Genomic DNA, 40,873 nt, shown 5'->3' with positions numbered 1-40,873 from the left:
CGGTGATCATGAAGCGTAGAGAACTCCATGATCGGGCGAACCGTGCCTGCCCTGCTACTACCGATTAGCTCGGCACCTACTGGCGGACGCCCTTAGATACGGCTCCATGGATGATCTCCGGCGCGGAGTGCCGACCGAGGAGAGTAAGGCTGCGCAGGACGCCCTGGCCGATCTGCGTGACGACTATCGTGCGGCGTGCCTCGCCGCGTTCTTGGCCTGCAGTGATGCGGAAGTCCGCCAGGACCTCTCCCTCGGGATCAACCTAGACCCGGCCGCCTACCCTGACCATCTCCAGCCCAGCCACCAGCAGGCGAGAGACATCATCATGGCGGACCCCGAGCACTACGGCTGGGTGCTCCAGCGGTAACTGTCACAGGCTGGATACCCGTCCCGGAGTTGTTCAGAGAAGCCTGCGTCCGATGCCCCGTCCTCATCGTTAACCCCACCGAACGCCCCCGCCTTGAAGAAATCCGCGAAAACCTTCGCGATCGAATCGCCGAAGCCGAACGGGAAGGCTGGCTCGGCGAAATAGAGGGACTCAAAACTAGTCTCGATGCCGCCGAAGAGAAAATCCACCAACTGGATGCGAGGCTGCAGCGCAAGGAATCACCCGTCTTTATGGGAATCCCGACCCTCAACCAGATCGTTGTCCGCACCAGCGACGCTCAGAGTCCCTGAGCCGCAAGGCTGACCGGCTCCCGACCCTGTCTGGGAGGCCGGTCGGCCAACCTAGCTATTGCCAGAAGAATCGCCGGCCGCCCGACTTCTTCTTCTCTTCGCGGGCCAGCCGTCGAGCTTCCTTCTTCTCGAAAACCGCCTGGCGCGACTTGGCGACACTCAGCAGAGTCCTGGCCAAGGGGGCCTCTTCCTCTACTGCCTTCTCAAGCCAGACGATAGCCTGCCGAAATTCCACGGCCTTGTCTACGTCGGCACTTTCGTCTCTAACCTCCTCGTCATCAAGAGCCCGCTTTAGATGGTAATCTCCAAGCTCCACTGCAGCCTTCTTGTGACCCAGTTCGTGGGCTTGGCGATAGAACTCGATCTTTTCTTCACCTGAGGACCAGTTGGCAACCAGCCAGCAGGCCTCGGGGTGTCCCGCTCCGGCTGCAAGTCGTGCCATTGCTTCCCCCGCCTGGAAATTGGCGGAAGACCAGTAGAACTCGTGCAAAGCCCACATGGCACCGACATGTCCGGCTTCAACTGCCTTCAAGAGGAAGTGCTGCCCATCGGCAATCTCTCCGGCACCGAGCTTGAGGGCGCCATAGCGATAGAGCTCATCCGCACCCATCTCGGGCGAGCCGCCTGGCCCGTAGTAGTTGTGTGACACCTGGTTGAACTGGGTGCCAGAGTATTGGTTAAAGGCGGCTCCGCCATTCTGGGCTGTGACATTCTGTTCGGCTGAACGTTCCTCATTCATCGCGCTCAGCCTCGGTTGATGGTGTTGTGCTGAGTCCCAGATCCTTGGTTGAAAACCACGGCGTCACCACTCGCGGTGACGTGCTGGTGGATTCCTACCGTGTCCTCGGCGCCCTCGCCGGATGCCTCGTCGATGATCGACTTCAAGTCGTCGAGAAGTTCGGGATCGCGAGTCAGCGCGCGCCTAAACCTGCTCCGCCACTCAGCAATCACCTCGTCACGAGTGCCGTCGCCCTCGATAGCATCGAGAAGCCGCTGACGAGACTCGTCAAGTTCTTCCACTACCTCGGTCGTGTCGCCTTCGCGCGGACTGAGGATGCGCGCAAACCGATCCCGCAGAGCCGTCCATGCGTCTCCCAACATGACGTTGATCAAGGACTGGGCCGCCGGTGCTACCCACTGCGCGACGTCAAGTCCACTCATGTTGCCCTCCGTTGCATCGCGATTCGGCGTCCAGTGCGCGGATCAGATGGTGCGTCAGCTGGGCTGCATCCTAGACGGAGGCCGCTTAAACGTGGCACGGAACGAACGATGCGGGAGGGCAGGGGCTACGCGCGGCCCTTCGTTAGTTCGGAGAAGTTGATCACAAGACCGTCGTAGACCGATGTCCAACTTCCCGACGTGGCACGGCACTTCGCATCGGTCGATACGGACTGCCCATCGCGCTTCAGGATGACCTCGCGGGTATCACAACCCTGGCCTTGCATGTTCCAGTGCGGGAACCGGTCCCGACTGTACCCCGTCATCGGCCGCGGCTGGGCGACCGTCAGTGCAGCGAGCTGCGCCCTGGCTTCGGCCGCCGAAGAGGGCTGAGGGCCGGGCCACACCAGGATGCCCGCCGCGACGGAGGCCGCGGACGGGGCAGGCTTCGCCGCCGTGCCGGGCGCAGTCGGATGCGAGCACCCACCGAGCAACGAGACCGCAAGGACCGCCGTGCTCACGCCGACCGCGGCGCCCCGGAATGCCTGAGGGAGGATACGCACGGCGACAGCCTGCCCACCTCTGCACCTCGTCATCAAACCGGCGCGCCGCGCGTGGTCGGAGCCGGGAACCGACGGTCTGGACCACCAGGCCCGGCAACACCACCGTGCCGTCGGAAGACCGCGTGCTGAACGGTCCGGCCTCCGTCGCGGCGGGCACCCTGGTGTGGCCCGGCCCTCAGCCCTCTTCGGCGGCTGCTGCCGGTCGGGCGGGTCAGCCGGGGTGAGAGCCGAGGGCCAGACCGGCTTCAACTGCCATGGAGGTGAATGCGGTTGTGTCTCGCGCTCGGCGCTCGGGTGCACCGTCGTAGGAGGACCGCGCACCTCGGGTCTCGCGGATGCGCAGGGCTTCGGTGACGATCGGCTTCCAACGCGGTTCGAAGGCGGTCATGGCGTACCGGCCGGCACCGCTCTTGGAGGTGAGTTTGCCCGTGGCGAGCAGGTGGTGCAGGCGGCTGACGCCGAGCACACACCACTCGGTGGCCTCGGCGGTGGACGCTTCGTCCGGGTGCTGGACCAGCGACTGGGCGACTGTGCTCCAGTAGCTGGCCAGGTTGCCGTGGCTGTAGGCCCGCAGGGCCGCGTCGTCGGTCCACACCTCGGCCTCGGTGAGCGCCGGGCCGCGCACGGCAACGCCATGGCGGACGAGTTCGTGCCAGGTGACCGGGTTCACGTCGAACCTGCCTGCTTCCTGGAAGACGCCGCCCTGGGTGCAGGGGAGGTCCGGGCACGACTCCGGCGGCCGGGCCAGGTCCTGGAGCGGGAGGTGGAAGCCGTCGAAGTCCGGTAGGGGGCATTGCTCGCGCACGACCTGGTGGGCGGCGGCGAGCGCGGCGGTCGCGGCGGCGTCGGGGGTCCAGGCCAGCACGGCAACGTAGTCGATGTCGCTGTGACCCGGGTAGAACTCGCCGAATCCGAGGGAGCCGTGCAGGTAGAGCCTCTCCACCAGGCCGGGGGCGGAGTCGTCGATGGCGGTGAGGAACGTGGTCGTGGTCCGGCGAACTTCCGGTGGCAGGGTCATCTGGGTCAGTTCCGGTCCAGGTCTTCGATCATGGAGACGACGACCGCGCCGACCTGGACGAGTTCCGCTCGCATGGCCTCCCGGTCGGCCGGTTCGGCGAGGGCCTCGAACACCTCCTCGATGAGGATGGGCCGCCAGGTCTTGCGTCCGTGGCGGGCGGCCCGGTCGCAGAGGTATTGCAGGAGGCGCCGGACCAGGACGAAGCCGCGGTGGGCGCCGGTGGGGTGGTGCTGGTCGCCCCAGCGGGTGCGGATGGCCTCTTGCTCGGCCGCGATGTCGGCGTAGACGGATCGCATGGGTGGTCCCTGTCTGGTCATTATCGGGCGGAACCGGTCGCGCGGGTGCGCAGGCGCGCACGCGGAGACACGGGGGAACCGGGCGACTACTGTCGAGCGTCGGTACAGCACTGTGGGATCGTGGGACTCCGGAGAGGAACCAAGATCATGAGTGAGCAGCGCACGGTCGTCTGGCTGAACGGGCCGTTCGGCGGCGGGAAGACCACGCTGGCCAAGGAGCTGAGCCGGCGGTGGCCGGACGCGATTCTCTTCGACCCGGAGGTGGTCGGCGCCACCGTTCAGCGCTTGGTGGAGACGCCGACCGGCGACTACCAGGACCTGCCGGTGTGGCGCGAGCTGGTCGCCGCCATGACGATCCGGATGCTGGGCGAGTACGAGCGCCCGCTGATCGTCCCGATGACCCTGGTCGTCCCCGAGTACCTCCGGGAGATCCACGGCGAGATCCGCGCCGCGGGCGCCCGGCTTCACCATGTCTTCCTCAAGACCCCGGCCGAGGTGCTGGGCGCCCGGATCGACGCGCAGTCCTTCACCCCGGACGATCCGGCTGCGGATGAGGAGACCCGGGTGTGGCGCCGGGCGCAGATCGAGCGGTGCGCGGCGGCGGTGGACCTGCTGCCCGGCGACACCGTGCTGCTGGACGGTGTGCTGCCGACGGCGGAGCTGGCCGGCCAGGTGCTGGAGCTCGTCGGAGCGCCCGTCCGGTAGGTCGCCGGGCCGCAGGCCTTGCACGGCTCAGGCCGCCGGGGTGAGTGCCGGGGCGGCGGTGATGGGGATGCCGAGGCGGGTGAGGGCGGCGGCGAACGCCTGCGGCCCGGTGAACAGCTCGGCGCGCAGCCCGGCGTGGAGGGCTCCGGCGATGTAGGGGGGCTCGTCGTCGGTGAAGAACAGCCGCTCCGGCGGCAGGCCCATCGCCTTGGCGGCGGTGCGGAAGGCGAGCGGGGCCGGCTTGTCGACGTGGAGTTCGGCGGTGGGGAAAACGTAGTCGAAAGCGTCAGCGATGCCGTGGTGGGTCAGGTCGGCCCGGAAGGCGTCGGTGGTGTTGGACAGGACGCCGACCGGGACGTGGCGGCGGGCCTGGACGAGGAGGTCGAGCATGACCGGGTTGGTCTCGCCCCGGTCGGCGCGCCACGGCCCGATGGCGTCCAGGGCGCGGGGGCCGAAGGCGGCGGTAAGGCGTTGGGCGACGTCGTCGGCCCACTGCTGGTCGGTGAGCACGCCGAGCTGGGCGAGCCGGTAGCTGGGGTGGCGGTAGGCGTAGGTGTCGAAGGTGCCGGCGGGCAGGTGGGCGAGCTGTTCGCCGCGCCGGGCGCCGGTGTCGCGCCAGTGGCGGAACAGGCCGTCCATGTCGACCAGCAGGCCGTCGACGGCGGGGCGGTTGGCGGTGGTGGGCACGGGTGCCTCCTTGCGGGGCGGTGGTGCGCTGGTGTCGGGGGTGGTGCCTTTCCTCGGGCCCCGGCGGCCGGAGCATGCCGCCGGGGCCTGCTTCGCTGGGTGGGTCAGATGGTGTGGTGGATGAGCGGCGGCGCGGCGGCGGGCCCGTCGGCGACCGTGAACGCGGCCGCGGCGCGCTCCAGCAGCACCACCTGGTCGTGGACGGTGCGCAGGTGGAGTTCGGCGACCGGGTCACCGGCCCGGACCGAGTCGCCGACCCGCGCGCGCAGCTGGATGCCGACGGCCGGGTCGACGGGGCTGTCGGCCCGGGCGCGGCCGGCGCCCAGTTCGGCGGCGATGCGGCCGAGCTCGTCGCCGTCGATTCGGTGGACGGTCCCGCCCACAGGAGCGGTTACGGGCACGCGCACGTCGGCGGCCGGGAGCAGGGCGGGGTCGTCGATCTGCCGGACGTCGCCGCCAAGGTGCTCGACCCAGAGGCGCAGCGCGGCCAGGGCGCTGCCGTCGGCGAGCGCGGTGTGCAGGCGGTGGCGGATCTGGTCGGTGGTGTGGTCGGGCCAGGCCTGGGAGGCGATGAGCTCGGCGAGGGCGAGGGTCAGGTCGGTGAGGCCGCGGACGTGCCGGCCGGACAGGACGTGGACGGCTTCGGCGACTTCGAGGGCGTTGCCGATGGCGTAGCCGAGGGGCTGGCTCATGTCGCTGATGACCGCGCGGGTGGGCAGGTGGGCCTGGTTGCCGATGTCGACCATCAGGCGGGCGAGTTCCAGGGTCTGGGCGGGGTCGGTGAGGACGGCGCCGGGGCCGGTCTTCACGTCCAGGACGCAGGCGCTGGCTCCGGCGGCGAGCTTCTTCGACATGATTGAGGAGGCGATCAGGGGGATGGAGTCGACGGTGCCGGTGACGTCGCGCAGGGCGTAGAGGGCGCCGTCTCCGGGGGCGAGGTGGTCGGACTGGCCGGTTAGGCCGATGCCGGTGGCGGCCAGGGCCTTGGTGAACTCGTCGGCGTCGGCGGGCAGGCGCAGGCCGCTGATCGCCTCCAGCTTGTCGACGGTGCCGCCGTGGTGGCCGAGGGAGCGGCCGGTGAGCTTGCCGACGGGGATGCCGACGGCGGCCAGCAGCGGCACCAGGACCAGGGTGGTGTTGTCGCCGATGCCGCCGGTGGAGTGCTTGTCGGCGACGAACGGTGCCAGGGCGCGCAGGTTGAGCTGCTGGCCGGTGGCGGCGAGGACGCGGGTCAGGGCGGTGGTGTCCTCCAGGGTGAGGCCGTTGCAGGTCACCGCCATAAGCCAGGCGGCCAGCTGGTAGTCGGGCACGCGGCCTTCCAGGTAGCCGGTGACCAGGCTGGTGATGGCGGCCTCGCCCAGCGGCCGGCTGGCGCGGGTGGCGGTGATGCAGTCGAGGGCCGGTGCGCTCACGCGAAGCTCTCCTCTATGTAGGCGGCGACGTCGGGGTCGCGGTGGAGCTGCCAGCGGCCGGTGCGGGCCGCGCGAAGGTCGGCGATGTCCGCGGCGATGGCTGCGGCGGGCCGGTAGTCGTGCACGGCGTCGGCGATCAGCTCAGCGACCTGGTCCATGTCCTGGACGGTGAGCCCGGCGCCGACCGCTTCGGCGGTGCCCAGGCGCAGCGCCGGGGTGCCGGCCAGGCCGGGGAGGTCAGTGAGCACGTTGGTGTGGATGCCGGCGGCGGTGAGGCGGTGGTGGGCCTCGCGGCCGTCGACTCCGGCCGGGGCGGTGTTCAGCCACAGCTGGTGGGTGGCGGTGTAGCCGCGGTCGGCGGCCTCGGGGACCAGGTGGTGCTTGTGGAGTGCCTGGCCGAGGGCTTGGGCGGCGGCGATGACGTCGGTGGCGTATGCGGCGGGGCCGGCGGCGAGGAAGTCGGCGGCGGCCAGGCCGAGCGCGCAGGTCGGGGCGAGGTGGTGGTTGGAGACCATGTCGTACTGGGCTCGGGCGAGGGTGTCGGTGAGGTCGTCCCGATTGGTGGCGACCATGCCTTTCTGCGGGCCGGGGAAGGTCTTGTGGGTGGAGCCGCCGAAGGCGTGCGCGCCGGCGGCGAGCGGGTTGGGCAGGGCGCCGCCGAAAACGAGGCCGAGGGTGTGCGAGACATCCGCGTACAGCACGGTGTGCTCGTCGGCGGTCCGGACGGCTTCGGCGACGGTGGCGACGTCGGCGGGGAACAGGACGTGGGACTGGTCGAGGTAGACCAGGTGCGGGCGGTGGGTGGCGACCAGGTGGTGGAGCAGCTCGGGGTCGAGGGTGTGCGGGTCGGGGCCGGTGGCCTGGTGCGGGGTCAGGCCCAGGCGGCGGGCGAGGGAGGCGGTGGCGTAGTGGCCGCCCTGGTCGGGGTGGACGGTGAGCACCGGCGTGCCCGGCTGCCCGCCCCACGCGGACAGCACGAGGGTCATGGCGTGCAGGCCCGACAGCGGCCGGACGTTGACGTGCCGGGCGCCGGTGAGCAGGCGCAGCAGCGGCACGGTGAGGCCGGTCTCGGCCTCGGAGGCGGCCTGGGCGGCCGGGAATACCCAGCCGTCGACAGCGCCGCTGGTGTTGAAGAAGTAGCGGCCGCCGGCGTCGCCCGCCAGCGCCCAGCGGGCGAGTGGGGAGGCGCTGTTCTCGGAGGGGATCAGGTTGAGGGTCGCGGTGGCGTGCTGCTGCTGGCGGGCCAGGGCGGCGACGGCCGCCCTGGCGCCGGACAGCGCGCCGAGGTCGGCGCTCACGCGGCGGTGTCGCGGGTGAACAGGCCGCGCAGCATCCGACGTGGGGCGGCGGGGTCGTTCAGGTAGACGGTTCGGCCGTGGCACAGGCGGCTGTTGGCGAAGATCAGGCCCTGCCCGGCGGCGAGGGTGAGCTCGGCGGCGTACGGGGAGCCGGGCTGCGCCATGGCGTCCATTGCCTCCAGTGCGCGGTCGAGGGCGGCGTCCTGGCCGGGGGCGGGGGTCCAGGTGTCGTTGCCGTCGCGGCTGTAGCGGGTGAGGAGCTGGCCGTCGACGACGGCGAATGCGGGGCCGGTGGTCTGGTCGGTGGAGCCGTTGACGCTGGCGGTACGGGTGAGGACTCCGGAGCCCATGAGCGTCTCGGCGGCCTGCGGGTCCTCGCCGACGAGGGCCCAGAACGCGGCGGTGGAGTTGAACAGGGTGGAGACGCCGCCCTGGGCGGCGGGACGGGCGCACAGCAGCACGGAGGTGCGCACGGTGCCGATCGGCTGGAGCAGTCCGTCGACGTGCAGGCCCTGGCCGTTGGCGGAGACGGCCGGGTGGGCGACGCCGTCGGCGGTGGCGGTCAGGGTGGAGACGCCGCTGCTGGCGACGGTGACGGCGCCGGGCCGGCGGTAGATCGGGGGGACGAACGGGTCTCCGAGACCGAGCCGGGCGGCGAGGGCTGTCAGGTTCTGCCCCGTCGGCTCCTCGGTCACGTCGACGACGGCGAATCCGGCCCGCTGGACGCGGCGGGCCAGCAGCGCCGCCTCGCTCCGGGTGAGCTGGTAGGAGCCGAAGTGGAGGGGCTCGGGCAGGTCGGCGGGGAAGGCGGGCAGACCGGGCCGGCCGGTGGAGGCGGCGGCGGCGAGGAAGGCGTCCAACTGGCCGGACGCGAAGGCGACAGGGCTCACGGTGTTCTCCGATTCGATCTGGTGGGACGTGGTCAGACGAGCTGGAGCGGGGAGTGCGCGAGGGAGGGCCGGCGGGCGAGGATCTGCGCCACCGCCTCGTCGCGTCGGCGCCGGTCGGCCCAGGTGGCGGGGCGGCCGTCGGTGAGGGCGCGCAGCAGGGGGCCGGTGTTGGCCTCGATCCGGTGCAGGGGGCGTTCGCGTTCGATCGCGTGCAGGCAGGCGGTCAGCTGGTGGTCGTCGCGGGTCAGCGCGGCCATGGCGTCGGCGACCTGCCGCACGTCGCGGGTGTCGACGGCCAGGCCGATGCCCAGGCGGCGCATCCAGTCACCGGACGCGCCGTGGGAGTCCACCACGACCGGGGTGCGGTAGAGCAGGGCGTCGCGCAGCCGCAGCCGGTGGCACAGCTCGTTCTCGACGCCGGGTCGGCCGAGGCAGACCAGGGCGCGGGTGGCGAGCATTAGGGAGTCGCGGTCGCTGTGGCGCAGCGGGCCGGGGTGCAGCAGCACGAGGTCCTGGAGGCCGTACTCCTCGATGGCGCGGTGCAGCCGGGCGGCCTCCAGGATCTGCTGGTCGGGCGGCGGCGCGTAGAGGAAGCGGGTGCGCACGGGCATGCCCTCGTCGCGCAGCAGGGCGGTGGCCCGGCAGACGGCCTGGGTGTCGTAGAAGTCCCAGATCCCGCCGGACCAGCAGAACTCGACCGGCTGCGCGGTGATCGGGGTGGTGGCCAGGACGGCGTCGGCGCGGGCGCCGAACCCGATGAGCAGGAGGGAGACGAGGTGGTCCAGGGTTCGGGAGCGGGCGTGCTCGGCGGGGGTGAGGCGTCCGAGGGCGGCCAGCGTCGCGTACAGGCCGGCGCGCTCCACGTCGGAGCGGGCCAGGAGGTGGTCCGCGGTGACGACCTGCAACAGGTACTGGTCCATCACCTCCTGGTAGGCGTCGGCGGGGTCGGGGGCGTTGCGCAGCCGGTCGTAGTCGAGCTGCTCGACCGGGACGCCGGTCTCGGCGATCAGCAGGCGGCCGGTGGTGTGGGCGTGGAGGATGACGCGGGTGTCGGCCTCGGCGCCGGTCATCACGGCGTCGCTGGTCTCGACGACGGTGCGCCAGGTGTCCTCGTCGAAGACGGTGACCCGCACGCGGTCGCTGCTCCAGGTGGTGTCGGAGCCGGGCGGGCAGACGAGGTGGACGTCGATACCGGCGTCGGCGAGCGCGCAGGCGAGCTCCCAGAAGCGCAGGCCGATCCCGCCGATGTTGTCGCCCACGGTGTACGGGCCGGTGAAGGCGGTCAGTCGCACGGCGCGGTGTCCTTCCAGTGGCGGGTGAAGGCGGTCCAGGTTCCGAGGTCGGTGAACGGCGGGCAGTCGATGACCGGGGCGCCGGCCAGGGGGCCGGTGCGGAAGTCGTCATCGGTCAGGCGGTGCTCGGCCGCGGCGTGCAGCTGCTCCAGCACCTGGCGGGCGGAGGCCGGCTGGAAGCCGAAGCCGAACCAGACCCGGTCGAAGGCGCCGGTGGGGTCGGGGCCGGGCTTGTCGGCCAGGGCGGTCAGCCGCCGCAGGCCGCCGGGGCCCGGTTCGGTGGCCAGTGCCCCGTCGACGGCGATCCGCCGGGGGTCGTCCTCGGGTGCGGCGAGGAAGCACGCCGGGCTGTCGGCCAGCGCCGCGAGGGCGGAGTCCAGCAGGCCCGGCGCCGGGTCGGCGAGCACCTGGTCGGGCAGCAGCACCAGCACCGGTCCCGGGCACCAGGGCAGGGCCGAGCGGATCGCCCCGGCCAGCTCCGGCAGCGCCGGATCCTGCTCGACCACAGCGACCGGTGCGACGCTGCGCTCGCGCACGTACCGGGCGGTGGCCTCGCGGCCGGGCGCGGTGACCAGAAGCAGCCGGACGTCGGCGGCGGTCTCGTTGACGAGGCGCAGCACGGAGTCGATCGCCACCAGGCCGGGTCCGGCGGGGAGCAGCTCCTTGGGGAAGGGCAGGCCGAGGCGGCTGCCCTTCCCGGCGCAGGGCAGGACGACGGCGGGGTGCGCGCTCACCGGTGCTCGTCCAGGGCGAGGGCGGCGCGCTTCAGGGAGTTGGCGATCCGCTCGGCCTGCTCTTCGCTGAGGACCAGGGGCGGGGCGAGGGTGACGGCCGCGCCTTGCAGGCGGGCCAGCACCCCGTCGTCGTGCATCGCGGTGTCGACCTGGGCGGCCTGCTCCGGGGTGTCGAACTCGACGGCGAGCAGCAGCCCGACCCCGCGCACGTCGTGCACCGTGGGCAGCTCACGCAACTTGGTCAGCCGCTCCAGCAGCAGCGCCCCGGTGAGGGCGGCGCGCGCGACCAGGTCCTCGCGCTCGACGGCGTCCAGGACGGCCAGCGCCCCGGCGCAGGCGGTGGCGTGGCCGCCGGTGGTGAAGCCGTGCCGCAGGCCGCCCATCAGCGGGTCCGCGGAGAACGCCTCGTAGATGCTCTGGCGGACGGTGACGGAGGAGACGGTGGCGTAGGCGGCGCCCAGCCCCTTGCACAGGGTCACGATGTCCGGGGTGATGCCGTGGTGCTGGTAGCCGAACCAGGCCCCGGTGCGCCCGATGCCGGTCATCACCTCGTCCAGGACCAGCAGCACGCCGTACTCGTCGCACAGCTCGCGGACCCGTCGCAGGTAGCCGACCGGCAGCGGCCACACCCCGGCCACGCCGAGGACCGGCTCCAGGACGATCGCGGCCACCGTCTCGGGGCCGGCTGCCAGCAGTGCCTGCTCGATCGCCTCCGGCCCGGGCACCACACAGGTGCGGTGCGGGCGGCGCGCCGCACACTCCGGGCAGCGCGGTGCGGGGGCGTGGAGGAACCCTGCGGGCAGCGGCTCGTTTCCGGCCCGCGCCGCCGGGATCTGCGACATCGCCACGGTGGCCAGCGTGGAGCCGTGGTAGCCGTCGGCCAGCGAGAGGATCGTGCGCCGGCCGGTGTCGCCGCGCAGCGCGTGGAACTGCCGGGCGACCTTCACCGCAGTCTCGTTGGCCTCGGACCCGGAGTGGCAGAAGAACGTCCGCGACAGCTCCGGCTCCCCCGTCAGGCCGGCGATCCGCCGGGCAAGCTCGATAGCGGGCACCGTCGCGGCCTGGGTCAGGGTGTAGGTCGCCAGCCGCTGGGCCTGGACGTGCATCGCGTCGGCGACGTCGGTGCGGCCGTAGCCCAGCGCAGCGTTGAACATCCCACTGCGGGCGTCGAGGAAGGTGCGGCCGTCCGCCGTGGTCACCTCGCAGCCCCGGCCGCCGGTCACCACCATGGCCCCGCGTCCCGCCTTCCCGCACGGCGACCACGAGTGCCACAGGTACTGCTCGTCGTCCGCGAGCAGGCGCGGCGGGCGGTTGCTCGGAGGCGGCGGCAGCTGCTGTTGCTGTCGGCGGAGCTGCCCCGGGATCTTCTGTGATGTGGGCATGCCAGTCCCTTCTCGGGAAGGTGAGACTGAGAGAGCTGAGCCGGCCGGGCTCGGATCGGCCGTGGGCCCGGCGTCCTCGCCAGGGTGGAGCGCGCGGGGTCTGACGGGGACTCACCGGCAGTACGGGTTTGCCGGACCGCGGTGGATCCAGGAAACCGACGCCAGCGGCGCTGAAGCGATGTCAGACGGCTGGAAATTTGGATGAAGAACACGGCCTTCATTCGAATTTCCATGGCGGCGGCACTGTTGCGGAGAGTGCCCTTGTCGCTACCGTCTGGGTGTCGGCGCGGTGCTCGTGGACTCCGAGGGGGCGGTCATGGGCCAACCGAACAGCACGTTCCGTAGGCTCCGCGAGGTCGAGTGGGACATGAGCCGCAGCGAGGCCGCCGAGTTCCTCGTGCGCGAGTCGATCAAGCTCGGCGACCCGGTCCTTCTGGTAGCCAGGACGATCGCGACCTGGGAGGACGGCGACACCGCCCGGCCGCAGGCCCGGTACTGCCGTCTGCTGCACCGGGTGACCGGCCGCACGGCGGAGGAGCTCGGCTTTTCACCTCCCGGCCGCCGGGCAAGAACGAAGGCGACGCCGGACACTGACGAACAACGCATCAACGGAGACGACATGCGCCGACGCAGCATCCTCCTGGGCGCCGGGGCGGCCGTGCTCGCCGCCACCGTCCCGGATCCCGATACCTCCCGTCCAGCCCTTGGCCGCGACCACCTCGAAGGCCTCGCGCGGACCGAGCAGGAACTGTACGCCGAGGACCGCGACCACGGCTCCGCCGACCTCGCCGGGCGGGCCGCCGAAGCCCTCCACACCGCCCACACTTGGCTCGCAAACGGCAGGTACAGCGAAGACCTGGGCCGCCAGCTCCACACCGCCACCGGCATGCTCTCGGTGGCCGCTGGCTGGCTCGCCCTCGATGCCGAACGCCCTTCCGACGCCCGCTCCCTCTACACCGAGGCCCTCGCCAGCGCCCGCCAGGCCGACGACCCAGGCCTGGAGGCCCACGCCTGGGCCTGCCTGTCCCTGCTCGCCCACGCCACCGGTCGGCCGCGCGAGGCCGTCACCACAGCCCAGGTGGCGCAGCGCGCGGCCGCGGGGCTCGGCTCGCCCCGCTGGCTGTCTCTGCTGGCCATGCGCGAGGCCCGCGGCTGGGCTCTCCAGGGCGACCGGTCGCTCACCGAGCAGGCGCTGGTACGCGCGTACGGTCTCTACGCCAAGGGTCCCCGGGAGTGCGACCCGGACTGGCTCGCTTTCTTCGTGCCCGCCGAGCTGGCCGGGCTGGAGTCCCTGTGCCGGGCGGACCTCGGGCAGCACGACCGTGCCGCAGCCGGCGCCGAGCAGGCCGTGATGCTGTTCGCCGACGGCCACCCGCGCAACCGCGCCCTGTACACCGCCGACATCGCCGTCCACCACGCCCGCGCACCCAAACCGGACCTCGACGCCGCCGTCGAGGCCGGCCACCAGGCGCTGACCTACCTGCCCGACGTCCGCTCCGGGCGCCTCGTCCGCTCCCTGCGCGACATAGCCAGCACCCTGCACGCGCACCGGACGGTGCGGTGCGTCGCCCACTACCTGGACGCCTACCGTGCCGCCGTCCCTGCAGCCTGAAGGGCCACCATGAACACCCCCGACATACCGCTCGTCGTCCGGCGCTACGGCCCGAGCGACGCCGCCACCCTGCTCGACACCCTGGCCGACGTCTGGGCCGAGGCGCACGCCGGCCACGACGACGTCGCCCGCGCCGGGTTCACCCCCGAGACCCTGCGCCGCCAGATCAGCGGGCACGCGCGGCACGAGGAGTTCACCCTCGTCGCCGCGTTCGCGGCCGGGCAGATCGTCGGCTTCGGCTACGGCTTCCGCTGCTCCCCCGCCTACTGGTACGGCGAGCAGTTGCTGCCGCAGGTCACTCCCGAGGAGGCGCGCACCACGGACTCCCTCGCGGGCATTTGCGAACTCGCCGTCCGCAGCGGCTGGCAGGGGCGCGGTGTCGGGAGCCGCATCCACACCGCGCTGCTGGAGGCGCTGCGCACCGACTGGGTCTCCCTGCTCGCCATGCCCGGCGACCACCCCGCCCAGCACCTCTACCGCCGGCTCGGCTACCGCTACACCGGCCCTTACCAGCCCGGACCCGACGCCCCGGTACTCGACCTGCTGCTGCTGCGCACCAGCACCTGAGCCCGGGGCCCGGCATCAGGACGTGCCCAGGGGCAATCGGTAGCACTGCGGCACCGATGTGGGCGCGCGAGGCCGACGCCGCCCAACCGGTTCCGGCCGGGCCTGGCGTTGGACCGGCCGGGACCGGCGGGGGCGGAGGCCCGCTAGATGTGCCGGAATCCTCGTGCGGGATCGCGGGCGCAGTCGGGGTCGAAGGGGGTGAACCAGTCGCTCAGGCCGAGGTTGACCATGCCGAGCATCTGGTTGACCTGGCTGCCGGGGTCTTCGATGCCGTCCATGGAGGCGTCGAACAGCATCAGGACGTCGTGGTCCAATTTACCGACCGCAGGAGCTCGGATACCGGCTCTGAACTGCGACGATTCATAGACTACATGTCCGTGACGGTGCCTCACCCTGTCCAAGATGCCGCGCCCGACGGAACTACCGAGAATCGCTCCTCATCTGGGCAGTAGCGTGGGGCGCATGGCGGAGAACACATATGACGCGGCGGATATCCGAGTGCTGGAGTTCGACGACGCCGTGCGCGCGAGACCTGGCATGTACTTCGGGGTAGGCCGGGAGGAACCGATGCTGGCCAGTCAGGTGCTCTGCCAAGTGATAGGTCACGTGCTCCATCCGGCCCGCAGTGTTGCTCCGTCCCACTCGCTGCGCGCCGTCGTTGAAATCTCCGCTGACCTCGCATTCTCGGTGACAGATGATCAGGCCGCTCCGCTGGACGAACAGAGGCGACCCCGGCTGGGTTACTACGGCTCTCTGCTTGGCGTCGATCGATGGCTGAGTGCGGCTGCCGCGGCCGTGAGCTCACGCGCGGTCGTGGAGGTGTGGCGAGAGGGGCGTGGATTTCGCCAGGAGCTCGTCCGTCTGCGGCCCACTGCGGAGCCTGAGGAGTTCGGGGCCCCGCCCGGCTCCGGAACCCGGGTGGCCTTCGAGTTGGACCCGGAGTACTTCGGCGCAGGAGCGGCCATCACCGCTGACCTGGGGGCGTTGGACCTGCATGGCCCGTACTGCACCGAGGACGACGGACCGGGATACATCGTCTTCCGAGACCACCGTAACGGCAGCGACCGGACCGAAAGCCATCGACGCTAGGCCGATGACCGGCTCAGGTGCCCAACAACCAGTCCGACCCGGTTCTGCAGTTCAGCGGGGACGCAGTTCGATCTGCGCGCGTGTAGCCGCCCAGACACCCTCGAACTCCTCGACCGACAGCCACTGGGGTTCATGCCCTTCCCATTCCTCGAAGGGCAGCTCTGCGGTCAGCCCGTACTTGGCTTCGTACTCCGCGAGACGGCGGGTCTCCTGGGCGTGTATCCACTCATCGAGGGACGCCGCCGTTAGAGGAGTCAGGCCGGGTCCCTGGAGCTCGATCTGTCGAGTCACTTGGCCACTGGCGTCGAGTTCGAAATAGAAGCAAATGCCTTCTTCATCCCAGTAACAGCGGAGCCACTTCGTCACCCGACCACGATAGGTCTCGCCTGCGACAAGGGCCGACCCGGCTCCGCGCGTGCCTGTTTCCGAGGTTCGTCAAGGCTCTGAGGGCGCGTCGACGGCTCCGGCGGAGCGGAGCGCGCGTCCGAGGTCGCCGACGAGATTGCGCGGGTGACGGCGCCACCACCACATGTCGTCGGGATCGAAACGGCTGATCCGGTGGAATTGCGCCAGGGCCTGGCCGTCGTCGAAGACGGTCGCGGCCCGGAAGCGGTCGTCGAGCTCCTGGATCCGCTGATTCCAGGTCACGAGCACGTGCCCGGGCAGGAGAACCCACGCCTCGTGGAGCCAGTTCCGGCAGTAGAGGTCGTTGGTGTACTCATCGATGAAGTCCTCGTAGCCGTTCTCAACGGTCCCGACGAGCGAGGCCCACTGGTCGACCATCTCGGTGACGGTGAACGCCTTGCGCCAGCCGCGCCCGTGCAGCGCCTCGCCTGCCACTTGGTCGTCCTGGGGCTCCATGCTGGGATGTTCGCATGGCCTCGGCTGGTGCGGCTACTGGCTTTCCCAGGCTCCGAGACCGAGGGTCTGTTCAGGAATCGCGCCCGATTTGACGCGTCCAGACTGGGAACGGCGGCGGCACGGCCTCCGCCCGGTCCTGGCCACCGGACTCGAATGATGTGAGTTCGGTCCACGGCACCGAGCCGGGATCACTGTCGTCGAGGAAGCTGGTAATGATCGGTTCGAGCGTCTCGGTCGGCACGTAGGTGCCACCGAACGGGAGCGATTCCGGGGGCTGGGAGGAGGTCGAACAGCGCAGTTGTCCGGCTTGTTCATCGTGCCAGACGTAGAACGTGGCGGTTCCGTGCAGACCGAGGGCCCGGATGCGGTCACGCAACGCCCTCGCGGTGCTCTCGAAGGCGGCAGCCACCTCTTCCACGGACAGCGTCGCCCGCTCCTCGGCGTCGGCGCCGAGGAGCCAGGTGTTGGTCTGCGACTCGGTCGCCTGGTTGCCCGGGTCTAGGATCAGGGGTTCGTCCGCGACCTCTGCGATGAACGTCAACAGCATCGGCCAAGTGTGCACTACGGCCGGTGGCCGCCCCACCGGGGGTGCGACGGCCACCGGTCAAGTCGGATCAGCCCGCCGGAGTCGCGATCTGGGCTTCGAGGTCGGCGACGCGGCGGTCCTGGAAGCGGAGGTTGGAGCGGGCGGCCTTGAGGCGTTCGTCGAAGGACCGGTTGTCGGCGGTGAGCTGGCGGACGCGCTGCTTGAGGGTGGTGTTCTCGGTGGTGATCCGCTGGATGGCCTCCTGGGTCCACTCGGCTTCCAAGTCGCGGACCTGTCCGAGGAGTTCCCCGATGCGGGTGCGCTGGGTGAGGATCTCGGCGTGGGCGGCCTTGAGGCCGTCCTCAGCGTTCAGGGCCCGCTCGCGCCAGGTCGCTTCGCGTGCCTCGTCCTGGTCGGTGACCATCTGGGTCCGGCGTTCGCCGGCCTCCGCCATCGCGGCGGCGACTGCGGCCCTGGCGTCGGGGTGGTCGTAGAGGAAGGTGCGGGAGACGTTCGCGCGGCGGGCGACGGCGGCGACGCTGACCTGGGTCTTCTCGCGGCGGAGCCGGGTGATGGCGTCACGGACCCGTCCGAGGGCGGCTTCGGTTCTGCAGTGGCGGGCGGCCAGGGCCGCGGCGGTGCGCGGGTCAGGGACAGTGGTGGTCACGCGCATTGCTCCTGATCATCGGTGGTGTCGTCGACCTGGTCCTGTTCGTCGTCGGCGGCCTGGGCGAGGTCGGCGGCGCGGAAGGCGGTGGACCAGACACGGTGGAAGTAGTCCTGGGGTTTGCGCAGGTCCAGGGCCAGGGCGTCGTCGAGCAGGCCGAGGCCAGCGAGGGCGCTCTCCAGGCCGTCGATGGCGCGGGCGGTGGGTTCGAAGTAGCGATGGAGGTAGTCGGCGGTGGCATCATCGGGGGCGCCTTCAGCCAAGAGCCGCCACTGTTCGCGCTTGCGCCGCCAGTAGAGGAGGTCGGCGCCGGACAGCACGAACTTGTCGCAGTTGTGGCAGTCCAGGTTCCAGGGGCAGGCGCCGCCCTCGACGACGGGCTGGAAGGTGCAGAATCCGCCCTCGGCCGGGGTGCTGCGGCGTGACAGGTCGATCGCCAGGGCCTGGGCCTGCGCGCGGGTGAGCGGGGTGGCGTCCCCGGCCAGGAGTTCGCCCGGTTGGGCGGTGCCGGGGCCGGCGACCCAGATATGCTGGAGCACGTCCTCCAGATCAGTGCTGGTCAGATGCACGTAATGCTCGGCCATGCGGTCTGAAACCTGGCCGAGGTAACGGCGGATGTGGGTCAGCGAGGCACCGGCCCGCAGCAAATTGGTGGCCAGCGTGTGGCGAGCCTGATGGGGGACGAGCTGGCCCAGGTCGAGTTCGTTCACCCAGTCCCGGAAGCCGCGGTTGAACCACGTGTAGGACAGCGCGGTGGTGCCGGTGGGGTTGCGGACCTTGGTGGCGAACAGGGCCAGCCGGGCCCGTTCGCTGCCCGTCGGTCGACGGCCGTGCCGGGCGACGAAGCGGTCCAGCGTCTTGCGCTGGCGCTCGGCGAGCAGGTCGTAGAGACGGTCCGGGATGCGGATCGCCACGTCGTAGTTCCCGACTTTGGTCTGGTCGTGCCAGAACATCGCCAGGCCGCCGTAGCGGCCGATGCAGTCCCAGCGCAGTTTCACGACCTCGCCGACGCGCCGACCGGTCACCACGATCGTCTCCCAGACGTCCCTCAATCCCAGGTCGTCAGGGTCGTGGACCTCGGCGAGCCGGGTGAGGTTGTCGCCGTCGGCCAGGGCGCGGGCGACCTCGTCGGGGAACGGCCGACGGGCCCGAAGCGTCTCGTTCCCGGCATAGGGCATCGCGATGATGAACTCCCGGTCCAGCGCGAGCCGTTCGGCGGTCCCGTGCTCCAGCGCGTCGCGCAGCAGCTTGCGCACCCCGTTGAAGACATCGGTCCGGGTGACCTGGGTGACCGTCGAGGGCTCCCCGGCCAGTCCCTTCATCACCAGCGACGGCAGGCCGTTCTGTTCACGGTGCCGCTGGTCGGCGACGAACCGAGTCATGTGCTCCACCCGCAAGGCAGATGGGTCGTGGCCGCCGCTGGTGGCGTCGACCTCCAGGAACGCGCTGAGCTCGGTGCAGGCCCGGCGGATGCCGTCGATCGGCGCGGCGGTGCGCGGGCGGCGGGGTGAGCTGATCAGGTCGGCGGTGTAGTCCCAGAGCAGGTCCCGCAGCCAGCGCTGGGAGATGGCGGTGAGGTCGATGTGGCTGGCCCGGGCCGGGAAGCGGATGCCGAAGTGGTCGGTCTCGATGAACCCGGCCTCCCGTGCCTGCTGCGGGGTGAAGTAGACCAACCGCAGGTAGTGGAGCATCTTCTTCACGATCGCCGTGTGGAAGCGGGGGAAGCCGTCCAGGTCCAGGTCGGTCAGTGAGCCGGCGTCGCGCTCGCGTGCGAGGTTGACGAGCTTCTGGATCCAGTCCAGCTTCCAGATGCTGTGCCGGTCCTCCTGGGTGTGGGCGAACAGCGCCCACTGGATCTCAGCCCGCAGCAGGGCCGCAGGCCGCGCAGGTTGACCTGCTCCGGCCGCGGTGCCGGGTCAACGGCCGCGCACCAGGCACGGAACCTGGAGGTCCGCCACCGTGCTCACGCCCGAGTCGAGGACCACATCCGCTGCGGCAAGACCACCGGCTTCGGCCGCTTCCCCTCCCGCCACTTCGCCCTCAACCAGGCCTGGCTGGAGCTGTCCCTGACCGCCATCGACCTGCTCGCCTGGGCCCGGACCCTGCTGCTGGACGGCGAGTTGGCCACCGCCGAGCCCAAGAAGCTCCGCTACCGCCTCCTACACGCTGCCGCCCGGATCACGCGCGGAGCCCGCCGCCTATACCTGCGGATCGCCGGCACCTGGCCCTGGCGCCACGAACTGACCGCATCGTTCAGCCGCCTGGTGGCACTACCCCGACCGGCCACCTGACAGACGAAGCAGCCCCTGACCACCCACAACCCGAGGACCCAGGAGCACCCGGCCATCGCGCCGGGCCCTCGGCATGCCCAACGTCCCACGGCAGCCCCACGACCCCCGACACAGGGATCACCCCAGATCAGCCGACGCGAACCGAAACACGGAGGTTAGAGGTTGAGGGTGAATGGACCACGTCACCGCTGAACTGCGCGTGGCGAAAAGAGAGCATGCCGCCGCTGAACTCCGCGCTGTCGAAAGAGATCTCGTCGCTGCTGAACTGAGCGTTGTTGAAGAAGACCATGCCACCGCTGAATTCCGCGCGCGAGAAGTCGACAACGTTGAACTTCGCTCTGTTGAAGGAAACCGCGCCGCCGCTGAACTTCGCCCCGCCGAAGAGGGCACTGTTGCTGAACTGCGCGCCCCCGAAGACAACCGTGCTGCCACTGCTGAACTTCGCACCCGAGAAACTTACCATATCGCTTCTGAACTGAGTGTTGTCGAAATAGACTCGGCCGTGGTCGAACTGAGCGTCGCTGAAGGTGCCCCAGGACATCTGCGGCAAAGTCGAGCGATTGAACTGGGTGCTGCCAAAGGAGATCTCACCACCGTTGAACTGTGCGCCGTTAAAGGAAACGCGACCGTTGAATTGCGCTTGATTAAAGGAAGCCGTGCCACTGATGAACTGCGCGTCGCCAAAGGAAACCGTGCCCCGGAAATAAGTATTGGCGAAGTCGGCGCCGTCGAAAATGGCGCCGATGAAGTTAAAATCGCAATCCGACCAGGACGTGCTCTCTTCGGGGTATGTAAGATGGGCGGCAATGACTCCGATAATAGTGTGGCGGACTTCGCGTTCTCCTTCCTTGTGCTTATCCGAGACTGGATCGGGTTCGTAGGGCATGCGGAGGTAGGCACACAGGACATCGATGCAGACCTGCCGTTGTTCCTCCCAGTCGTCGGCAAGCCGGGCCATGGCGTAACCACCGGCCAGACGCACGGCGGGTTTGTCGTGACCGAGTTGTTCGGCAGCAGTGGTGTAGCGAACGGCGAGCTGGTCGGCGTCGGCACAATGGGCGTCGCCCTCGGCGATTCGTTGCTTCCGATACGCGTACACGCCGGCGAGGACGGCGCCAACCAGGGTCAGTATGGCGATGCTGGTTTTGATGACGTCCGAGACGTCCACGGAACTTAGGAGGCGTTGCGTGGCTGGCTACGGACGCGATCAGACCGTAGACCCGCCGGTAGATCGTGTAGCCGATGAACCCGGCCGCGAGGATAGCGAGGGGTGCCGCGATCCAGACTGACCACAATTTTGGCGCGTATCGGCCACTTGGAGTCCGCCGTCGCTGGTTCCGCAAGGGTGTGCCCGTCACGTCTTGAGCATGTCCAGGACTGTCCCTCATCAAGATCGAAGACGGCCATCTGGCCGAATGTCGAGAACGGTGACGGCGGAGCGGGTGAAGGTGAAGCTCGGGGTCTGGATCTCCAACACGAAGACCCGCCGGGCCGAGCTCACTGGCGGGCACCTCGACCGGCTCGCCACGCTCGGGCTCGACTGGCGTTGACCTGGCCCGGGCCTGCCCGCAAGAAGGGCCAGGCCGCCTCTGCCCGCTGCGTGGGAGGAACGGCGGCGGCCTGGAGGCCTTCTGGGGCCGCCTGCGCGCCCGGCCCCTGCCCCCACTGCGAGCGGGCAGCACCAGCCGGACAAGAGAGGAAGAAGCCCGCCGCAGGCGCAACGAACCCTCACCGCCACCGTCCCACCCAACCAGCCAACCGCCACCCAAGCCAAGGACCGGAAGGGGAAGGAGAGGGTTGTCGGGGTGGTGAGTTTCACCTTGCAGACCACTCACCACGGCCGCTTACCTGGGCTTTCGTCCGGAATCCGGGCGTGGCGGGCGGGAGGGGTCGGCCACTGGTTGGTGCACCGGTTCACACCACCGGTTGTCGCACCTGCAGTCTGTTCCGGTTGGGTTAGTCGGATGCCGGGAAGTAGAAGTCGATGAATTCCGCGCCGCCGAAGTGGATGCAGAGCCCGCTACCTGAGGCACAGAAGTATTCTTCCTGAAGCGCCCACGCGATTAGTTCCTCCAACTGGGTGTCGGTGGCGCCTTGAGAGTGTTCCTTGACGATCTGGCAGGACCATTTCGGTGAGAGGACCTGGGTAAACAGGCGCAGCCTGGGTGCGTCTTCGCTGTCGGGTGGTGCTTGATAGCCGATCCGGGCCCGGGTGTAGAGCCCGAGGCCGCCTTCCTCTACTTGTTGCAGGACGGTGGTTGTGGGGATTCGGTTTGTCAGTTCGCGTTCTGCGTCTGAGAGGGCTTGGCTGACGCTTGCGGGGGGCTGTGCCATCGTCTTCTCCTTGTCGTTGGTGCGAGGCGTATTCAGATGCGGTCCAGGCCGGTGATCCTCCGCGCCATGCGGCTGATGTCGCGGGGGTCGACCTGTTGGACTCGAACGGACACGGATGCGTGCTGAGCGGGGCGGTTCAGCGCTTGGCGCTGGGTGGGGGTCAGGTTGGCCAGCGGGGTGTCCACGAGCAGGGGCCCGTACCGGGCTGGGGCCTGGTGGGCGTCGGGGGCGAGGACCCGGTGTAGCGCGATCAGGTCGGCGTCGCAGCGCGAGCACAGGCGGAAGCCGGCAACGGGCGCGAAGTCGGTCGTCAGCGCGTAGGAGTCGCTGGCCTCGCCGCAGCCGCAGGCTGGGGTCTCGGAGCGGTGGAAGAGCTGCCAGCCGTAAGCGAGGGCCGTGAGCGTCGCGGCGCGTGCCAGGTCTGCGGTGATGGTCCATACGATCGGGTCTGGACAGCTGCTGGACGTGTCGTGGTATGGCGCGGCGAGCTCCAGTGCCACCACGGTGCCGTGCAGGACTGCGGCCAGGACGTGTGCGAGCTGTGGCTCACGCCTGGGTCGCCACCATCCGATCCCGCACAGGAACTCGGCCGCGCAGGGGATGGCGCCGGTGTCGTCCCCGTACCCGGACGGGTCCTCCCGGTGGTTGTACTGGGCGTGGGTCTGCAGGACGCTCCACGACGTTTCCCAGGGCAGGGGGACGTCGGGCCCTTCCTGCTGCCAGCGCTGTCCGCGGCCGCTGGTGGGATCCCGGTCGTGGTAGCCCTCGCAGGCCACCGCGCGAAGGCCGGCCAGGGGCGGGTGGGCGAGCCGGCGGTGGCCGTCGACCACCGCCCAGCCGGCTTTGTCCTGGCGGACCTGCAATGAGGGGACGGCGAGCAGCCAGGGGACGCGTGTGGTGGTGACCCAGCAGCTGTCGACGCCGGCGGCGGCGTAGCGGCGGGTGCGCATTTCGATGTCGGCGGTGGTGATGGGTGAGAGCTGGGCTTCGAGGGCGAGGCGGCGGCCGTCGGGGGCGGTGGCGAGGACGTCGGCGCGCCAGCCGTCACCGGGGGCTTCGACTGCGGCGTGCCAGCCGGCGGTGCGGGCGGCGTGGGCGAGGGCGTGTTTGAGGTGGTGGTGTTCGAGGCTCTCGCCGGTGCTGGGGCAGTGGGGCTGGGCGGTGTTGTGGGCGAAGAACCGCAGCCCACGGTGGGAGGTCTTGGCGTGGACGGGGCCAGCGCAGGCGGGGCACCGCAGGCTGGGGCGGGGCTTGGCTCGGTGGACGGTGTTCCAGTGGAGGCCCGCGCCGAGGTCGTCGATGGTGGCGTCCAGGGTTCCGTGGCTGGGATGCAGGGCGGTCAGGGGCACGGGGTTCTCCGACGGGGCGTTCCGGGGCCGTTACCGGGGGGCGGGGCCGAGCCTGGCCCACGGGTCGTCGTGCCCGGGTCGCGCGGTGTTCGGGGTATCGGTGTTCTGGCCGGCGGGGTGGTCGTCGATCCAGGCCAGGCTGCCGCGCTCGAGGTGGTGGCGGGCGCGGGTGATGGCGACGTAGGCCAGGCGGGCCTCGGAGCGGGAGACGGGGCCGGGCTGTCCCGTGTCGGTGGGTTCGGGCTCGGGGAAGTCGTCGGCGATGCGCACCGAGGGCCATTCCCGGCCCTTGGCCTTGTGCGCGGTGGAGATCGTGACGTCCGCGCTGTGCTCGTCGCCCAGACGGTCCAGGAAGCCGAGGATCTCCTCGTGGCCCAGGTCGTCGACCAGCTCGACCCAGGGCAGCAGATCGCGCCCTGCCGGGTCGTTTTCGGCGTATTCCTGCAGTTCGCCCCAGGACTTGAACAGCAGCAGGTCGTGGTGGTTCGTCCTCTTGCCGGACTTGAGGTCGCGTGCGGCCAGCGCCAGTTTGCGCAGGTCGTCCCCGCCGCCGGCCATTGCGACCCGGCGTCCGGTTCCCAGGTGGCGGCGGACCTCGATCATCGCTCCGGCGTTGGTGCGGCACAGCACCGCGTCGGCTTGCTCTACGGGCCCGATGCTGGTCCTCGTCTCGTGGTGGCCTGTCAGGCGCAGGGGGGCGTTCACGATGCTCAGCCAGCGGTTGGCCTCGTGGGCGAGCTGGGTGCCGAAGCGGAAGGACTGGGAGAGGTTGAGGTGGCGCCCCGGCGAGCCGGTCATGATGTCGCGGGCGCCGAGACCACCACCGGCACCCTCGACCGCCGACTCCGCTTCCTCGCCGAACTCGCCCAGCACGACCTCACCGACCACGCCCGCCGCATGATCCACACCGCCTGGCACCTCGGCACCCAGCCCCGGCACACTCACCTCCGCTTGCGCCAGTGGGCCCACATGCTCGGCTTCCGAGGCCACTTCTCCACCCGCACCCGCCACTACTCCACCACCCTCACCCACCTCCGAGCCGAACGCACCACCTGGCGCGGCCGCCAAGATGACGCCACCTCTGCCTCGACGCCGCTCGACCCGGCAGCTGTTGGCCGACACGCCGGTCAGGAACCGACCGGTGAGGGCCAGCCGGTCACTGACCGGCACAGTGACCGCGATGACCGCGCTGACCTGGCCGCCGGTCACACCGACCCCGGCCCCGGTCACCGCGCAGGTCACCGCGCGAAGGACGGGCGATCCGGCGGCGCGGACACGACTCTGGTGATCTCGCACTGGCAGTACGCGGGGACCGGCCTTCTGCCCGAACTCGCCCACCTCGCTGAACTCCTGTCCACCACACCGCGCCCCCGGCCCGAGCAACCGAGCCGCCCCCGGCATGCGCGGCGCTCCGGTGACCCAGCCGGTCACACCACCAACCCGCTGACCACCGCCGTCCAGACGGGGGCGATCGCGTGACCGCCGAGGCCGAACTCCTCACCGTTCCCGAGGTCATGGCACGCCTGAAGATCAGCCGCTCCACCGTCTACGACCTCATCCGCACCCGGCGACTGGCCTCGATCACCATCGGCCGCGCCCGCCGCATCCCCGCCCACGCCCTGACCGCCCTCGTCCACCACCAACTCGCAGAGGCAGCCTGATGACCAGCTCCGAAACCAACCCCGCCCCCAGCACCAGCACCAGTTCTCGCAGGGTCCGCGCCAACGGCGACGGCACCGTCTACCAGCGCAAGGACGGACGCTGGGAAGCCGCCGGATACGTCCTCGCCCCCGGCAACACCCGCAAGCGCCTCCGCGTCTACGGCACCACCCGCAAGGACGCCCTCGCCAAGCTCACCGAGAAGATCGCCACCAGCAACCGCGGAGTCCCCGCCCCGACCGCGCTGGGCAGCGTCGCAGCGTTCCTCACCTACTGGCCGGAGGACGTCGCCGTCCACCAACTCCGAGAGAACACCCACACCCGCTACACCGCCTGCGTCAACCGGTACCTCATCCCCGGCCTGGGCAAGAAGAAGCTCGCCAAGCTCGCCGCCAAGGACATCCGCACCTGGCTGAACGAACTCCGCACCGTCTGCCAGTGCTGCGCACGCGGCATCGACGCCGGCCGCAAGTCCGACGCACAGGCCGACCGCCGCCCCCGCTGCTGCGCCATCGGGAAGTGCTGCCGCAAGCACCTCTCCCCGCTGACGCTCGCCTACATCCACTCCGTCCTGAAGTCCGCACTGGAGCACGCCGTGCGCGAGGAAGAGATCCCGCGCAACGTCGCCCGCAACGTCCGCACCGGCACACCCCGACCCCGCCGCTTCGAACCCCTCACCGCCGACGAAGCCCGCACCTTCCTCTCCGCCGCACAGGGCCATCGCCTGCACGCACTGTTCGAACTCGCCCTCCGCACCGGACTCCGCAAGGGCGAACTCCTCGGCCTGCGCTGGGAAGACCTCGACCCGACGGGCGGCACCGCCAGCATCCGCCGCACCCTCCAGCGCACCCGCACCGGCGGCCTGACCACCCTCCCCACCAAGACCCTCAGCTCCGAACGCCGGATCGCGCTGCCCACTCCCTGCCTGCGCTCACTGCGCGACCACCGCGACCAGCAGGCCCAGGAGCGGAAGAAGGCCGGCGGAAGCTGGAAGGAGAACGGTCACGTCTTCACCCGGCCCGACGGCCACCCGATCGAACCCGCCACCCTCACCCGACACTTCAAGGCACTCCTCCGCCAAGCGGGACTCCGGCAGATCCGATTCCACGACCTCCGCCACTCGACCGCGACCCTCCTCCTGGAACAGGGCGTCGAACTCGTCGTCATCAAGGAACTCCTTGGCCACGCCCACATCGGCGTCACCGCCACCGTGTACGCCCACGTCCGGCTTCGCCTTCAGCGCCAAGCCATCGACACCCTCAGCAACGTCCTCCGCGCCCCCGCAGACAGCACCGCCGGCGCCGACGATGGCGGCGCACCACCACTTTGTGCAGCACCCGTCCGCTGACGTTGCCGTCAACTACTGCCGTCAAGACGGCAAGAAGCCTCGCCGGAGCATCCTCCGGCGGGGCTTCTCCTGTCTCGCGAGGTGTGATTCCCCAACGCGCCGAGCAGCTAATTCAAATCGCCAAGGATTTCTCTCGGCCCTCCATCCTCGGCGATCACAATCACGGCACTCTCGCTCGCATTTTCCTGTCAACCTTGAGACCCTAAGGGAAAATGCAAAACGCTCGACTGGAGTTTCCCAGCCGAGCGTCTTGCATTTGATGATCCTTAAGTCCAGTTAATGCCAAGCCATGCTAGTCCGGCAGCGGATCTACACAGTCATCACTTGACATGATGATCTGAATTCCAGATGGCGAAGCAACGGATTCCACTCCGAGTTCAGCATTGAATCTGGCAGAGAAAAAGGTCACATAGCCAGTGTAAATATCTGGCTCTGTGAGTATGGGAGCCGAGGAGATGCGAGCTGTCAATGACGGCTGCGGCGACAAAGCTTGAGCCGCGTGAAGCGCATCCCAAGCAAATGCAACACCCCGGCGCATGAGCGCCTGGATCTGCCCGTACCCCAACTCCTCAATATCATCATCTGGAATCCCCCGCCCGTTGACAGCGGACTCATAGCTACCCACGTTCGGAAATCTCGACCGCTCTCCGAAGTAAGATTCACGGAACTTTACGAGCAGGGTAGCGCCAGCATCCACCGTCCAGCCAGCCTCGATCACGAAGTGCAGCGGTGGGCACCTGTCCGATGAACGGATACTTTGCAGGAAGTCGGCCCCCAGCACCCGGCTGGCCTCAGGACTAATCCTCGACACAAACAACTCCTCGCTCACGGTCAAATTGCTTCACGGACAGCCAGATCCCGTCCAGCTTCGCGGTCGCCGGGATCGCCAGGTGACCGTGCTGGTGGTGGAACGCGGCGGCGTAGGCGTAGCCGCGTTCCCAGGCGTTCGCGTTCTTCGACCAGATCATGCCGAGCGCGTCCAGTTCGCTGACCCGTGCCGGGTCGAGCAGGCCCTGGCCGTTCAGGTGGCGCTGGCGGGTGAGCCAGGAGATCAGCTCGGCGTGCTTGGCCTTGTCGGTGGGGTCGAGGTGGCCGTGCTGGAGGTGGAACACGGCGGCGACCGCGTGCATGCGCTGCCACTCGACCGCGCGCGGGTTGAACGCGCGCAGCTTGACGGTCTGGAGGATCTTCGCGGCGTGCTGCTTCGCGTTGATCCGCAGCCACTCGATCGGCGACTCCATCGGGACCGACTGCTGCCCGCCGTCCTCGGGCTCGGCAGCCCCGCTCCCGGCCGGCTTGGCCGCGGTGGTGTGGGCGGTGCCCTGGGAACGGCTGGCGCGCAGCTCGGTGATCCGGCCGACCACCCGGGCATCGTGCGCCGCCAGGGCGCGCAGGACGCGCCAGATCGTACGGAAGGAGGAGGCCTCGATCTCGGCGTCGGCCTCGGCCTTCACGGCCTCGCCGGCGTCGTGGACCTCGGCCGGGTGCGCGGTGGCGGTGTCGTCGCCGATCTCCGGCGTCGGCAGGTAGACCGGGATGATGACCCAGGAGACCTTGCCCTGGCGGTAGGACTGGCGCAGCGCGCGGCCGACGGCCTGGACGATGTCGATGACGCTCGACTTGGGGTCCGCGAAGCAGATGGCGTCCACGGCGGCGACGTCGATGCCCTCCGTCAGGAGCCGGCTGTTGCAGAGGATGCAGCACTCCTCGCCGTCCTCGCCGGTGGCGGACTTGAACGTGGTGAAGGCGGCCCGGCGGTCCTTGAGCCGGTCGGTGCCGGCCACGGCGAGGGCGGTCAGTCGCTCCGGGCGCTCCGCGTCGGGCAGCAGTTCCGCGGTCTCCAGCAGGGAGCCGGCGAACTCCCGCGCCGTGGACACCCGGGAGTGGAAGGTGATGACCCGGCGCAGGTCGAGGTCGGCGACGGCGCGCAGCACCGCGATCTGCAGGGCCGGGCGCAGCAGTTCCTCGTTGCTGCGCTGGGAGCGCAGGTCGGCGACGGCCGGGAGGTTGAGCAGCTCGCGCAGATCCTCGTCCGTCACCACCGGCACCAGCACCCGGTAGTCGGCGAGGTAGCCGTGCTCGATCCCCTGTCCGAGCGTCCAGGTGAAACAGACCTTGCCGTAGATCTCCTCCGAGTCCATGGAGCACAGGACAGGCAGCTTCTCAGCGCCTTCGGTGTCGGCGAGGTCGGCCAGGCCGTCCTTCGCCCGCCGGTCGTCCGCGATCCGCGGGGTGGCAGTGAAGTACAGCCGGCGCTTCGCCGGGACCTGAGCGTCGTCGTGGACGGCCGCCCACGCCTTCCCTTCGGCACCTGCCGTCCGGTGGGCCTCGTCGATGATCACGAGGTCCCACTGGGCCAAACCCCAGCCCTGGTGGGCCTGGACGATGCGCTCCAGCGAGGCGTACGTGGCGTAGACGGTGACCGGCTGATTGTCCGGGGCGCCGTTGACCAGGTCGGTGAGCCGGGCCGCCTGCGTGGTCACCTCGGCCTCGCCGCGCTCGGGCTCGACTGGCGCTGACCCGCCGGGCCCGACGCACCGCCGAGAAGCGCTCCAGGCCGTCCCTGCCCGCCTGCACCAGCTGCGTCCGAGGAACACGGCGGGCAGGCCGGGCGAAGGCGGCCTGTCGGCCTTCCCGGACCGCCCGCACGCGCGGACTCGCTATCGGGAAATGCCCTGGGTCACGTCCACGTGGTGACGGAGAAGTCGATGGTGGGCTGGCTGGCCCACGAGATTTTGTCGATCTTCGCCATCACCACACGCTTCTGGTCGGTGATGACACAGATCGCAGCGCCAGCAACCATGCCTTGATCTGCGGCGTCGCGCTGACTGTCGAAATGAACCGACTCCAGACCACCGCCCGCAGCAGCCGCGCGACATGATTCAAGGGTGGCAGCTGATCCCTCCTGCAGAAGGCCTGCGGATCTTCCCTTCTCCAGCTCAAGAACTGGGGTGATACAGCCGGCCCATCCCATGTCGAAGGCGTTGGCTTCCCGGCTCGACAGTTCCCGGGTGTTGACCTTCTGGGTAAGCCGGTCTGCGTCAAAGTCGATGTGGAGATAGGTGATGTTGTCGCAGGCCGGCGGCGACAGCCTCATCGGGCGAGGTACGGAGGCGGCCGCCGGGGGCGGCGTAGGCATCGCTGGGCTGCTGGTTGGTGTGGAGCCGTTAGTCGGCGGACCGGAGACGGCCTGCGGGCTGGCAGGCGGCTGATTCGACGGGCGCACCGCAGCTGTGCTGACCGTCGATGTGGTCGGAGGAGCGGCTGGTCCCTTTGCTCCTGTGCTGCTGTCGTTTCCCCATAGCCCGAACAGGCCGGTGATGAGCGCCGTAGCAACAGCGGGAATGCCCCCGTACAGAGCGGTGAGCTTTGCGATGCGGTACGGATCGGGAGGATGCGGAGGGGGGCTTCCAGGAGGCGGTGTGGGAGATGGGGAGGGGGAGGGAGAACCAGTGGTCACGGCAGCTCTCTCTGTCGGCGCTCGATGTCTAGGCTCGCTAGCTTCCCATGCCTGCACATGGCTTGACCAAGCGTCAGTTCTACTGATCTGCAACAGTGGTTCCTTCACGTGTCAAGGAACCAAGGCCAAGTGCTGGGGCGCGCGACCGAAGCGATCTCCTAGCGAGCAGCCAAGAGATCGTTCCGGGCGGTAAGGGTCCTGCTGACCGGGGAGAAGGCCCGCGCGAAGGCGGGAGCATTCAACGGGAGCGTGGCCGCGCTCGCCCAGTACCCGGTGCGCCCGGGATCAGCGACCGCCGTGCCGCGCCAGCACGTCAAGGAGATCGCCGACAGTGACGGCAGCACGGTGGAAGCTCGGGGTGTGGATCTCCAACACCAGGGCCCGCCCGGGCAAGCTCACCGGGGAGCACCTGGCCGCGCTCGCGGAGCTGGGGCTCGACAGGCGGTGAACCCGTGCCCACCGGGGTGGTTGGCCGATCGGGGGTGCAACGCGTTCCGCGTTGCACCCCCGTGTTGCACCCTGGGTGGGCTATCTGTGCAGGTCAGGGGTGCAACGCGCTTTCCGCGTTGCAGCGCGTTGCACTGGTCCAGTCCCTGATGTTGCGTCAGCGGTTGGGGTACTTCTCGGCGTGGAGCAGCCGGATGTGCCACCAGGGGTCGTCGAGTTTGCCGGCCTTGGCGAGGCGGAGTTCGCGGCCTGTGGGCAGGGCAGGATGATCGGCTGGCGGCCGTTCATGCGGCGGCTGCTGTCGCAGGCGGGGCACTCCAGCTGGTCGGGGTCGGCCTTCTCGCGTAGTTCGAGGATGGTGCCGGGTTCGCCGCCGATGGAGCCCTTGCAGGTGTAGCAGGGGTGCATGGCGGCGTTGGCTTCCCGGGCGGCGAGTAGCTGGTTGCGCTCCTCGGTCTCGCGGGCTTCCTGCTGGCAGTCGGTGCAGAGCTTGGTGCCGTCGCTGGCGCCGTACTTGTAGTCGTACTCGTCTTCGCGGCGGTTGCAGCCGGGGCAGCGGGTGGCCTCCAGGCGCCGCTCCTTCTCTTCCTGGGCGGCCTTGTTCTCGGCGGCGATGCGTGCGCGGGTGCGATCGCGGTAGTCGGTGTTGGCCAGGGCGTCGGCGAGGGTCTGCCAGTGGTGGCTGCCGAAGCGCCACCAGATCGGCGCGTGCGGGCCCTTGGCCTTCAGGTCCTCGAGGTGGCAGGCCAGGATCGGGATCTTGCCGGTGAAGTCGAAGTCGCCGCGGGGCTGCCAGTGCCGGACGGTGAGGTCCTGGACCTCGTTGATGGTGTTGTTCAGGGCTCGGGGTCCGGCGCCGGCCAGGACGAGCGCGATCGGCGGAAGCGTCTTGGGCGGGGCGGTGGGGTATTTGCGGCGCCAGGTCGGCAGCTGCTTCGCGGTGGAGGGGTGGCCCTCGTGGCCTGGGTCCTTGTAGGTGAGGGCGAAGTACTCGGCGTAGCCGTCGAACTTGCGGGCGATCTTGGCGTTGTCGCCGTTGTGGAGGTCGACTTCCACCAGGAGCACGGGCACGCGGTCGGCCGGCGCGATCAGGACCGCGTCGGCGATCTGCTAGCGGCCTGCGGGCAGGGGGTGGGAGTCCTCGGTGGTCCAGTCGGCGATTTCGCCGATCGGGCCGCCCGGGGTGTTCGCCCCGGTGAACGCGACACAAGGGCGGCACCCCGCTGCTCGGTGCCGAACAGCCTGGCCAGCCCGGGCCTTTCGGCACCTGAACCGAGGACGACGACCAGCAGTACGACAACCCCGCGCCCGAGCAGGACGACGCTCTGCGGTGCTGACGCCGGTGCGTCCACCTCGCTCCGGAACTCCAAGATCATTCCTTAGCGCTAACGGCTGTACCGCTACTACAAGCGTCGTTACGGGAGGGTAATGACGACCTTGCCCCGGGTGTGCTTGCCTGCGAAGTCGGACACCGCCTGCGGGGCATCGGTGAACAGGTAGGTGGCGCCGATCTCCACCCGCAGCCGCCCGTCGGCCGCTCGGGCGGCCAGGTCCTCCAGATCGCCGGGCTCGGCGGTGAAGCTGCCGATGTAGACGCCAGTGACTCCCCGGCCCAGGTCCTGCGGCCCGAAGAGGGGGGAGACCAGCCGGCCCCCGTCGCGGACCGCGCGGGCCGTGGTGGAGAGCGCGTCACCACGATTGATCAGGTCGACCACCACGTCCACTCCGTCCGGGACCTGGCGCAGCGTCTGCTCCGCGACGTCGCCCGCCTTGTAGTCGACGGTGCCCTGCGCGCCGAGCCCGCGCACGTAGTCCGTGTCCTCGGAGGCCGCTGTGGCGATCACCTTGGCGCCGAGCGAGGCGGCGAGCTGTACCGCGTACAGGCCGATACCTCCCGTCGCACCGACCACCAGCACGCTCTCCCCTGCTGCGAGGCCGACCGCGCGCAGCAGGCACGTGGCCGTCATCCCGGACTCGGGGATGGCAGCGGCGTGCGGTGCGGCGAGGCCGGCGGGCCGCTTGGCGAGGTGCGGGCCGACCGCGACTACGGTGTACTCGGCGACGGCCCCGGCTTGACCGGTGAAGGCGAGCACCGGGTCGCCCGGTGCGTAGGCCGTAACCCCATCACCGAGTTCGGCGACGGTGCCCGCTGCGTCCATCCCCACGACGAGGGGGTGCTCGACGGGGAAGAAGTCCTTCATCGCACCTGTGATCAGCGCGAGGTCCAGCGGATTGAGGGCTGCGGCCTCCACCTTGAGCAGCACCTCACCGGGACCTGCGACGGGCTTCGGGAGGTCGGTGACGGTGATCCCGTCGAGCGTCGTGTACTCGCGGGCTACGAGAGCCTTCATCCGGGAACTCCAGTCGGGCGTGAGCGCGGAACAGGTCGCGTTCACTTCTACACCCTGGCGCCCCTGAACCCGGGTGAGCGGCGGCGGCGCGGCGAGTCATGGGCGGCAGGAGGGATCAGCCGAGTCCGAGGGGTTCGGTGACGACCACGACAAGACCACCCGTCCGTCTCTTCATCGAGACGGGCACTGCGTGGACCGATACACCGCCGGAGATCACGGGAAGTCACCGCCACGCTCGACAAGACCGACCATTCGCGACAGTTGAATACGCGACCCCACCAGTATCAAGACCGAGCACCAGCTGGCGCTGCTGCTGGCGCTGAAGTCGTACCAGCGGATGGGCGGCTTCCCGAAGGCGCACGACGTGCCGGACCAGGTGATGGAGTTCGTGCGCCGGGTGGCGGAGCTCCCGAAGGACACCCTGCCGGTGTACGGCTCGGAGCGGACGGCCAAGAGCCAGCGGAGCATGGTCCGCCAGCGGTGCGGGATGCGCTACGACGGACCGGGGGCCCGCGCGCTGGCCGAGGAGACGATGCGGATCGAGGCGGCGTCGAAGAACAACCCGGCGGACCTGATCAACATCGCGCTGGAAAAGCTGGTGGAGGCCGGGCTGGAGATCCCCCGGTACTCCACCCTGGACGCGATGGCCTCCACCGTGCGGGCCCGGGTGAACGAGGAGATCCTGGCCGGCATCCGGGAGCGGATGACCGAGGACGAGCGGTGCGGCTGCTGGGCCTGGTGGACGTCGTCGGCCTGGACGGCAAGACGCTGTTCAACGCGCTCAAGCACAACCCCGGGCGGGCGACCTGGTCGAACTTCAAGCGCCTGAAGAGCCACCTGACGTGGGTCGACGGGCTCGGCGAGACCGGCAAGTGGCTGGAGTCGGTGGCGTCGGGGAAGGTCGCGGACTTCGCTGGCGAGGCGGAGTCCCAGGACGCGGCGACGCTCAAGGACTACACCGCCCGCCGCCGGGTCGCGCTGATCGCCTGCCTGGCCGCGAAGGCGAGGATGCGGGCCCGCGACGACCTGACGACGATGTTCTGCAAGCGGATGGCGGGCAAGGCGAAGAAGGCCCGCGAGGAGCTGGAGGAGATCCGGCGCCAGCAGCAGGAGATCGTGGAGCGGCTGGTCGCCAACTACCGCACGCTGCTGCAGCAGGTCGACGTCGGCGGGCCCGCGCAGACGGCGCGGGCGAAGGCCGCCGCGCTGACCAAGCAGGCGCTGGACGCGCTGGAGGGCCTGGACGAGGAGTCCAGCGCGGCCGAGGCCGCCTCCAAGCTGGAGGGCCGGGTCTCGCCCGCCCTGCTGACGCTGGCCGAGGGGCTGATGGTGCAGTCGAACGGGCTCGCCTCGCTCACCGCGGCGGTGGAGGGGCTCGGCGGGTTCGACGCCCAGTACGCGCAGATCGAGCGGGTCTCCGCGCACCACGGCGACAACTGGGAGGTGCTGCTGCACGGGCACCTGTCCGCCGACCTGGCGCAACGCGTTTTGGGAGGGCGACCACAAGCGGGTCCCCGTGCAGGTCGACGTGGACGGTGAGCTGGCTGTCCGGGGATCACCTGGTTCATCGACTGCGCCACCCGCGCGATCACCGGGGTGGCCGTCACGCCTCACGCACCGTCCCGGGACGCGGTGCTGGCCGCCAGCGAGCCGTCGTGGACCTTTGTCCAGACCCGCGCGCTCCGGGTTCGCTTCAAGCAGCTGGTCAGCGAAACGTCTCAACTGCTCCGGTTGTCAGTAGAAGTGTCGGTGAGGCTGGCGGTGAGGAGGCTGGTCCGGATGCGCTCGGTGTCGGGTACTGCCAGCCGTTGGACAATAGCGAGAGCCTGATGAAGATAGGTCTCATACTCGCGGGCGTTTCCCTCCTGGCCGTAGCCGTTCGCGATTCCTTCGAGTGCGCGTGCCTCCTGAAGCGGATAGGAGATCGCACGGGCGATCTCCAACGCCCTTGCGTGATGGTCACGTGCGTCGACCCACCGCGCGCGCTTCGCAAGGAGCCTGCCGAGCGCATTGAGGACTTCCGCTTCGAGCCCTGGGTCCTGGAGATCTCCGCACTGGGCCAGCGCCTGGCTCAGGCTCTCGGCTGCGGCGTCGAGTTCTCCCGTGGCCCGTTGGGCATCGCCGAGGTGGACCAGCGCGCGTGCTTCGGCCGCTGGCACGCCGATGGCGCGGAACCCGGTCAGGGCCTGCTGGAGGAGTTCGACGGCCTGCGCGTGGCGCCCGGTCTCATGCTGGAGGCTTCCCAGCGTGACGAGGGCGTCCAGCTCGCCCCGGCGTATGCCCGCCGTGCGGAACATCTCCAACGCGGCCCGGAGGTTTTCGGCGGCCACCTCGTGCTGCCCGGTCACGAGTTGGACACGTGCCAGTAGGGCGAGGGAGTTCGCGTGGCCGATCGGGTTTCCCATTGCACGGAGGATCTCCAGAGCTGCACGGTGGTTCTCGACGGCCTCCTCGTACCGTCCCATCGCCTCCTGCGCCAGACCGAGGCCCTGATGGGCGTTGGCTTGGCAGAACCGGTTTCCCATGGCGCGGAACTGGCTGATCGAGGCGTCGTGGTTGCGTGCCGCGTCTTCGTAGCGCCCGGTCTTCTCTCCGATCAGGCCGAGATTGAAATGGACGTTGCCCAGGCCGACCCGGTCCCCCAGGGTGCGAAACAGGTCAAGGGCCGGCGGGAGGCTCTCGGTGGCCTGGTCGGTCTGCCCGGCGAGCTGTTGGACGAAGGCGAGTCTGACCAGAGCATTGGCCTGGCCAGGAAGATCGCAGGCTTCCTGGTAGATCGCCAGTGACGCGCGGCACGAGTCGATCGCGTCCTCGTATCGTCCCTCGCTCTGTTGCACATCCCCTAGACAGAGGAGCGTGTATGCCTCGCCGAGCCGCTCACCGAGCGTCCGGTACAGGGTCATTGCCTGCCGGAGCAACTCTGTGGCCGGTTCCAGATGCCCCCGCAGGTCTCGAAGCTTGGCCAGGTAAACCAGGGCGTCGGCTTGGCCGAGCCGGTCGCCCGTGACAATCGCGGTGTCCAGAGCGATCTGGTGCAGGGTCTCGGCCTGTTCCCAGTGGCCCTGGCCCCGAAGGATCTCGTGCAGGGCCGATGGCAGACGTACAGCGTGGAGCGGGCGGTTGTGTGCGGCGGCGAGCTCCACGGCCGCGTGCAGGTTGGCGCGTTCGGTCAGCATCCAGGCGGTTGCCCGTTCCGGGGTCGACAGGTCGGGGCTGATCGCGGAGGGCGCGTGTCTGGTGGCGGGCTGGCTGTGGCGGGCGAAGTGGCGGTTGGCGGCGGTGCTGCCCGCCAGGTAGTAGTCCAGCAGCCGGTCCAGGGCAGCGACGCGTTCTTCGGGCCGGTCCGCCCCGGCAAGGTCGCGGGCGTGCTCGCGCAGGAGGTCGTGCATGCGGTAGCGGCCGCGGACCGGTTCGTCGATCAGATGATGGTCCTCCAGTACCTCCAGCCGCCGCCGGGCCGTGGCGAGGTCGGTGTCGTCCAGCGCGGCGGCGGCGTAAGCGTCGAGGTCGTCACCGGGGTGCAGGCCGAGCCGTCGGAAGAGCCGTTTCAGGTCTGCCGGCAGGTGGCGATAGGAGAGGTCGAAGACGGCGGCAACCGAGGTCGTCCCGGCACAGATCGCGTCCAGGCGCCCGGTGGCATCGCTGAGGTCCGAGACGAGGTCCGCGACCGACCAGGACGGATGGTGACGCAGACGGGCCGCCAGAAGCTGGATGGCCAGCGGCAAGTACCCGCACAGGCGCACCGTCTCGACGACCGAGGGGTCCTCGGGCGGCAAGCCCGCCCGGCCCGCTCTGGCCGTGAACAACTCGGCGGCCTCGCGCGGGGGCAGAACGTCCAACGTGATGGGGACGCTGTCCTCAAGGCCCACCATCCGGCGGCGGCTCGTGACCATCACCAGGGTTCCGGGCGCGCCGGGAACCAGGGGGCTGACCTGCTCGCTGCCGAGAGCGTCGTCCAACAGCAGCAGGATCTTCTTGCCCGCCACCCGGCTGCGCCACATCCCCGCCCGCGCTGACAGTTCGGACGGGATCTCCCGCGGCGCCACCCCGACGGCCAGCAGCAGGGCGGCGAGGGCTTCCGCCGGTTGGACGACGCGCGTGCCCGGCGTGTGCGCGTGCAGTGGCAGGAATATCTGGCCATCGGGGAAGTAGGAGGCCAACCGGTGCGCGCAGTGGACGGCGAAGGCGCTCTTGCCGATGCCTGGCATGCCGTCGACGGCGTGGATCCCCAGCACTCCACCCGCTTCGGCGCCGCGGCGGCACGCGGCGAGCACGGCGGCGAGTTCTTCGCGACGCCCGACGAACGCGGAAACGTCCCGGGGTAGTGAGGCGGCCGGGAGTGCTGTTGCCGGCGACGCCGTTGCCGCGCGTGGTGACGAGGACGCGGCTTCGCCGTCGGAGGCCAGGATCTGCTGATGGGCGTGCCGTACCGGGGCGCCCGGGTCGACGCCGAGTTCCTCGGCGAGCCTGGTGCGCAGGGCGCGGTGGACGTCGAGGGCCTGCGCCGTGCGGCCGCAGCCGTGCAGGGCGAGCATGAGCTGGGCGTGGAAGGCCTCGTGGAGCGGGTGTTCGGCGGTCAGCGCGGTCAGGTCGGCGACCAGGTCCCGGTGGCGTCCGGTGCGCAGGCCCGCGGTGAACGCCCGTTCCAGCAGGGCGAGTCGGGTCTCGCGCAGCTGGGTGGCCTGGGGGCCGGCGGTGAGCCCGGGCACGTCGGCGAACGGCTCGCCCCGCCACAGGGCCAGGGCCTGGTCCGCGCCGGCCGTCACCGCCGCCCAGTCTCCGTGCTCGTGCGCGTCTCGCACCCGCTCGGCCGCGCCGGCGAAGGCGAGTGAGTCCGGTTCGTCCGGCTCCACGGAGAGCAGGTAGCCGCTGGGCACCGACCGCAGCCGGGGGCCGTACGGGCCCAGCGCCGTCCGCAGGCGATTGACGTGGTTGTGCAGGGAGGCGAGCGCCGTGCGGGGCGGAACGCCGTCCCACAGCAGGTCCACCAGGGCGTCGACCCGGACGGCCTCACCGGGCGTGCACAGGAGCCCGGCCAGCAGCGTGCGCACCTTCGGGCTGGCGAGCGGCAGCGGCTGCCCGTCGCGTTCCACCTGCAACGGCCCGAGCAGCCCAAACCGGATCCCCACGCCGAAACCCCCGTAGTAATGAGCGCTCACATCGGCCATGGATCGCTGTTATCGCCATATTAGAGGCCTGTGAGCAGGCGGAGTCACGATCGGTGCATCCGTCCGGTCGGGCGTGAACGGGCAATGGTTCGTTCCTCCATGATCCGGTGACACGAACCTCGGGGGAGACCGCTGCCGCGTACGCCAGGCGCGTCGTTCACTCGGTGACTGCCCTGCTCGGTAGTGGCATTGCCAGGCTCGGCGGCACACCTCTCCCGTCAATCCCAGAAGGCTCCGTCATGATCCGCACCCGTATTGCCCAGGCCTCCGCGGTCGCCGCCGTCTCGCTCACCGTCCTGCTGATCGCTCCGGCCGCTTCCGCAGTCACCGGTGGCGCTTCCGCTGCCGCCACGTCCGACCGCCGCCACGACTGCCACCACGACCGCCGCCGGCTCGGACAGCCTCGGCTGGGGCGGCTGAGCGCGGGATGGACATCGTCTACGCCAGCCTCAGGCTCCGGCGGCCGGGTGAGGTGGCGCAGACGAGCGCAGCGGCCGCGGCAGAGGCGGTGGACGCCCTCTGGGCGCACACCGAGCCCGCCGACGGACTCCAGCACGTCAGCGTACAGCCCGCCCATGACCGGCTCGACCTCCTGCTCTACCTGCTCAGCCACGACCCGGCCGATGGGGCCGACGCCGTCAGGTGTGCCCACGGCCTGATCTCCCGTAGCCACCGGACATCTCCCCTGCTCCTGCGCTGCTACCTGCCCCCGGAGCCGCCGGAGGCCGCGGACCACTCAGCCCGGTGACCGCCACGCCCACCGCGCAGCGCCGGCCACCCGGGCACCACGCCCACCGCGTCGCGCCGGCCACCGGGGCTCCACGCCCACCGCGGCCCGCCGACCGTGGAGCGCGCGAAGCCTACCCAACTTCCCGGTAGCGGCGTTCCCGCCCGCCCGGTCCCGTTCCTCCCGCTGCCGGGCCAGGTGTCGCCGCGGCGACCGCGTCCCGCCGCCGGCTGTGACCGCTCCACCCGCAGCGCAGGACAGCCGTCCCCGCGACATGCACACCCGCCCCACTCCTAGCCGCCCTCTTTCTCGACTCCCCATGAAGGGACGACCCGTCATGCCCCTTGTCCGCCGTCGCCGAGCGCTCCTGATCGCCGCCGTCCCCGCGATCGCCCTCGCGGCTGTTACCGCGAACCAGTTCGTCCCGACGTCCTCGGCGGCCACCGCACCGGCCACCGTCTCCCCGACGGCCGCCCCCGCCCTCGCGGCCGCCCCCGTCACCGCGGCCGCCCCCGTCACCGCGACGCCCCGCGCGGCGGCCACCACCCCCTCCTCGCCGGCGGCGGTGCCCCCGGTCGACGCCTCCGCTCCACCCGCGCCCGCCGTGCCGGCACCGCCGGCCGGCACCTCTCCCGCCGGCCAGGCCCAGCCAGCCGCACCGATCGCTCCCACCCAGCTGCCCAACAGCGCGAAGGCGGGCTGGAAACCCCTCGGTGCGCCGGTGCCGCGCCCCACCGGCCAGCACACCGACCTGAACGAATGCCTCGGCATCGACGGCGCGACGGGATGGCTCCAGCAAGGCTGGGCGAGCACCGCCAAGACCCCCGCCATCCAGGACACCTTCACCTTCGCCACCCCGCAGGCCGCCGCCCAGGTGTTCCAGCAGCTCACCTCCGCCATGAACACCTGCCAGGACCGGCTTGCCGCCCTGCAGAGCCAGAACGGCCGCTCCCCCGACGCCGCCGTCACCGCGACCGCCACCGCCGGCGGCGCCGCCGCCTGGACCTACCGGTGGACCGCCGTACCGGGCTTGTCCGCGCCCGGGCAGCAGTCCCAGCACGTCTACCTCGCCCAGCAGGCCGGGCAGTTGACCGTCCTGCAGTACACCGACCTCGACTCCGCGGGCCAGAGCGACACCGCCACCGCAGACGGTGACCGAAAGGCCCTGGACGTCCTCATGGCGCAGCTCACCGCAGCCCGGTGACCCGCCCCCGCACGCACGGCACCCGCATGACTGCCCACGTTCCCGCTCCCGAAGGAATCATCATGAACCGTTCCAAGTCCACCACGTTCACCTCCCTCGCCACGACCGTCGCCCTGACCGCCGGCGTCGTGGCCACGCTCGCCGTCGGCAGCCCGGCCCAGGCCGCGTCGAGCGCCGGCGGAACGATCAGCCGCAGCGAGGTCATGGCCCGGGCACAGTCCTGGGTCGACGAAAACGTCCCCTACAACCAGGGCGGTTACAAGACCGACGCGAACGGCACCTACCGCGAGGACTGCTCCGGATACGTCTCCATGGCCTGGCACCTCAAGGAGAGCATGGTCACCTGGACCCTGCCGGACGTGTCCACCAAGATCGGCTTCTCGGACCTCAAGCCGGGCGACGCGATGGACTACACCGCCGAGCACACCTTCCTGTTCGCCGGCTGGACCGACAAGTCGAGCGGTGCGTTCAAGTACTACGCGGAGAGCAACCCGAACAACCCCACCCACGGGCCGACCTCCGCCAACATCAACAACTCGAAGGTCGAGGGCTGGCCCACCGGCTACTACACCGCCCTGCGCTACAACAACATCGTCGACGACACCCCCGCCCCGACTCCGACTCCGACTCCGGTGGCCGGGACGACCGGTGCGAGTGTGTACGTTCCGGACGCGAAGACCACCGAGGTGTTCAGGCCGGGCTCGGACGGTCAGATCTACCACACGTGGTACACGACGGGCTCGACCGGCTGGTCGAACTGGCAGCTAGTCGCGCCGGGCAAGTTCGTCGGCGAGCCGCGGGCGGTCTACCACGCCGACAAGAAGACCACCGAGGTCATGGCCCTGGGCACCGACGGCCAGATCTACCACTCCTACTTCACCGCGGGCTCCGCCGGCTGGAGCGACTGGCAGCTCGTCGCGCCGGGCAAGTTCACCGGCCAGCTCCAGGTCGTCTACCAGGCCGACAAGCAGACCACCGAGGTCGTGGCGATCGGTGACGACCAACAGGTCTACCACTCGTGGTACACGACGGGCGCGACCGGCTGGTCGAACTGGCAGCTCATCGCGCCGGGCAAGGCCACGAAGGTGCAGACCGTCTAC

Annotated in this window: 43 protein-coding genes and 1 pseudogene; 15 read left to right on the top strand and 29 right to left on the bottom strand. The window is 70.1% G+C overall.

Translation table 11 applies throughout. The features are described 5' to 3' along the window. The first annotated feature begins 106 nt into the window (after positions 1–106). A complete protein-coding gene (locus tag ACZ51D_RS40180; RefSeq protein ID WP_465665239.1) occupies positions 107–367 on the top strand; it encodes a hypothetical protein in 261 nt (86 codons plus the stop codon). On the opposite strand, the gene ACZ51D_RS40175 is transcribed toward ACZ51D_RS40180, so the two are convergent. The 6 genes from ACZ51D_RS40175 to ACZ51D_RS40150 all read right to left on the bottom strand — a co-directional run bounded on the left by ACZ51D_RS40175 (position 343) and on the right by ACZ51D_RS40150 (position 3,713). Continuing rightward, positions 343–576 carry a hypothetical protein gene (locus ACZ51D_RS40175; protein WP_465665237.1) on the bottom strand — a complete coding sequence of 78 codons (234 nt, stop codon included), beginning with the start codon at positions 574–576 and terminating at the stop codon, positions 343–345. The two genes, ACZ51D_RS40180 and ACZ51D_RS40175, sit on opposite strands and share 25 nt — an antisense overlap. A 157-nt stretch (positions 577–733) precedes the next feature. Further along, the gene (locus ACZ51D_RS40170; protein WP_465665235.1) at positions 734–1,417 is read right to left on the bottom strand and encodes an SEL1-like repeat protein; all 684 of its coding nucleotides are present in this window, start codon (positions 1,415–1,417) and stop codon (positions 734–736) included. Positions 1,418–1,422: 5 nt separating this feature from the next. Continuing rightward, complete coding sequence (locus tag ACZ51D_RS40165; RefSeq protein WP_465665233.1) at positions 1,423–1,839, bottom strand: hypothetical protein; 417 nt, start codon at positions 1,837–1,839, stop codon at positions 1,423–1,425. Between the two features lie 125 nt (positions 1,840–1,964). Beyond that, positions 1,965–2,399: a hypothetical protein gene (locus tag ACZ51D_RS40160; protein ID WP_465665231.1), complete on the bottom strand. Its 435-nt coding sequence runs from the start codon at positions 2,397–2,399 to the stop codon at positions 1,965–1,967. A 211-nt stretch (positions 2,400–2,610) separates the two neighbouring features. Next, on the bottom strand, positions 2,611–3,417 hold the full coding sequence (locus ACZ51D_RS40155) for a hypothetical protein (protein WP_465665229.1): 807 nt from the start codon (positions 3,415–3,417) through the stop codon (positions 2,611–2,613). Positions 3,418–3,422: 5 nt separating this feature from the next. Then, a complete protein-coding gene (locus ACZ51D_RS40150) occupies positions 3,423–3,713 on the bottom strand; it encodes a hypothetical protein (RefSeq protein WP_465665227.1) in 291 nt (96 codons plus the stop codon). A 147-nt stretch (positions 3,714–3,860) separates the two neighbouring features. Here ACZ51D_RS40150 and ACZ51D_RS40145 point away from each other — a divergent pair, with 147 nt between their 5' ends. Further along, positions 3,861–4,418 carry a P-loop nucleotide/nucleoside kinase family protein gene (locus tag ACZ51D_RS40145; RefSeq protein ID WP_465665225.1) on the top strand — a complete coding sequence of 186 codons (558 nt, stop codon included), beginning with the start codon at positions 3,861–3,863 and terminating at the stop codon, positions 4,416–4,418. A gap of 27 nt (positions 4,419–4,445) precedes the next feature. Here ACZ51D_RS40145 and ACZ51D_RS40140 read toward each other — a convergent pair whose 3' ends face one another. The 7 genes from ACZ51D_RS40140 to ACZ51D_RS40110 all read right to left on the bottom strand — a co-directional run bounded on the left by ACZ51D_RS40140 (position 4,446) and on the right by ACZ51D_RS40110 (position 12,113). Then, the gene (locus ACZ51D_RS40140) at positions 4,446–5,105 is read right to left on the bottom strand and encodes an HAD family hydrolase (RefSeq protein ID WP_465665223.1); all 660 of its coding nucleotides are present in this window, start codon (positions 5,103–5,105) and stop codon (positions 4,446–4,448) included. Positions 5,106–5,209: 104 nt separating this feature from the next. Beyond that, positions 5,210–6,517 carry a thymidine phosphorylase gene (locus tag ACZ51D_RS40135; RefSeq protein ID WP_465665221.1) on the bottom strand — a complete coding sequence of 436 codons (1,308 nt, stop codon included), beginning with the start codon at positions 6,515–6,517 and terminating at the stop codon, positions 5,210–5,212. Then, positions 6,514–7,815 carry a PLP-dependent aminotransferase family protein gene (locus tag ACZ51D_RS40130; protein ID WP_465665219.1) on the bottom strand — a complete coding sequence of 434 codons (1,302 nt, stop codon included), beginning with the start codon at positions 7,813–7,815 and terminating at the stop codon, positions 6,514–6,516. The genes ACZ51D_RS40135 and ACZ51D_RS40130 overlap by 4 nt, the downstream gene beginning before the upstream one ends. After that, on the bottom strand, positions 7,812–8,705 hold the full coding sequence (locus ACZ51D_RS40125) for a TauD/TfdA family dioxygenase (protein ID WP_465665217.1): 894 nt from the start codon (positions 8,703–8,705) through the stop codon (positions 7,812–7,814). Before ACZ51D_RS40125 ends, ACZ51D_RS40130 begins: the two co-directional genes overlap by 4 nt. A 32-nt stretch (positions 8,706–8,737) precedes the next feature. Continuing rightward, positions 8,738–9,997, bottom strand: coding sequence for a glycosyltransferase family protein (locus ACZ51D_RS40120; RefSeq protein WP_465665215.1), 1,260 nt, complete (start codon positions 9,995–9,997; stop codon positions 8,738–8,740). Next, on the bottom strand, positions 9,988–10,731 hold the full coding sequence (locus ACZ51D_RS40115) for a glycosyltransferase family protein (protein ID WP_465665213.1): 744 nt from the start codon (positions 10,729–10,731) through the stop codon (positions 9,988–9,990). The genes ACZ51D_RS40120 and ACZ51D_RS40115 overlap by 10 nt, the downstream gene beginning before the upstream one ends. Next, complete coding sequence (locus ACZ51D_RS40110; protein WP_465665211.1) at positions 10,728–12,113, bottom strand: aminotransferase family protein; 1,386 nt, start codon at positions 12,111–12,113, stop codon at positions 10,728–10,730. The genes ACZ51D_RS40115 and ACZ51D_RS40110 overlap by 4 nt, the downstream gene beginning before the upstream one ends. A 316-nt stretch (positions 12,114–12,429) precedes the next feature. Here ACZ51D_RS40110 and ACZ51D_RS40105 point away from each other — a divergent pair, with 316 nt between their 5' ends. Beyond that, a complete protein-coding gene (locus tag ACZ51D_RS40105; RefSeq protein ID WP_465665209.1) occupies positions 12,430–13,725 on the top strand; it encodes a hypothetical protein in 1,296 nt (431 codons plus the stop codon). 9 nt (positions 13,726–13,734) lie between these two features. Then, positions 13,735–14,292, top strand: a complete 558-nt coding sequence (locus tag ACZ51D_RS40100) for a GNAT family N-acetyltransferase (RefSeq protein ID WP_465665207.1) — start codon at positions 13,735–13,737, stop codon at positions 14,290–14,292. 143 nt (positions 14,293–14,435) lie between these two features. On the opposite strand, the gene ACZ51D_RS40095 is transcribed toward ACZ51D_RS40100, so the two are convergent. Then, positions 14,436–14,606: a hypothetical protein gene (locus tag ACZ51D_RS40095; RefSeq protein ID WP_465665205.1), complete on the bottom strand. Its 171-nt coding sequence runs from the start codon at positions 14,604–14,606 to the stop codon at positions 14,436–14,438. A 148-nt stretch (positions 14,607–14,754) separates the two neighbouring features. Here ACZ51D_RS40095 and ACZ51D_RS40090 point away from each other — a divergent pair, with 148 nt between their 5' ends. Further along, positions 14,755–15,381 carry a DNA topoisomerase IV subunit B family protein gene (locus ACZ51D_RS40090; RefSeq protein WP_329921350.1) on the top strand — a complete coding sequence of 209 codons (627 nt, stop codon included), beginning with the start codon at positions 14,755–14,757 and terminating at the stop codon, positions 15,379–15,381. A 51-nt stretch (positions 15,382–15,432) separates the two neighbouring features. On the opposite strand, the gene ACZ51D_RS40085 is transcribed toward ACZ51D_RS40090, so the two are convergent. From ACZ51D_RS40085 to ACZ51D_RS40065, 5 genes are all read right to left on the bottom strand, one after another. After that, positions 15,433–15,747: a hypothetical protein gene (locus ACZ51D_RS40085; RefSeq protein ID WP_465665203.1), complete on the bottom strand. Its 315-nt coding sequence runs from the start codon at positions 15,745–15,747 to the stop codon at positions 15,433–15,435. A gap of 69 nt (positions 15,748–15,816) precedes the next feature. Beyond that, positions 15,817–16,242, bottom strand: a complete 426-nt coding sequence (locus tag ACZ51D_RS40080; protein ID WP_366111078.1) for a hypothetical protein — start codon at positions 16,240–16,242, stop codon at positions 15,817–15,819. A 70-nt stretch (positions 16,243–16,312) separates the two neighbouring features. After that, the gene (locus tag ACZ51D_RS40075; RefSeq protein WP_329921346.1) at positions 16,313–16,789 is read right to left on the bottom strand and encodes a hypothetical protein; all 477 of its coding nucleotides are present in this window, start codon (positions 16,787–16,789) and stop codon (positions 16,313–16,315) included. A gap of 67 nt (positions 16,790–16,856) precedes the next feature. After that, positions 16,857–17,435, bottom strand: a complete 579-nt coding sequence (locus tag ACZ51D_RS40070) for a DUF6262 family protein (protein ID WP_329921345.1) — start codon at positions 17,433–17,435, stop codon at positions 16,857–16,859. Next, complete coding sequence (locus ACZ51D_RS40065; protein ID WP_465665245.1) at positions 17,432–19,126, bottom strand: tyrosine-type recombinase/integrase; 1,695 nt, start codon at positions 19,124–19,126, stop codon at positions 17,432–17,434. The genes ACZ51D_RS40070 and ACZ51D_RS40065 overlap by 4 nt, the downstream gene beginning before the upstream one ends. A gap of 252 nt (positions 19,127–19,378) precedes the next feature. On the opposite strand from ACZ51D_RS40065, the pseudogene ACZ51D_RS40060 reads away from it, so the two are divergent. Further along, positions 19,379–19,726 (top strand): annotated as a pseudogene (locus tag ACZ51D_RS40060) (transposase); the annotation flags it as partial. A 127-nt stretch (positions 19,727–19,853) separates the two neighbouring features. On the opposite strand, the gene ACZ51D_RS40055 reads toward ACZ51D_RS40060, so the two are convergent. Then, a complete protein-coding gene (locus ACZ51D_RS40055; RefSeq protein WP_465665200.1) occupies positions 19,854–20,894 on the bottom strand; it encodes a pentapeptide repeat-containing protein in 1,041 nt (346 codons plus the stop codon). A gap of 247 nt (positions 20,895–21,141) precedes the next feature. Here ACZ51D_RS40055 and ACZ51D_RS40050 point away from each other — a divergent pair, with 247 nt between their 5' ends. Continuing rightward, complete coding sequence (locus ACZ51D_RS40050) at positions 21,142–21,276, top strand: hypothetical protein (RefSeq protein WP_465665198.1); 135 nt, start codon at positions 21,142–21,144, stop codon at positions 21,274–21,276. A 406-nt stretch (positions 21,277–21,682) separates the two neighbouring features. Here ACZ51D_RS40050 and ACZ51D_RS40045 read toward each other — a convergent pair whose 3' ends face one another. The 3 genes from ACZ51D_RS40045 to ACZ51D_RS40035 are packed head-to-tail and all read right to left on the bottom strand — an operon-like array spanning position 21,683 to position 24,207. Then, positions 21,683–22,060: a hypothetical protein gene (locus ACZ51D_RS40045; protein WP_465665196.1), complete on the bottom strand. Its 378-nt coding sequence runs from the start codon at positions 22,058–22,060 to the stop codon at positions 21,683–21,685. Between the two features lie 32 nt (positions 22,061–22,092). Beyond that, positions 22,093–23,409 (bottom strand): competence protein CoiA family protein, encoded by a 1,317-nt coding sequence (locus tag ACZ51D_RS40040; protein ID WP_465665194.1) that lies wholly within the window; start codon positions 23,407–23,409, stop codon positions 22,093–22,095. Positions 23,410–23,439: 30 nt separating this feature from the next. Further along, positions 23,440–24,207: a 3'-5' exonuclease gene (locus tag ACZ51D_RS40035; protein WP_465665192.1), complete on the bottom strand. Its 768-nt coding sequence runs from the start codon at positions 24,205–24,207 to the stop codon at positions 23,440–23,442. On the opposite strand from ACZ51D_RS40035, the gene ACZ51D_RS40030 reads away from it, so the two are divergent. From ACZ51D_RS40030 to ACZ51D_RS40020, 3 genes are read left to right on the top strand one after another with little or no spacing between them, the layout of a single operon-like run. Next, the gene (locus ACZ51D_RS40030; RefSeq protein WP_465665190.1) at positions 24,184–24,888 is read left to right on the top strand and encodes a replication initiator; all 705 of its coding nucleotides are present in this window, start codon (positions 24,184–24,186) and stop codon (positions 24,886–24,888) included. The two genes, ACZ51D_RS40035 and ACZ51D_RS40030, sit on opposite strands and share 24 nt — an antisense overlap. Further along, positions 24,885–25,070, top strand: a complete 186-nt coding sequence (locus ACZ51D_RS40025; RefSeq protein WP_392216423.1) for a helix-turn-helix domain-containing protein — start codon at positions 24,885–24,887, stop codon at positions 25,068–25,070. Before ACZ51D_RS40030 ends, ACZ51D_RS40025 begins: the two co-directional genes overlap by 4 nt. Then, positions 25,070–26,416, top strand: a complete 1,347-nt coding sequence (locus ACZ51D_RS40020; protein ID WP_465665188.1) for a tyrosine-type recombinase/integrase — start codon at positions 25,070–25,072, stop codon at positions 26,414–26,416. The genes ACZ51D_RS40025 and ACZ51D_RS40020 overlap by 1 nt, the downstream gene beginning before the upstream one ends. 292 nt (positions 26,417–26,708) lie before the next feature. Here the strand turns inward: ACZ51D_RS40020 and ACZ51D_RS40015 are convergent, their stop codons facing one another. The 5 genes from ACZ51D_RS40015 to ACZ51D_RS39995 all read right to left on the bottom strand — a co-directional run bounded on the left by ACZ51D_RS40015 (position 26,709) and on the right by ACZ51D_RS39995 (position 32,674). After that, positions 26,709–27,245 (bottom strand): hypothetical protein, encoded by a 537-nt coding sequence (locus ACZ51D_RS40015; protein WP_465665186.1) that lies wholly within the window; start codon positions 27,243–27,245, stop codon positions 26,709–26,711. After that, a complete protein-coding gene (locus tag ACZ51D_RS40010; RefSeq protein ID WP_465665184.1) occupies positions 27,214–28,899 on the bottom strand; it encodes a helicase associated domain-containing protein in 1,686 nt (561 codons plus the stop codon). Before ACZ51D_RS40010 ends, ACZ51D_RS40015 begins: the two co-directional genes overlap by 32 nt. A 197-nt stretch (positions 28,900–29,096) precedes the next feature. After that, complete coding sequence (locus ACZ51D_RS40005) at positions 29,097–29,513, bottom strand: hypothetical protein (protein WP_465665182.1); 417 nt, start codon at positions 29,511–29,513, stop codon at positions 29,097–29,099. 891 nt (positions 29,514–30,404) lie between these two features. Further along, the gene (locus ACZ51D_RS40000) at positions 30,405–31,388 is read right to left on the bottom strand and encodes a hypothetical protein (protein WP_465665180.1); all 984 of its coding nucleotides are present in this window, start codon (positions 31,386–31,388) and stop codon (positions 30,405–30,407) included. Between the two features lie 350 nt (positions 31,389–31,738). Beyond that, positions 31,739–32,674 (bottom strand): NADP-dependent oxidoreductase, encoded by a 936-nt coding sequence (locus tag ACZ51D_RS39995; RefSeq protein WP_465665178.1) that lies wholly within the window; start codon positions 32,672–32,674, stop codon positions 31,739–31,741. A gap of 265 nt (positions 32,675–32,939) precedes the next feature. On the opposite strand from ACZ51D_RS39995, the gene ACZ51D_RS39990 reads away from it, so the two are divergent. Next, the gene (locus ACZ51D_RS39990; RefSeq protein ID WP_465665243.1) at positions 32,940–33,503 is read left to right on the top strand and encodes a DUF4158 domain-containing protein; all 564 of its coding nucleotides are present in this window, start codon (positions 32,940–32,942) and stop codon (positions 33,501–33,503) included. Then, entirely contained in the window at positions 33,395–34,213 is an 819-nt protein-coding gene (locus ACZ51D_RS39985; RefSeq protein ID WP_465665176.1) for a hypothetical protein, read from the top strand. Before ACZ51D_RS39990 ends, ACZ51D_RS39985 begins: the two co-directional genes overlap by 109 nt. 179 nt (positions 34,214–34,392) lie before the next feature. Here ACZ51D_RS39985 and ACZ51D_RS39980 read toward each other — a convergent pair whose 3' ends face one another. After that, a complete protein-coding gene (locus ACZ51D_RS39980; protein ID WP_465665174.1) occupies positions 34,393–37,842 on the bottom strand; it encodes a tetratricopeptide repeat protein in 3,450 nt (1,149 codons plus the stop codon). A gap of 427 nt (positions 37,843–38,269) precedes the next feature. Between ACZ51D_RS39980 and ACZ51D_RS39975 the strand changes: the two genes are divergently transcribed. The 3 genes from ACZ51D_RS39975 to ACZ51D_RS39965 all read left to right on the top strand — a co-directional run. Next, positions 38,270–38,590 (top strand): hypothetical protein, encoded by a 321-nt coding sequence (locus ACZ51D_RS39975; protein WP_465665172.1) that lies wholly within the window; start codon positions 38,270–38,272, stop codon positions 38,588–38,590. A gap of 316 nt (positions 38,591–38,906) precedes the next feature. Next, entirely contained in the window at positions 38,907–39,773 is an 867-nt protein-coding gene (locus tag ACZ51D_RS39970) for a hypothetical protein (protein WP_465665170.1), read from the top strand. A gap of 62 nt (positions 39,774–39,835) precedes the next feature. Further along, positions 39,836–40,873: DUF8189 domain-containing protein (locus tag ACZ51D_RS39965; RefSeq protein ID WP_465665168.1), on the top strand; the 1,038-nt coding region annotated here is incomplete at its 3' end.

It is taken from the genome of Kitasatospora sp. NPDC033851, assembly GCF_055576085.1.
Note: the sequence above shows the minus strand (reverse complement) of the source record. Positions and strands in the feature narration are given on the sequence as shown.

What these genes read in the sequence shown, in the direction of transcription:
- ACZ51D_RS40050 (WP_465665198.1), top strand. Translation starts at nt 21,142, where the DNA reads ATGTCGAGAACGGTGACGGCGGAGCGGGTGAAGGTGAAGCTCGGGGTC.
- ACZ51D_RS39980 (WP_465665174.1), bottom strand. Translation starts at nt 37,842, where the DNA reads ATGGCCGATGTGAGCGCTCATTACTACGGGGGTTTCGGCGTGGGGATC.
- ACZ51D_RS40180 (WP_465665239.1), top strand. Translation starts at nt 107, where the DNA reads ATGGATGATCTCCGGCGCGGAGTGCCGACCGAGGAGAGTAAGGCTGCG.
- ACZ51D_RS40100 (WP_465665207.1), top strand. Translation starts at nt 13,735, where the DNA reads ATGAACACCCCCGACATACCGCTCGTCGTCCGGCGCTACGGCCCGAGC.
- ACZ51D_RS40020 (WP_465665188.1), top strand. Translation starts at nt 25,070, where the DNA reads ATGACCAGCTCCGAAACCAACCCCGCCCCCAGCACCAGCACCAGTTCT.
- ACZ51D_RS40150 (WP_465665227.1), bottom strand. Translation starts at nt 3,713, where the DNA reads ATGCGATCCGTCTACGCCGACATCGCGGCCGAGCAAGAGGCCATCCGC.
- ACZ51D_RS40170 (WP_465665235.1), bottom strand. Translation starts at nt 1,417, where the DNA reads ATGAATGAGGAACGTTCAGCCGAACAGAATGTCACAGCCCAGAATGGC.
- ACZ51D_RS40045 (WP_465665196.1), bottom strand. Translation starts at nt 22,060, where the DNA reads ATGGCACAGCCCCCCGCAAGCGTCAGCCAAGCCCTCTCAGACGCAGAA.
- ACZ51D_RS40080 (WP_366111078.1), bottom strand. Translation starts at nt 16,242, where the DNA reads ATGGAGCCCCAGGACGACCAAGTGGCAGGCGAGGCGCTGCACGGGCGC.
- ACZ51D_RS39975 (WP_465665172.1), top strand. Translation starts at nt 38,270, where the DNA reads ATGGACATCGTCTACGCCAGCCTCAGGCTCCGGCGGCCGGGTGAGGTG.
- ACZ51D_RS40165 (WP_465665233.1), bottom strand. Translation starts at nt 1,839, where the DNA reads ATGAGTGGACTTGACGTCGCGCAGTGGGTAGCACCGGCGGCCCAGTCC.
- ACZ51D_RS40035 (WP_465665192.1), bottom strand. Translation starts at nt 24,207, where the DNA reads ATGACCGGCTCGCCGGGGCGCCACCTCAACCTCTCCCAGTCCTTCCGC.
- ACZ51D_RS40145 (WP_465665225.1), top strand. Translation starts at nt 3,861, where the DNA reads ATGAGTGAGCAGCGCACGGTCGTCTGGCTGAACGGGCCGTTCGGCGGC.
- ACZ51D_RS39970 (WP_465665170.1), top strand. Translation starts at nt 38,907, where the DNA reads ATGCCCCTTGTCCGCCGTCGCCGAGCGCTCCTGATCGCCGCCGTCCCC.
- ACZ51D_RS40005 (WP_465665182.1), bottom strand. Translation starts at nt 29,513, where the DNA reads ATGAGGCTGTCGCCGCCGGCCTGCGACAACATCACCTATCTCCACATC.
- ACZ51D_RS39995 (WP_465665178.1), bottom strand. Translation starts at nt 32,674, where the DNA reads ATGAAGGCTCTCGTAGCCCGCGAGTACACGACGCTCGACGGGATCACC.
- ACZ51D_RS40075 (WP_329921346.1), bottom strand. Translation starts at nt 16,789, where the DNA reads ATGCTGTTGACGTTCATCGCAGAGGTCGCGGACGAACCCCTGATCCTA.
- ACZ51D_RS40155 (WP_465665229.1), bottom strand. Translation starts at nt 3,417, where the DNA reads ATGACCCTGCCACCGGAAGTTCGCCGGACCACGACCACGTTCCTCACC.
- ACZ51D_RS40110 (WP_465665211.1), bottom strand. Translation starts at nt 12,113, where the DNA reads ATGCCCACATCACAGAAGATCCCGGGGCAGCTCCGCCGACAGCAACAG.
- ACZ51D_RS40090 (WP_329921350.1), top strand. Translation starts at nt 14,755, where the DNA reads ATGGCGGAGAACACATATGACGCGGCGGATATCCGAGTGCTGGAGTTC.
- ACZ51D_RS40065 (WP_465665245.1), bottom strand. Translation starts at nt 19,126, where the DNA reads ATGCTCCACTACCTGCGGTTGGTCTACTTCACCCCGCAGCAGGCACGG.
- ACZ51D_RS40105 (WP_465665209.1), top strand. Translation starts at nt 12,430, where the DNA reads ATGGGCCAACCGAACAGCACGTTCCGTAGGCTCCGCGAGGTCGAGTGG.